The following is a 56,099-nucleotide window of genomic DNA, read 5'->3' as shown; positions in this document are numbered from 1 at the left end:
CTCGTTCGTGTCGAGCGACACCCTGCCGCGGGCGAGGAAGGCCAGGAGGCCGAGGACCACGACGGCCGCCAGCGCCACGACCACCCGGTCCTTGCTCAGGCGCGGCATCACGGCGTGTCCGGGCTGGTCACCTTGTACACGTCGCCGGCCTGACCGTAGTAAGACCCCGCCACCACGTAGACCATGGTCCGCGAGCCTGACTGCCAGTACGTGCGCATCTCGTCCGGGTCGGCCGGGTAGGGCACCTCGGTCAGCGCCACGCCGCGGCGGGCGAGCACGGCGTCGACCTCGTCGAATCGCACCGGATCGGGGAAAGCTCCGTAACGGTCGCGGATCACGCCGTTGACCGTCGAAGGGTCGCGGTACCGGAGCCGGTGCGCCTGCACCGAGAAGTGGGTCCCCGCCCACGGCTCGCGGCCGCTGCCTCGCTGCCAGAAGAACTCGACCAGGCCGTGGTCGCGTCCCAGGGAGTGCTTCGACGGGTTGTCGCCGTAGTCGTCGCCGAACAACTCCGCCGGGCTCAGAACGGGAGGCCGAGGGTGGGCAGGCCGATGGCCGAGTCGACCGCCAGCGCCACGAACACGATCATCAGGTACGTGTTGGACCGGTGGAACAGCGCCATCGGCTTCGTCTCTTCGCCGCGCCGCACCGCGGCCTGCAGGCTGTGCGCGTAGAAGAGGAACCAGCCGCCCGCCAGGATGGCGAACGTGCCGTACAGCCAGGACGTCACCGGGAGCAGCAGCAGCGTCCACGCCACCATCACCCACGAGTAGATGACGATCTGCTTGGCGACGTGCTGGGCGGTGGCGACGACCGGCAGCATCGGGACGCCCGCGCGCTCGTAGTCGTCGCGGTACTTCATGCCCAGCGCCCACGTGTGCGGCGGAGTCCAGAAGAAGATGACGCCGAACATCACGAACGCCGGCCACTGCACGGTGCCGGTGACGGCGGCCCAGCCGATGACGACCGGCATGCAGCCCGCCGCGCCGCCCCAGACCACGTTCTGTGACGTCCGCCGCTTGAGCCCGAGCGTGTAGACGAAGATGTAGAAGAGGATCGTCGCGACCGCCAGGATCGCCGACAGCATGTTGACCGTGAAATAGAGCACCACGGCCGACGCGACGCCCATGACCAAGCCGAAGATCAGCGCGCCGCGCCGGGGCACGGAGTCCTTCACCAGCGGACGGCGCTTCGTGCGGTTCATCACCTTGTCGATGTCCGCGTCGATCACGCAGTTGAGCGCGTTCGCGCTGCCCGCGGCCATCGTCCCGCCGACCAGCGTGGCCAGGACCAGCCACGGCGACGGGATCTGACGGCCGGCGAGGAACATCGCCGGGATGGTGGTGACCAGCAGGAGCTCGATCACCCGCGGTTTCGCCAATGCGGCGTAGGCGCCGACGACCCGGCGGATGCTTCGCCGGTCACCGTGCGGTCGATCACCGGTCGGGTGCACGGCGCTGGTGTCGTCACTGCGTCCGTGCGCAGCGTTCACCAACGACATTTCACTCCCTGCGTCAGGTTCGGGCGGGCGAGTCCGGGTAGGCAGTGGGGGTGCCGCGCAAACCTGCCGAACTGAACCCTCGAACGATGTTAGACGTGGTGAATCCCGTGGGTGATCGCGGGTCGGAAACGGGTCCAAGCACTAGGCTGGCCGCGACGGGCCGCGATTGCCCCTGCGCAGGGTCGCGAGCAGGAATATCGTCCCTTCGGGATCGATTGAGATAGATGACCCCGCGCACGGGTAACCGGAACGTGGAAGACCAGCCGCAACCATCATGACCGGGAGTTGGAGTTCAGTGTCCGAAACCGCCCCTACCAGCGAGAACAACCCACTCCTGCGGCGCAACGTGCCCGCCGACTGGACCGACACCGACACCCGCGCCGTGGACACCGTCCGGGTGCTCGCCGCGGACGCGGTCGAGAACTGTGGCAGTGGCCACCCCGGTACCGCGATGAGCCTGGCGCCGCTGGCCTACACGCTGTTCCAGCGCACGCTGCGCCACGACCCGAACGACCAGAACTGGCCGGGCCGCGACCGCTTCGTGCTGTCGGCCGGGCACAGCAGCCTGACCCTCTACATCCAGCTGTTCCTCGCCGGCTACGGCCTCGAGCTCGAGGACCTCAAGCAGCTGCGCAAGTGGGGCTCGAAGACCCCGGGTCACCCGGAGTACCGGCACACCGACGGTGTCGAGACCACCACCGGCCCGCTGGGCCAGGGCCTGGCGAACGCCGTGGGCATGGCGATGGCCGCCCGCCGCGAGCGCGGCCTGCTCGACCCGGACGCGGCGCCCGGCGAAAGCATCTTCGACCACTTCATCTACGCGATCGCCTCCGACGGCGACATCGAAGAGGGCGTCACCTCCGAGGCCTCGTCCATCGCGGGCCGCCAGGAGCTGGGCAACCTGATCGTCTTCTGGGACGACAACAAGATCTCCATCGAGGACGACACGAACATCGCCCTCTCGGAGGACACGGTCGCGCGCTACGAGGCCTACGGGTGGCACACCCAGGTCGTCGAGGGCGGCGAAGACGTCGTCGCGATCGAAGAGGCCATCAAGAACGCGAAGGCCGAGACCGGCCGGCCGTCGTTCATCGCGGTGAAGACCGTGATCGGCTACCCCGCGCCGAAGAAGATGGGCACCGGCAAGGCGCACGGCGCCGCGCTGGGCGGCGAAGAGGTCGCCGCGGTCAAGAAGATCCTGGGCTTCGACCCGGAGCAGTCGTTCCAGGTCGAGGACGACGTCCTCAAGCACACCCGCCAGGCGCTCGAGCGCGGCAAGACCGCCCACGCCGAATGGCAGGAGAAGTACGAGGCGTGGGGCAAGGCCAACCCGGAGCGCAAGAAGATCGGCGACCGGATGGCCACCCGCACGCTGCCCGAGGGCTTCGCCGACAACCTGCCGCACTGGGAGCCGGACCCCAAGGGCGTCGCGACCCGCAAGGCCTCCGGCGAGGTGCTCAACGCCCTCGCCGACCCGCTGCCGGAGCTGTGGGGCGGCTCGGCCGACCTGGCCGAGAGCAACAACACCACGATGAAGGGCGCCGACTCGTTCGGTCCCGAGAAGGCCGCCACCGACATGTGGCAGGCCAACCCGTACGGCCGGACGCTGCACTTCGGCATCCGCGAGCACGCCATGGGCTCGATCCTCAACGGGATCGCGCTGCACGGCGGCACCCGCCCGTACGGCGCGACGTTCCTCATCTTCTCCGACTACATGCGCCCGCCGGTCCGGCTGGCCGCGCTGATGAAGGCGCCGGTCACCTACGTCTGGACGCACGACTCGATCGGCCTCGGCGAGGACGGGCCGACGCACCAGCCGATCGAGCAGCTCTCCGCGCTGCGCGCGATCCCGGGCCTCAACGTCGTCCGCCCGGCGGACGCCAACGAGACCGCGTACGCGTGGAAGGCCGTGCTGGAGGACATCCACCACCCGTCCGGCCTGGCGCTCACCCGCCAGAACGTGCCGGTGCTCGAGGGCACCAGCGCCGAGGGCGTCGCCAAGGGCGGGTACGTCCTGGCTGACGTGGATGACGCTGCCGGGACGCCGGACGTGATCCTGATCGCCACCGGGTCCGAGGTCCAGCTCGCCGTCGAGGCGAAGAAGACCCTCGAGGCCGACGGCGTCAAGGCGCGCGTCGTCTCGATGCCGTGCGTCGAGTGGTTCGACGCGCAGGACGCGGCCTACCGCGAATCCGTCATCCCGGCCGGGGTGAAGGCCCGCGTGTCCGTCGAGGCGGGCATCGCCCAGTCGTGGCACCGCTTCACCGGTGACGCCGGGGTGAACGTTTCGATCGAGCACTTCGGCGCCTCCGCCGATGCCGCCACACTGTTCCGTGAGTTCGGGTTCACCACGGAAGCAGTCGTCGAGGCGGCCCGCCGCTCGATCCAGAACACCAAGAATTCCTGAAGGGGATGACAGTAATGAGCAACGACAAGCTCGCCGCGCTGTCCGAAGCCGGTGTTTCGATCTGGCTCGACGACCTCTCGCGCGAACGCCTCAACACGGGCAACCTCGCGGACCTGATCCGCGACAAGCACGTCGTCGGCGTGACGACCAACCCGACGATCTTCGCCAACGCGATGTCCAAGGGTGACGCCTACGACGAGCGCACCCGGGAGCTCGCGGCCCAGGGCGCCGACGTCGAGGCGACCATCCGGGACCTGACGACGACCGATGTGCGCAACGCCGCGGACCTGTTCCGCGACGTCTACAACGCCACCAACGGCGTCGACGGCCGCGTCTCCATCGAGGTCGACCCGCGCCTGGCCAAGGACACCGACAAGACGGTGGCCGAGGCCAAGGACCTGTGGAAGACCGTGGACCGGCCGAACGTGCTGATCAAGATCCCGGCCACCGAAGAGGGCCTGCCGGCGATCACCGCCACCCTGGCCGAAGGCATCAGCGTGAACGTCACGCTGATCTTCTCCGTCGAGCGCTACAAGAAGGTCATCGAAGCCTTCTTCGCCGGCCTCGAGCAGGCGAAGGCCAACGGCCACGACCTGCGCGGCATCCACTCGGTCGCGTCCTTCTTCGTGTCCCGAGTGGACACCGAGATCGACAAGCGCCTGGAAGCCATCGGCACCGACGAGGCCAAGGCGCTGCGCGGCAAGGCCGCCGTCGCCAACGCGCGGCTCGCCTACGCGGCCTTCGAGGAGCTGTTCGCTTCGGACCGCTGGAAGGCCCTCGCGGCCGACGGCGCCCACGCGCAGCGCCCGCTGTGGGCCTCGACCGGCGTGAAGAACCCGGATTACTCCCCGACGCTGTACGTCGACGACCTGGTCGTCAAGAACACCGTCAACACGATGCCGGAGAAGACCCTCGACGCGGTGGCGGAGCACGCCGACCTCCAGGGCGACCGGGTCAGCGGCCACGGCAAGGACGCGCAGCAGGTCTTCGACCAGCTCGAGGCCGTCGGCATCGACATCCGCGACGTCTTCCTCACGCTGGAGAACGAAGGCGTCGAGAAGTTCGAGAAGTCCTGGACCGAGCTGCTCGAGACCGTCAACGGCCAGCTCGAAAAGGCGAAGGGCTGACGCACGAGATGACGACAGGCGAAAAGACCGGCGTCGAGATCGTCGACGCCGAACTGGCGGGCCGCGCCGCGCCGCTGGCCGAGCGGCTGGTCGCCGACCAGGCCGCTTCGAAGCTGGCGGCGCAGGACGCGACGCTCTGGGGAGCCGACGCCGAGTCCGAAGCGTCGATCCGGCTGTCCTGGACGACGCTGCACAAGTCGTCCCGGCCGCTGATCGGCGAGATCGAAGCGCTGCGGACCGAACTGCGCTCCGAGGGCGTCGACCGGGTCGTGCTGGCCGGCATGGGCGGCTCATCGCTGGCGCCGGAGGTGATCACCGCCACCGATGGCGTCGCGCTGACCGTGCTCGACACCACCGACCCCGGCCAGGTCGCCGACGCATTGGCCGGTGACCTCGAGCGCACGGTGATCGTGGTGTCGTCGAAGTCGGGCGGCACCGTCGAGACCGACAGCCACCGGCGGATCTTCGCGAAGGCCTTCACCGACGCGGGGATCGACGCGGCACGGCGGATCGTGGTCGTCACCGACCCCGGCTCGCCGTTCCAGGAACTGTCCGAAAAGGAGGGTTACCGCAAGACCTTCCTCGCCGACCCGCACGTCGGCGGCCGCTACTCGGCGCTGACCGCGTTCGGGCTCGTCCCGGCCGGCCTCGCCGGCGCGGACGTCGCCCGGCTGCTCGACCAGGCCGCCTCGGCGGCCGACGAGCTCGGCGCCGACGACACGGCCAACCCGGCGGTCAAGCTGGCCGCCGCGTGGGCCGCCGCCCACGAAGGCGGCGCCGAGAAGGTCGTGCTGGCCGACTCCGGTTCCGGCATCAAGGGCTTCCCGGACTGGGCGGAGCAGCTGATCGCGGAGTCGACCGGCAAGCAGGGCACCGGACTGCTGCCGGTCGCGGTCGAGAGCACGGAAGCGCCCGGCTTCGCCGACGCGAAGTCCGACGCCACCCCGGTCGCGGTCGGCAGCCCGCGGGGCGCCGCGAAGATCGCCGTCACCGGCTCGCTCGGCGCGCAGCTCCTGCTCTGGGAGTTCGCGACGGCGCTGGCCGGCCGGCTGCTCGGGATCAACCCGTTCGACCAGCCCGACGTCGAGACGGCGAAGAAGGCGGCGCGTGCGCTGCTGGACGACCCGGAGAAGCTCAAGGGCGGCGAAACGGCGTCCAATGTGGACGGCGCGGTCGAGATCTTCGGCAGCGACGGCGTGTCCACGGACGGCAGTCTGACCGACGTGCTCCGCGCGTTCTTCGCTTCGGCGCCGGACGCAGGCTACATCGCGGTGCAGGCCTACCTCGACCGCCTCGACGACGCGTCGACCGCGCTGCTGCGCGGCGAGATCGCCAAGCGCACCGGGAAGCAGACGACGTTCGGCTGGGGACCGCGGTTCCTGCACTCCACCGGCCAGTACCACAAGGGCGGGCACCAGAACGGCGTGTTCCTGCAGCTCACCGGCGCCGTCGAGGAGGACCTCGACGTGCCCGAGCGGCCGTACACGCTGGGTCAGCTGCAGCACGCCCAGGCCCTCGGTGACGGCCAGGTGCTCGCCGAGCACGGCCGCCCGGTGCTGCGCCTGCACCTGACCGACCGGGCCGCCGGGCTCGCGGCGGTCGTCCGTGCGGTACAGGAGGTGAGCGCATGACCTGGACCAACCCGCTGCGTGATCCGCGGGACAAGCGGCTCCCGCGCATCGCCGGGCCGTCCAGCCTGGTGATCTTCGGGGTCACCGGCGACCTGGCCCGCAAGAAGCTGATGCCCGCCATCTACGACCTGGCCAACCGCGGGCTGCTGCCCGCCGGCTTCTCACTCGTCGGCTTCGCCCGGCGCGACTGGGAGCACCAGGACTTCGGCGAGCTCGTGCACGATTCGGTCAAGGAGCACGCCCGGACGCCGTTCAAGGAGTCGGTGTGGAACCGGCTCGCCGAAGGCATCCGGTTCGTGCAGGGCACCTTCGACGACGACAACGCCTTCGACCGGCTCGCCGAGACCGTCCGCGAGCTCGACAAGGAACGCGGCACGGGCGGCAACACCGCGTTCTACCTGTCGATCCCGCCCGGCGCGTTCCCGGTCGTGACCAAGCAGCTGGCCCGCTCGGGACTGGCGAACGCCGACGAGAAGACGTGGCGGCGCGTCGTCATCGAGAAGCCCTTCGGGCACGACCTCAAGAGCGCCGAAGAGCTGAACGCGATCGTCAACGACGTCTTCCCCGAGGAGTCGGTGTTCCGCATCGACCACTACCTCGGCAAGGAGACGGTCCAGAACATCCTGGCGCTGCGCTTCGCGAACCAGCTGTTCGAGCCGATCTGGAACGCCAACTACGTCGACCACGTGCAGATCACCATGGCCGAGGACATCGGCCTCGGCGGCCGCGCGGGGTACTACGACGGCATCGGCGCGGCCCGCGACGTCATCCAGAACCACCTGCTGCAGCTGCTCGCCTTCACCGCGATGGAAGAGCCGCTGTCGTTCGACCCGCGGGCCCTGCGCGCGGAGAAGATCAAGGTGCTCTCGGGCACCAAGCCGCTCGGGCCGCTGGACAAGACCACCGCGCGCGGCCAGTACGCGGGCGGCTGGCAGGGCGGCACGAAGGTGCCCGGCCTGCTGCAGGAAGAGGGTTTCGCGAAGGACTCGAAGACCGAGACCTACGCCGCGGTGACCCTGGAGGTGCAGAGCCGCCGGTGGGCCGGGGTGCCGTTCTACCTGCGCACCGGCAAGCGGCTCGGCCGCCGCGTCACCGAGATCGCCATCGTGTTCAAGCGGGCGCCGCACCTGCCGTTCGACTCGACCTCGACCGAGGAGCTGGGACAGAACGCCCTGGTCATCCGGGTCCAGCCGGACGAGGGCATCACGCTGCGGTTCGGCTCGAAGGTGCCGGGGACCACGATGGAGGTCCGCGACGTCACGATGGACTTCGGCTACGGGCACGCGTTCACCGAGTCCTCCCCCGAGGCCTACGAACGCCTGATCCTCGACGTCCTGCTCGGCGAGCCGTCGCTGTTCCCGGTCAACGAAGAGGTCGAGCTCTCCTGGAAGATCCTCGACCCGATCCTGGCGCACTGGGCCAAGGAAGGCTCGCCGGAGCAGTACCCGCCGGGCACCTGGGGCCCGCCGTCCGCCGACGAAATGCTGGAGCGCACCGGCCGGAAATGGAGGCGCCCGTGATCATCGACCTGCCGTCCACCACGACTTCGGCTCTGAACAAGAAGCTGGTGGAGATCCGCGAACAGGGCGGGCAAGTAGCCCTCGGCCGGGTCCTGACGCTGGTGATCGTGGCCGACGACGACGCCAACCTCGAAGAGGCCATCGAAGCGGCCAACGGCGCGAGCCGCGAGCACCCGTCGCGGGTGATCGTGGTCGCCAAGGGCGCGCGCACCGCGGCGCCGCGGATCGACGGCCAGATCCGGGTCGGCGGCGACGCCGGCGCGAGCGAGGTCATCGTGCTGCGGCTCTACGGCCCGCTGGCCGCCCAGGGCCAGAGCGCGGTGGTGCCGCTGCTGCTGCCGGACGCGCCGATCGTCACCTGGTGGCCCGGAGCGGGCCCGAAGGACCCGGACAAGGACCCGCTCGGCGAGCTGGCCCAGCGCCGGATCACCGACTCGGCCGCGGAGAAGAGCCCGGTCAAGGCGTTGACCACGCGGGCGAAGGCCTACGCGGCGGGCGACACCGACCTGGCCTGGACCCGGCTGACGCACTGGCGGGCCCAGCTCGTCTCGGCGCTGGACCTGCCGCCGTACGAGAAGGTCACCGGGGCGACCGTGACCGGCGAGGCCGATTCGCCGTCGACCGAGCTGCTGGCCGCCTGGCTGGCCGAGTACCTGAAGGTGCCGGTCAAGCGGGTCAAGAGCTCGGGGGCGGCCGGGATCATCTCGGTCACCCTGGAGCGCCGCTCGGGCGCGGTTGAGCTGCACCGGCCGGACGGGCGCGTCGGCACGCTGACCCAGCCGGGTCAGCCGACCCGGCGGATCGCCCTGCAGCGGCGCAGCACCCAGGACTGCCTGGTCGAGGAGCTGCGCCGGCTCGACCCGGACGAGGTCTACGAGGCTTCGCTGCACGGCCTGCACAAGATCACGTCCGGCACGAACGGCAAGACGGGCGCGCCGGCCAAGGCCGACGTCACCTCGCCCGCCGCCGCGGCGGTTTCTGCGAAGGCTCGTAAATGAGCAAGACGGAAGTGGTCGTCTACGCGAACCAGGACCTGCTGGCGGCCGCGGCGGCCGCCAGGCTGGTCACGCGGCTGGTGGACGTCCAGGCGGCCAAGGGATCGGCATCACTGGTGCTGACCGGCGGCGGCACGGGCATCGCGGTGCTCTCGGAGCTGCGGGCATCGTCGGCCCGGGACGCGATCGACTGGTCGCGCCTGGACATCTACTGGGGCGACGAGCGGTTCGTCCCGGCGGATTCGGACGAGCGGAACGAGAAGCAGGCCCGCGAGGCCTTGCTGGACCACGTCCCGCTCGACCCGAAGCGCATCCACGCGATGGCGCCATCGGACGGCGAGTTCGGCTCCGACGTGGACGCGGCGGCCGCGGCGTACGCCTCGGTGCTGGCGTCTCAGGCGGGCCCGGAGGACCACGGCGACGTGCCGTCGTTCGACATCATGCTGCTCGGCCTGGGCGGCGAGGGCCACACGGCATCGGTGTTCCCGGAGTCCCCGGCGGTGTACGAGACCGAGCGGTCGGTGGTGGCGGTGCGCAACTGCCCCAAGCCACCGCCGACGCGGGTTTCGCTGACGCTGCCGGCGATCCGGCGGGCTCGGGACGTGTGGTTGATGACTGCCGGGTCCGCGAAGGCGGATGCGGTGGCGTTGGCTTTGTCCGGGGCTGGTGAAGTCCAGTTGCCGGTGGCCGGGGCGCGCGGACATCGGCGGACGCTGTGGCTGCTGGACCGCGCTGCGGCCGGGAAGCTGACGAAGGTTTACCAGCCGCCTACGGCTTAGGTTCGGTTGTCCGTGAAGGCCTCCTTGCCGGCTCTTATAGCCGGTAAGGAGGCCTTCACGGCTTTTCGGGCTTCGGGGCTGGCGCCCTACTTCGTGCGCCAGCCACGGCCCAGGTTTCCGAAAATCTCCTCCGCCGCCCGGCGGGGGTTCGCCGCACCCACGATCAGCTCCCGCGACGCCAGCGCGAACCGCGCCAGCGCCGCGCACGACACGTCGCCCTCCGGGGCTCCCGTCTCCTCCGCGATCGCCCGGGCGAGCGCCGTCTCGTGGCGCATCCACATCCGGCGGGCGTAGTCGCGCAGGACCGGGGTGCTCTCGATCAGCCGCAGGAACTCGTCGCTCGGGCCGCCGTCGGCGCTGTCGCGCAGCATGTGCTCGCGCAGCGCGTCCACGATCGTGTGACCCGGTGGCCTGCCGCGCACCGCGAGGACCAGCGCCGCCTCGATGTCGTCCTCCTGGTCGAACAGCAGCGCCTCTTTGCTGGGGAAGTACTTGAACAACGTCGTCACCGAGACGTCGGCGGCGTCCGCGACGTCCTTCACCCCGACCTCGTCGTAGCCGCGTTCGAGGAACAGCTCCAGCGCGGCGTCGGCCAGCGCCTGCCGGGTCTGCGCCTTCTTGCGCTCGCGGCGCCCGATCACTTCGGTCATGCCCCTCAGCCTACGTGATGGTGCACTCACTTCAAAAGTTAAGTCATTGCACTTTCTGAGTCACTGTGCTTTTCTGGCTCCAGGCCGCCGGACCAGCCGGCGGCACCGAACTTCCAGGGGGAAGTCATGAACTCCATCGCCATCGTCGGCGCCGGCCTGGGCGGCCTCGCCTGCGCCCGCGTCCTGCAGCTCCACGGCCTCGACGTCACCGTCTTCGAGCAGGAAGCCTCGGCCGACGCCCGGACCCAGGGCGGGTCCCTCGACCTGCACGGCGACACCGGCCAGGTCGCCCTCCGCACCGCCGGCCTCCACGACGAGTTCCGCGAGCTCGCCCGCCCCGAAGGCCAGCAGATGCGCGCGCTCGACCCGCACAGCGCCGAAGTCGTCATGGACGAGGTCCCCGCGGAAGGCGACGACTTCCGCCCCGAGATCGACCGCGGCCAGCTCCGCGGCCTCCTCCTCGGCTCACTGGAGCCCGGCACCGTCCGGTGGGGCCGGCCGATCGCCGACGTCACCACGTCCGGGCAGCTGACCTTCACCGACGGCACGACCAGCGGCTTCGACCTGGTCGTCGGCGCGGACGGTGCGTGGTCCCGCGTCCGCCAGGCCCTCACCGGCGTCCGGCCCGAGTACAGCGGGGTCACGTTCGTCGAGCTCGGCCTCGACGACGCCGACCGCCGCCACCCGGACCTGGCCGCGCTGACCGGCCAGGGAATGATGATGAGCAAGATCGACGGGCGGGCGCTCGTCGCGCAGCGCAACAGCAACGGCCACATCCGCTGCTACGCCATCTTCTACGCACCCGAAGACTGGGCGACCGACCTCGACTTCGCCGACACCGCGGCGGTGCGCGCGCACCTGCTGGAGCGCTTCGCCGGCTGGCACCCGAGCCTGCTCGGGTTCCTGCGCGACCTCGACGGCGGGTTCACGCACCGGCCGTTGCACGTCCTCCCGGTGCCGCACGCCTGGACCCACACGCCCCGGCTCACGCTGCTCGGCGACGCGGCCCACCTGATGCCGCCGCTGGGCGTCGGCGCGAACCTGGCCCTGCTGGACGGCACCGAGCTCGCGACCGCACTGGCCACCGCGCCGAGCGTCGGCGAAGCCGTCCGGACCTACGAGGCCGGGATGCTGCCGCGGTCGATCGAGACGGCCAAAGCCTGCGTCGGCGGCCTGCACGACCTGCTCAGCGACGACCTCAGGTCGATGGCGGCCTGACGACCTACCGCCGGACGCCCACACGTGGGTAACATGATTCCCACGATGTGGTCGTCCCGGTGCACAGCGGGGAGCAGCGCTCCCACTCTCGGTAGCACCCCTCCGTGGCTATCGCCCGGACGGAGCAGTCGACTACGGAAATCGGACGCCGGAACTCCGACAACGGGTGAAACTTACCGTCTTTCTACGCGACCTCGTTAGCATCCGCACATTTGTCCGTTGCTACGCGTCCCGATCGGGCCCTGAGCACCTCTCACCACCAAGTCCACAAGACGAATGGGGTCGCCAGCGATGAGTACAGAGGGACTCTCGATTCCGGGCATCTCGATCGCCGGCTCGGGGCCATCGGCCGCCGAGCGGGTGCGCAAGCGCGGGCTGAGCCTGTTCGGCTCGGTGCCCCGGCCCGCCGTGGTCACGTTCGCCATCGAGGCGGCCGCGGTCATCCTGGCCGTCCTCGACGTCTGGCTGGTGATCCCCGAGAAGGCCCAGCCGTATTCGATCTGGCTCTCCGGCGCCGCGTGCCTCGCGGTGGTGTTCCGCCGGAAGTTCCCGTTCCTCGCCGTGCTCGTCGCGGTCCCCGGCTTCCTGGCCGGCTGGGCGCAGCTCGCGTCGATGATCACGCTCGGCATGCTCGCCACCCGCCGCCAGCTGCACTGGCAGGTCTGGGTCGGCGCGGCGCTGGTGTGGTGCTGCCGGTTCGTGCAGTGGCCGTTGGAGGACTTCGCCGAGCTCAGCTGGCGCGAACACATCCTCGACGGCATCTACGGCGTGCTCGTCGCGGGCATGCCGATCGCGATCGGCCTGCTCATCGGAGCGCGGTCCGAGGTTTCGAACAAGCTCGCCGAGCTGGCCACGAGCCGCGACCGCGAGCGCCGCTTCCACGCCGACGCCGTCCGCGCCGAGGAGCGCGCCCGGCTGGCGCGCGAGATGCACGACGTCGTCTCGCACCAGATCACGCTGATCGCGATGCAGGCCGGCGCGCTGCAGGTCCAGACCACCGACCACCACGCGCAGGAGACCGCGCAGGTCATCCGCACGCTTTCGAAGCGGACCCTCGAGGAGCTGCGTTCCCTGCTGAGCGTGCTGCGCGCGGGCGCGGACGACGACGGCCCGCGCCCCGGGATCAACGACCTCGACCGGCTGATCCGGACGTCGGAGGTCCCGGTGCACCTGTCGGTGGAGCACCTGCCGGAGGCGCTGCCGAACCAGGTGTCGGCGGCGGCGTACCGGACGGTGCAGGAGTGCCTGACGAACGTCCACAAGCACGCCCCGGGCGCGACGGCGACGATCCGCATCCAGGGTGAGCACGGCGCGCTCAAGATCGAGGTCCGCAACGAGCGCGCGAGCCGGCCCGGCGAAGGCCTGCCATCCGGAGGCCACGGCCTCACGGGCCTCGCCGAGCGGGCGCGCCTGCTGGGCGGCAGCTTCGAGACGTCGGGGATGGAGGACGGCGGCTTCCGGGTCCGGGCCCGGTACCCGCTGGACCGCTGAGGGCGGCCGTCCGGCCCCCGGTATCCATTTTACCGGCGGCGACCGACGATTTCGGATTCTCAGGAGCCGCGAACGGCGGATTCCGGGCTGTGACGGCCGGAATCCGCCGTTCGCGGCTTTCTTTGTCCGGAACTGTCGGTGTTCTCCCGTAGCGTGGAAAACGGGGGGCTGCTCAGCCGTGGGAAGGCGCGAACGCCTCCGCGAAAAGGCTATGCGCACACTCCGGCAGGCGGCTCGCGTACCTCGAGGGCAACTCACGTACCTGGAGGGTCGGCTCACGTACCCAGGAGGTCGACTCGCGTGTCTGGAGGGTCGGCTCGCGTGATGGGGAGGTCGGCTCGCGTGATTGGAGCGTCGACTCGGCGGCGGCCTGGAACCTGGGTCGGGCTGGCGGAAAGCGCGAAAAGCCACCCCGGGGTTCCCGGGGTGGCTTTTCGGCCGGCGAACGCTTAGATGATCTCCCGGCGCTGGCGCAGGCGCTCGAGGGCTTCGGCCAGGATGGCCTCGCCGTCGGCGTCGCTGCGTCGCTCCTTCACGTACGCCAGGTGCGTCTTGTACGGCTCGGTCCGTGGTGCGGCCGGCGGGTTCTTCTCGTCCTGCCCACCCGGAAGCCCGCAGCGGGGGCAGTCCCACTCGTCGGGGATCTCCGCGTCGAGCGCGAACGACGGCCGGGCTTCGTGGCCGTTGGCGCACCAGTAGCCGACCCGGCGCCGTGGCGCCGATTCACCTCGCTCGGATTCGCCCGTAGGACCGGCACCCACCCTGGTGCCTCGAATCGCGTTACCGCCAACCATGAATCCTCACACCTAGGAATCGGCGGCGCGCCCCCCAATAGGCACGCCGAATCGCTGCGCCCTGCCGTCGTGACCCGGTCGCGATCGACGGTGGGGCGCCGGACGCCTCACACCTTGAGCAGCAGACCCAGGCCCACGATGCTGATCAGCCAGACCGCGCCCAGCAGCAGGGTGATGCGGTCGAGGTTCTTCTCGGCCACGCTCGACCCCGCCAGGCTCGACTGCATCCCGCCGCCGAACAGCGACGACAGGCCACCACCCCGGCCCCGGTGCAGCAGCACCGCGACCACCAGGAAGACACTGGTGACGATCAACAGGATTTGCAGGAACAGCTTCATGTCATCCCTTGGGCTCTAGGTGAATGCAGGGGTACGGCATGGTCGTTTCCGACCACCACCGTACCCCTGGACTCGTCCACTGCTGTGTGACGGACCGGATACACAGGTTACCCGGTCGTGGCCTCGATCAGGGCAGCGGCCCGCCCGCGGCGAGTGCACAGAGTTTCGTGAACTCCTCGCCGTCGAGGCTCGCTCCGCCGACCAGGGCACCGTCGATGTTCTCGCAGCCCACCAGCTCGCTGATGTTGCCCGATTTGACCGATCCCCCGTAGAGCACCCGGACGGACGAAGCGATGTCGTCGCCGTACTTCTCCTGGAGGGTGGCCCGGATGGCCTTGCAGACCTCTTCGGCGTCGGCCGAGGAGGCGACCTTGCCGGTGCCGATCGCCCAGACCGGCTCGTACGCGACGACCACGTCCTTGACCTGTTCGGCCTTGAGGCCCTTCAGGCCCTCGATCAGCTGCGTCGTGGTGTGGTGGATGTGCTCGCCGGCCTCGCGGACCTCGAGCTTCTCCCCGATGCAGAGGATCGGCGTGATGCCGTGCTTGAGCGCGGCCTTGACCTTCTTGTTGACCAGCTCGTCGGTCTCGGCGTGGTACTCGCGCCGCTCCGAGTGCCCGACGGTGACGAACTTGCAGCCCAGCTTCGCCAGCATCAGGCCCGAGATGTCACCGGTGTAGGCGCCGGAGTCCTGCGGCGCGATGTCCTGGGCGCCGTAGGTGAGCGACAGCTTGTCGCCGTCGACCAGGGTCTGCACGCTGCGGATATCGGTGAACGGCGGCAGCACCGCCACGTCGACCTTCGCGTAGTACTTCTCCGGCAGCGCGAAGGCGATCTTCTGGACGAGCGCGATCGCCTCGAGGTGGTTCTGGTTCATCTTCCAGTTGCCGGCGATGAACGGCTTGCGTGCCACTAGTTCTTCTCCTCCAGGGCGCTCACGCCCGGCAGTTCCTTGCCTTCGAGGTACTCGAGCGAGGCCCCGCCTCCGGTGGAGATGTGCGAAAAGCCGTCCTCGGGCAGGCCGAGCTGACGGACGGCCGCCGCGGAGTCGCCGCCGCCGACCACGGTGAACGCGTCGCTCTTCACGAGCGCCTCCGCGACGGCCCGGGTGCCGCCGGAGAAGGCCTCGAACTCGAACACGCCCATCGGGCCGTTCCAGAACACCGTCCGCGCGTCGGCGAGCTTGCTCGCGAACAGCTCGCGGGTGCGCGGGCCGATGTCGAGGCCCTCGCGGTCGGCCGGGATGGCGGTGGCGTCGACGACCTCGTGCTCGGCGTCGGCCGCGAAGCCCGTCGCGGCCAGGACGTCCACCGGCAGCACCAGTTCGACGCCGCGCTTCTCGGCCTCGGCCAGGAAGCCCTTCACCTGGTCGAGCTGGTCGGCCTGCAGCAGCGAGTTGCCGACCTCGTGGCCCTGGGCCTTGAGGAACGTGTACGCCATGCCGCCGCCGATGAGCAGCCGGTCGACCTTGGTCAGCAGGTTCGCGATGACGCCGAGCTTGTCGGACACCTTCGCGCCGCCGAGCACGACCACGTACGGCCGCTGGACGTCGTCGGTCAGCTTCTTCAGCACGTCCAGCTCGGCCAGCACCAGGCCGCCCGCGTACGCCGGGAGCACCGAAGCCACCTCGTAGACCGAGGCCTGCTTGCGGTGGACGACGCCGAAGCCGTCGGAAACGAACGCGCCGCCGGGGACGAGCGCGCCCAGCTCGGCGGCCAGCTCGGAGCGGTCCGCGGCGTCCTTGCTGGTCTCGCGCGCGTCGAAGCGCACGTTCTCGAGCAGCACGACACCGCCGTCGGCCAGGCCGCCGGTCAGCGCCTTCGCGGACTCGCCCACCAGGTCACCGGCCAGCGCGACCTCGGCGCCGAGCAGCTCGGAGAGCCGCTTCGCGACGGGCGCGAGGGTGTACTTCGGGTCCGGCTCGCCCTTCGGGCGGCCGAGGTGCGCGGTGACGACGATCTTCGCGCCCGCGTCGGCGAGCTTCTTGATCGTCGGCAGGGCCGCGCGGACCCGGCCGTCGTCGGTGATGCGATCCCCGTCGAGCGGGACGTTCAGGTCGGAACGCACGAGTACGTAGCGGCCCTGAACGCCCTCGCCCAGCAGGTCGTCGAGGTTCTTGACGCTCATCTGGTTCAGGACAGCTTCGAACCGACGAGGGTGACCAGGTCGGCGAGGCGGTTGGAGTAGCCCCACTCGTTGTCGTACCAGCCGACGACCTTGACCTGGTTGCCGATGACCTTGGTCAGCGGCGCGTCGTAGATGCAGGACGCCGGGTCGGTGACGATGTCGGCCGACACGATCGGGTCGTCCGAGTAGCGCAGGATGCCCGCGAGCGGGCCCTCGGCGGCGGCCTTGTAGGCGGCGTTGATCTCCTCGACCGTGGCGGCCTTGGAGAGCGTCACGGTGAGGTCGGTGGCCGAGCCGGTCGGGATCGGGACGCGCAGCGCGTAGCCGTCCAGCTTGCCCTGCAGCTCCGGCAGGACGAGGCCGATGGCCTTGGCGGCGCCGGTCGAGGTCGGGACGACGTTCAGGGCGGCGGCGCGGGCGCGGCGCAGGTCCTTGTGCGGGGCATCCTGCAGGTTCTGGTCCTGCGTGTAGGCGTGGACCGTGGTCATCAGGCCCTGCTCGATGCCGAAGGCGTCGTGGAGGACCTTGGCCAGCGGGCCGAGGCAGTTGGTGGTGCAGGACGCGTTCGAGATGATGACCTGCGAGCCGTCGTACTTGTCGTCGTTGACGCCGAGGACGACGGTCAGGTCCTCGCCCTTGGCGGGCGCGGAGATGATGACCTTCTTGGCACCGCCGGCGATGTGCGCCTTGGCGGCGTCGGCGTTGGTGAAGAAGCCGGTGGACTCGAGGACGACGTCCACGCCCAGCTCGCCCCAGGGCAGGTTGGCCGGGTCGCGCTCGGCGAGGGCCTTGATGGTCTTGCCGTCGACGACGATGCCCTCGTCGCTGACGCTGACCTCACCCGGGAACCGGCCCAGGATGGAGTCGTACTTCAGCAAGTGGGCCATGGTGGCGACGTCGCCGAGGTCGTTGAAGGCCACGACCTCGATGTCCTGGCCGCTGGCCTGCACGGCGCGGAAGAAGTTGCGGCCGATGCGGCCGAAGCCGTTGACACCTACGCGAACGGTCACTGCTGCCACTCCTCTGAGGATCGGCCGGGAGGCCCGGCCGTGACTTGCGGGCTCGCGGTCACCCTAGCGTGCGGGCATGCGCGTCCCTGACTGCCCTGACGAGACTTCCACCACTTGGCGAACGGGTCAAGAATCGATTAAGAAGCCGGGGCCGGAAACGGGACCGGGTTCACGTGATCGACACCTGGACCACGACGGACCGGCGAGGCCCGCGATCCTCCTGTTTCCGCTGGGAGGACCGGGTACGCCCGAGGGTTCGAGTGGCGACGTCGGCGAGCCACTGGAACGGTTCAGTGGATCTCCCGGAACCGGGGCTTCCACGGGGGTCTCCGCGCAAGCCTGCGGGCGGTACGTGAGGTCGATGACTCGACCGATCCAGTGACGGCTCATCCCGTCAGTTCCCGCTCCAGCGGCGTGCGGAACCGCGGCACCGCCCGGACCTCGCCGTACCACCCGGCGCAGCGCTCCACCTCCGCCTCGATCAGGGCCGATGACTCGCTCCCGACGTCCTCCAGCAGCCGGAACGCGATCTCCCCCGACGCGCGCTGGGCCCAGCCGCCGACGACGCGGCCGCTCAGCCAGACCGTCGGGCCGATGTTGCCGCTGCGGTCGAACAGCGCCGCGCGGTGCGGGCCGAGGAACCAGTCGCGGTCCTGCCAGCCCATCGGAGTCGGGTCCAGCGCGGGCAGGAAGGCCACCCACGGCGGCGGCGACGGCACCGGCTCGAGGTCGTCCGGCAGCACCACTCCCGGCACGCCGTCGAGGTCGACCTCCGCCGGCTTCACCACAGCCAGGGCCTTCTTCGTCTGGCTCGCCGTCCAGCCCGTCCACCACCGCAGGTCCGAGACCGGCGCCGGGCCGTACGCGCGCAGCCACCTCCGCGCCAGCTCGGCCCGCGCGTCCTCCGCGTCCCACGCCGGCAATCCGGGTACCCACTCGTCCAGGGGATGCCAGACGTACTGGGTGCTGATCCAGCTCCCGCGCGGACGCCCGCGGACGATCCGGCCGCCCGCCGCGAGCAGGAACAGCACCCGGCTGGTGACGTTCCCGATCGCCTCGTACGGCTTTCCCGCCGCCATCAGCAGCTGCTGCCGCAACCGGGGCTCGTCCTCGCTGAGCTGCTGCGCCGTCGCCGAACCCCGGGCCCGCAGCGCCGCTTCGACCGACGCTTCGACGTCCCGCAGCCAGTTCGCGGGCTCCGGCACGTTCTCCGGGTGCCCCTGCTGACCCAGGTGCTGCTCCAGGAGCTTCCGCTGCTTGACTTCGATGTCCGCGGAACAGGCGGCCTGCACGAGCGCCGCCGTGTCCAGCCCGGTGACGAAGACCGTGCGGCGCATGCCCAGCAGCCGCAGCAGGGTGCGTTCTTCGTACAAGGCCCGTTCCACCGCGGCGATCGCCGGGGAAGCGAGCCTCGCGCACGCCGAAAGGTGGACGGTCGCCGGGTCGGTGGCGTGCAGGGCGACGACCCCGGCGACGGCGTCTTCCACTGTGGCCGCGGGCGCGGCCAGGTGGTGCCGGACGGCGAGGCGGGCCCGGCGGTGCTGGGTGCTGATCTTCGGAGGCACCCGCTGTTGATACCACCCGGCACCGACAAAAACGCCTGGTCGCCCGGCCAGGGGCCGTTTACGCTCGCGGAATGGTCTCCGGTGCGCACTTCGCGGCCTTCGCCGCGCTGACGTTCCTCATGGTCGTGGTCCCCGGTCCGAGCGTGCTCTTCACCATCAGCCGCGCGCTCACGGTCGGGCGGCGCGACGCGCTGCTCACCGTCGTGGGCAACTCCGCGGGCGTCTACACCCAGGTCGTCGCGGTCGCGTTCGGCCTCGGCGTGCTCGTGACGACGTCGGCCGCGGTCTTCACCGCGATCAAGATCGCCGGCGCGCTCTACCTCGTGTACCTGGGCGTCCAGGCGTGGCGGCACCGCAGGAAGCTCACCGACGCGATGGCCGCGAAGGTACCCGCCAAGCCCGGCCGCGTGCTGGCGGTGCTGCGCGACGGGTTCGTCGTCGGCTTCGCGAACCCGAAGTCGATCGTGTTCCTCGCGGCGCTGCTGCCGCAGTTCGTCGACCCGGGCGCCGGGTCCGTCGCGGTCCAGATGCTGCTGCTCGGCTTGTGCCTGCCGGCGATCGCGCTGGCGACCGACTCCGCTTGGGCGCTGGTGGCGGGCACCGCCCGGGCGTGGTTCGCCCGCTCGCCGAAGCGCCTGGAGGCGGTCGGCGGCACCGGCGGCCTCGTCATGATCGGCCTCGGCGCCACCCTCGCCTTCACCGGCCGGGGTGACTGAGCACCAGCGATGCCGCGTTCGAGGGAAAGCAGGCCCTTGCCGCGAGAAGCGCCTACTCCTCGACGGCCCAGGACTTGAAGTGGTCCCGGATCTCCGTCAAGAGCAATGTCTGACGGCGGCTCTCGAGGAGCATCTGCTTGCGCCACACGATTTCACTCGTGTAGCTGCCGGCCTCGCCCCGCGTCAGCAACTCGTCGTCGGGCACCAACCCCATCGGGTGCTCTTTGCTGTTCCTGGCCATGAGTCTCCCTTTCGCCGGGCGTGCGGCCGTGGCTCTCGTGAAGGTCATCCTCGACCCTCGTCATGATCGGCCTCGGCGCCACCCTCGCCTTCACCGGCCGGGGTGACTGAGCACCAGGTCCAGCAACCCCGGGAACGCCGCGTCGAACTCCGGGCGCCGCAAGCGGTTCAACCGCCGTGGGCCCGCGTCGCGCTGCTCGATCAGGCCCGCCGCGCGCAGTACCGAAAAGTGGTGGCTGAGCGTCGCCTTCGCCACCGGCAGGTCGAACGTGCCGCACGCCTTCGTCCACTCCGGGACCTCGGCGAGCGAGCGCAGGATGCTGCGGCGCACGGGATCGGCGACCGCGGCGAGGGCGTCCTGCAGGGACACCTCCGCCGGGACGCCGTGCGTGAGCCCGCGGGCCCGGGCCGAGGTCACCGCAGGGCCTCCGCCAGCGCCGGCCACCACTCGCGGGGCAGGTCACCGGCCGGGACGACGACCTGGTCGGCCCCCGCCGCCCGGTACTCGCGCAGGCGGGCCACGACCGTGTCGAGGTCGCCGCGCACGGTGAGGCCGTCGACGAGGGAGTCCGAGAGATCCGTGATGTCGGCGTCGGTGAAGCCCATGCGGCGGAAGTTGTTCGCGTAGCCCGGCATCCCGGCCAGGAACCGCAGCGAACCTTCGCGAGCACGCTCGCGGGCGGCACCGGCGTCGGCCTCCGCGACGACGCTCACCAGGACCACCAGCTGCTTGCCCGCGCCGAGGATCTCCCGCGCCGAGGCGACGTAGTCGGTCGTCACCAGGAACGGGTAGGCACCGGACGCGCGATCCCGGGACAGCTCCAGCATCTTCGGGCCCAGCGCGGAAAGGATGCGCTCGGACGCAGGCACTGTGTCGTCGAGCTCGTCCAGGTAGTCGTTCAGCGTGGCCAGCGGACGCGGGCCGTGCGCGCCGCCGAGGCCGACCACGAACCGCCCGGCCGGCAGGTCCGCGTACGCCCGCGCCACGTCGGCGGCGGGCACCCGGTCGACCGGCAGGATGCCGCTCGCCACCGGGATCTCGGCGGTCCCGTGGATCACTTCGGTGATCAGCGGCAGGTTGCTGCCCTGCCCGCCCGGCAGCCAGAGCGTCGCGTACCCCAGCTCCTCCAGCTCGGCCGCGACCGTGACGGTCTCCGGTCCGGTCGTGCCCAACGTGGCGCCCAGCGCCCCCAGGTTCGTCATGCGCCGGGCAACCACGGAACCGCGGGAGATGTTCCCGTCAGGCCGTCTGTTCGTCCTCAGCGGAATCCTGCTCGGCCGGCCGGCTGAACATCCGCGTCGCCGACAGCCGCGCGACGCCGTCCGGGTCGCCCAGGTCGTCCAGGGAGGTGCGGATCGTCGAGTCCACCGACAGGTACTTGCGGCCGGCCCGCAGGTCGGCGTCGTTGCGCAGCCGCACGATCAGCGGGAACTCCGCCAGCGCACCCGCGTCGAACAGGCCCGTCGTGTAGATGAGCTGCACACCCAGCGCCCCGGCCACCGCCCGCTGCAGCTCCAGCAGGTACCCGGCCGACGCGCGGCCGATCGGGTTGTCCAGGAACAGCACGCCCGAGTGCCGGTTGCGGGCCTTGCCGCGGTTGTTGGCCCGCAGCGCGGCGAGGGTGCAGTACAGGATGATCGCGGCCGTGAGCTGCTGGCCACCGGAGAACACGTCGCGGATCTCCGAGACGCGCTGGCGTTCGGTCCGCAGCACCGAGTCCGGCTTGAGCATGTCGACGCGGAAGCCCTTGGGCGCCGCGGCCCGGACTCCGCGCAGCACCAGGGAAAGCCCGTCGCGCTTGACGTCGCGGCCGTCGGCGGTCTTGCCCACGGCGGCCTCGTCGACGACCTCGCCGAGCTTCTCGGCGAGCGCGTTGTCCTCCAGCTCGGTGAAGCGGATGCGGAGGAACTCCTGCCCCGACCAGTCGCCGAGGCCGTCGGGCAGCCGAGAGACTCGCTGGGCGGAGCGCAACGTCCGGAGCGCGCCGTCCACCATGCCCTGCAGGCGCGTGATGATGCCGCCGCGGTGCCGGTCGATCTGCGCGAGGTCGTCGGTGAGCGACCGCAGCCGCGGCCGCAGCGCCTCGGCCCACTCGGCGGCGTGCGCGGGCAGCTGGTCGCGCTTGACCGAGATGACCTGCTGGCGCACCGGCGTGCTCAGCTTCTCGAACCGCTTCTCCGTCGCGTACTGCGCGAGCTGGTCGGCCGCCGCGCGCACCCGGCGGTCGCCCGCGTCGGCGGCTTCCTGCGCCTGGCCGAGCGTCGCGTTGAGGCGGCTGTGCTGGGCGCGGGCGGTCTCGACGTCGCCGTCGTAGGCCGCCGCATCGCTATCGGTGACCAGGTGGGCCATCGACTCGGCGAGCAGCGCGAACCCGGACGCCGAAGTGCGAGCCGACTCGAGCGTCGCTTCCGCCGCGGCCCGGCGTTCCTGCAGCTCTTCCCACTTACGCGCGGCCGCCGACGCCTCCAGGCCTGCCGCGTCGATCAGCTCCAGGCCGTGCTCGATGTCCCGCGGCTTCTCGCCGGTGGCACCGTTCTGCAGGGGCAGCGCGTCCAGCTCGGCGCGCCGCGTCGAGACGAGCCCGATGGCCTCGGTGCGCTCGTCCTCCAGGCCGTCGACGACGCGGCGGGCGCGCGCCAACGCGGCCGCGCGGGCGGAAGCGTCGGAACCGTCCGGCGTCTCCAGCAGTTCGGCCGCCCGGACGCGGACCGCCTCGTCCAGGGACTCCACGGCCGAGCCCGCGGCCGCTTCGGCGGACTCCGCCTGTTCCAGCTCGGCCCGCAGGTCGCTGCCGACCTCGACCTTCGCGTACGACTCGGACGCCGAAAGGTAGGTCCGCCGCAAGGCGTCGACCGGCTCCGGCGGCACCGGGCCCGCCGAAGCCTCGGCCGCGCCCGGAACCTCGGCGAGTTCGGCCCGCGCGGTCGTCGCGGTGCGACGGTGACCGTCGGCGGTGCGCTGCTCCTCCCCCGCCTGCTCGCGCAGCCGCGCGGCCTTGGCCGCCGCGTCGGCGGCCTGCAGGTCGGCGCGCTCGGCGACCTCGGTGGCGCGCTCGACCTCTTCGGTCCATTCGGCGATCCGCGCGCTGCGGGCTCCCAGCTCACCGAGCCGCCGGGCGCGTTCCTCCGCCTCGGCCGCGGCCGCGCGCAGTTCGGGGACGCGCTCGCGCAGCGACGCCGCTTTTTCGCTCAGCCGCGCGAACTCCGCGTCGGCCTGCTCCAGTGCGGTGCGCGCGGTCTCGCGCGCGGTGCGGGCGGCCTGGGCCTGCTCGGCCAGGGTCGCGACGGCGCCGGGCGGGTAGTCCTCGCGCCAGGTGGTGAGCTTCCACGTCAACGCGCCGTCCGCGGACAGCTTGGCGGACAACGCTTCGAGGCGCCGCTGCCGCTCGGTGTGCCGTCGCGCGACGGCTTCCCGCTCGGCGTCGGCGGCTTCTTCGTCGTACATCGCGGGGTTCGGCGGCACGAGGAACTCGACGCCGGGAGCGGCCGGGACCTCGGCCTGCAGGGCCTCGGTGGTGCCGACGGCGATGATCGCGCTCGGCAGCAGCCGTCGCTTCGTCAGGACTTCGCGGGCGCGATCGGCGTGCGCGGCGTCGTTCAGCAGCACGCCGGACACCAGCTGCGGCAGGCTTTCCAGCACCTCGGCCCGCCGCGAAGCGTCCAGTTTGGACAGATACCGCCAGCCGGACCACGCCGTGATCCCGGCTTCTTCCAGCGCGTCGAGGGCGGCCTGGACGTCCTCCGGCGGCGGCAGCAGCCCGCCGGACCCGAGCGCGGCCAGCGCGCGTTCGTCGGCGGACTCCTCCATCCGCAGCGCGGTCTGCTCCTTCTCGACGGCCGCGCTCGCCTCGCGCAGCCGTTCCAGCAGGACCGGGAGGTCGCTCTCCAACGCGACGTCGTCCGCGCCGAGCAGCTCGATCAGCCGGCCCTCGGCGGCCAGCGCGTCGGTGCGGCGGTGGGCCCGGTCGAGGTCCTCGGTGGCGCGTTCGAAGCGGTCCTGGGTGGTGCCCGCGAGCTGGTGCGCCTCGTTCACGGCCCGTTGCGCCGCTTGGAGATCCGCGGCGACGCGGTCGAGTTCCTGTTCGCGTCGCGCGAGTTCGGCGGTGGCCGCTTCGGCGGCGCTACGGGCGGCGCGGGACGCTTCGGCGACGTCCGCACCCGAAGGCAGCAATCCCGCGCGTACGGCGTTCTGGACTTCTTCGCGCAGCTCGGTGATCCGGGCCGTGAGGCCCCGCGCTTCGGCGCGCCGGGCGGCCGCGAGGTTCGCGGCTTCGTCGCGATCCGTCTGCGCCTTCTCGGCTTCGGCGCGCAACGCGCCCGCGTGCGCCTCGGCCTTGTCGGCCTGGCGCTGGGCGTCCTGCGCCAGCGCGTGCAACCCGCGAGCGAGCGCCGAAGCGGCGTCGTTGCGCGCCTTCAGCGCCGGGCGCGCCTTCTCCTCCCGGCTGCCGACCAGCTCGCGCAGGTCCTTCGCCTTGCGGGCCGCGTTGAGGGAGTTGAGCACGGTCGCGGTCTCGCGCCAGGCCTCGGCCGCGGTCTTGGCCTCGGCGAGCTCGGCGTCGACGCGCTTGCGGGCCTCCTGGGCTTCGTCCAGGCGCAGCACGGCGACCAGGCGGCGCAGCTCCGTGACGGCCGCGGCGAGCCGCCGGTGGTCGCCCTCGGCGAGCTTCTCCGCGGACTTGACCTCGGAGACGTGGTCCTCGAGCCCGGACAGCCGCGCGTTCTCCAGCTCGTTGCGCGCGACCACGCGGGCGGCGAGCGCGGCCATGTCGGCCTTCGCGGACTCGGCGATCTTCCGCGACTCCGCGGCGACGCCTTCTTCGGCGGCCAGTGGCCCCAGCAGGTCCAGGGCACCGGCCACGAAGTCGCGTTCGGAGAGGAGATCCCCGCGCTGCGCCAGGTTGTTCGCGTACGTGGCGACGACCTCGGCGAGGTCCTTCGGCTCCTCCTCGGAGATCACCGCGCGCAGCAGGAACTCGACGAACGCGTCGTCGGTGCCGAAGGCGAACGCGTCCGCCGCCTCGCCTTCGCCGGCGTTCATCGCCCGCTGGTACCGGAACAGCTCGGTGTCGAGGCCCAGCCCGTCGAGCCGGCCGGTCCACTCGTGGTGGCGGCGGGTCCAGGACAGTTCCAGCTCGGGTTCGGCCAGCTGGGCGGCGGCGAGCTTGTCGTGGAAGCCGGACATGGTGAGCAGCCGGCCGTCCTGGGTCATCGGCAGGGAGTCGAGCCCCAGCGCGGCGGTCGGGCGGAAGCAGTACCAGGAGTCGGCGAGGTTCTCGGAGTCGGCGGACACGACGTGCCCGCGCCATTCGGAGACCTTGCCGGTGATGATCCGGTGGCCGCTTTCGACGTGCAGCCACTCCAGCACGACGTGCGAGACGTCCTTGGCGGCCACGAACTTCTCGAGGACCTTGGTGCTCGTGGTGCCGACGACCTGGCGGCGGCCGGGCAGCATGACCGAGAAGATCAGCTTGATGAGGACGGACTTGCCACCGCCGTTCTCGAGGAACAGCACGCTCGCCGGGGACGGGCGGCGCAGCTCGGCCGGCCCGGTCGCGTGGATGCCGGCGCTGAACAGCGCGTCCTGCTGGGGCGCGGTGATCTTGGCGCCGACACCGCTGAAGTCGAGCACGACGTCCTGGTACCGGGCGCCCGCCGGGCCCACGGAATGCAGGCGGACCCGCGAAAGCTCGTACATCGATTCCCCTCTACAGCGTGTCCGACGCGGCCGCGCGCAACGAGCCGCCGTCGTTCGCGACGGCCACGACGTCCAATGCGAGCAGGTCGTCGAAGGCGGCGTCGGCCGCGAGCTCGCGGACCTGGATCTGGTAGCGCGGCGTGGTCCGGTAGGTGCCGCCCTGCTCGTCGCTCACCGGGACCAGGAACCCCTGGTCGGCGAGGAAGCGCAGGGCGCGGCTGACCATGCCGCGGGTGGTGTCGGCGGCGAGCCGGCCGTCCTTGGTGGCGGCGGCCGCGGGACGGCGGGCGTAGGCGCGCCAGGCCTGTTCGAGCTCGGGCGCGTCGGCCAGGGGGTCGTTGTTGGCCTCGGCCGCCGCGGCGCGCTCGTCGAGCATGCGGGCGGCTTCGCGGACCATCGCGTCGACCTGCTCGACGCTGACGCGGCCGATGTAGGTGTCGTTGGCGAGGTCGTCCGGGCGCGGGTAGCCGAGCGCGGCGGTGGCGAGGTGGATGAGGCCGTGCAGGACCTTCTCCGTCTCGCGGCGCTCGCGGATCTTGGCCTGCCGGGCGTAGGAGTCCATCTTGATCTCGAAGACGGATTCGTCGGTGGCCGCGAGGACCGCGCCGGCCTGCTGGTTGACCTCGAGGACCATGAGCCCGAGCCCGGCGGCGACGGCGTGCGTGAGCGCCTTGAACGCGTTGTCCTCGCCGTAGCGGCGCACGAGGTCGCCGTAGACGACGTCACGCGCCGGCAGCTGCTTCGGCCGCATGCCGAACGCGACCAGCCGGGCCGCGGCTTCGGCGTCCACGCTGCTGTGGGACAGCGCCATTACGCGACTTCCTCTTCTTCGTCGGCACGCTCTACGGCGGCGGTGGACAGGAGCAGGTCGGCGCCGCCGAAGTCCGGGTCGTCGAGCAGCGTGCCGTCGTCGACGGCCAGGAGGACCGAGCGGTCGCCCTGGCGCCGGGCGGCGCCGATGCCGGGACTGTAGGCGTGCACCGCGCGCAGCGCGACCAGGGCCGGGAGCCCGGGCTGACGGCTGCGGCGGGCTTCTTCGAGCAGGCCGGACAGCCGGCGCGGGACCTCGGGCAGGTCGAGGAGTTCGTCGGCGGCGCGCCAGACGTCGTCGCCGAACTTGTCGGTGATGTCGGCGGGCATCAGCTCCGGCTCGGGGATCTCGCCGACGAGCTGGTCGCGTTCGGGGGCCGGGCGCAGCAGCAGTGAGACGAGGGAAGACAGGGACGGCACGACCGGCGCGGTGATGCCCGCGACGGCGTGGAAGAAGTGTTCGGCGGGCGCGACGGCGTCGGCCAGCGGCAGGCCCAGGGTGGGCACGAGGAGCTGGCCGAAGAGATCCAGGGTCGCGCGCTGGGGCGGGCCGGAGAACTGCTGGCGGTCCTGCTCGGCGCGGAACACCGCGCCCGCGTCGGCGAGCCGGGACTGCAGGCGGGTGTGCCGGCGGATGCAGTCGCCGACGATGTCGACGAGCTCGGCGGCGCGGCGCTTGCGGTCGAGGTCCTCGGTCTCGTCGCGGGCGGTGGTGATGTTCTTGAGGATGGCGTTCTCGGCGCGGAACCGGGCTTCGATGTGGCTCAGCGCGCTGTCCAGGAGCTCCGGGACCTCGCGTTCCCAGTCGACCGACCGGACGTCGCGGCGGGTCGCGTCGAGCTTCGCGCGCAGCGTCTCGCCGTACTGGACGGTCCGGTAGCGCGCCTGCTCGGCGGCCAGTTTCGCGTCGGCGAGGCGACCGCGGTTGATGAGGTTCTCGAGCTTGACCTCGGCGGCGATCTGGGCCGACTCGACGTCGGTGTCCAGCGCGCCGACGAGGACGTTGATCGCCTCGTCGGTGGCGCGCAGGTAGACCTCGCCGTCGCGGGCGGCCAGCTCGACGAGCAGCTTGAAGTCGAACTGGCGCCGCTGGTAGCCACCCGGGCCCATCGAGCCGTAGACGCGCCGGAAGCCGCGTTCGGTGGTGCCGACGTTGATCAGGTTGTCGAGGACCCACTTCGCCACGCGGACGTGCTCCTCGGGCATCCGCGACGGCGCCTGCTGCGCGATGAACGGCAGCAGCCGGTCGATGACCTCGTCGTGGCCGGCGCCGGTGTCGAAGTCCATCGCGATGGTGACCTGGTCGATCGTGTGCAGCGCGATCTCGGCCATCTGGTAGATCGTGGCGTCGGCCCAGTCGAGCTTCGCCTTCCGCGCGTCGAGGTCGTGCAGCGGCGCGGTGCAGGCCAGCGCCTTGAGGCGGCGGGTCAGCCCCTCGTCGGCCAGTCCCGTCGCGGCCCTGTCGTCGTCTCGCACAGCTGGCCAGGCTAGTCGGCCACCCTCTGCGCACGCTCGGGTGACGGGATAACGTCCCCCTCATGCGTGAGATGAGCCGCGAAGAGTGGTGGAAGTTCGCCTCCGAAGGGACCCGGACGGGCAAGCTCGGCCTGGTCCGGGCCGGCGGTGCCGCGATCGTCACCCCGATCTGGTTCCTGCTGGACGAGGGCCCCGACGGCGACGAGCTGGTCTTCACCACGGGCACCGACACCCTCAAGGGCAAGGCGATCGCCCGCGACCCGCGGATCTCCCTCGTCGTCGACGACCAGGAACCGCCGTACTCCTACGTGCAGTTCACCGCCGAGGCGCGGCTCACCCACGACTTCGAGGAGATGCTCGACTGGGCGACCCGGCTCGGTGGCCGGTACATGGGTGCCGCGCGGGCCGAGGAGTACGGCAAGCGCAACGCCGTACCCGAGGAATCGCTCGTCCGGGCGAAGATCACCAAGGTCATCGCGCGGGCCGAGATCGCCGGCTGACCTGGTTTTCGCGGTACCCTGCCGGTGGGGGTGGGGGCCATGCTTTCGGGTGAGGACAGCAGACGGGACGCCGTCAAGGCGATCATGAACTCCGGCCAGCGCGAGCTGGTCGCGGAGCTGGAACGCCTCGACGGCGGGGCCCGGTTCGGCCGGGGCCGGACGCGCCTGCTGGAGGGCGGGGACGCCTTCGAACGCGCCGGGGTCTGCGTGACGGCCGCGGCCGACGGCGGGTTCTTCACCAGCGGGCTGTCGGTCGTGATCCACCCGCGCAACCCGCACGTGCCGGCGTTCCAGGCGCACTTCCGGTACTGCGAATCCGGCGACACCTGGTGGTTCGGCGGCGCCGTCGAGCTCGTCCCGTGCTACGGCTTCGCCGAGGACGCGGCGCACTTCCACCGGGTGCTCAGGCACCACTGCGACACGCTCGACCCGGCGTTCCACGCGCAGGCGAAGCGCACCGCCGACGACCGGTTCCGGCTGCCGCACCGCGACGAGCCGCACGGGCTCGGCGGCATCGCCTTCGACCACCTGAGCCCGGCCGGCCCGCACGGCTGGCGGCGCGGAGCCGCGTTCACGGCGGCGGGGATCGCCACGATCGCGCCCGCGTACCTGCCGATCGTGCGACGGCGGCGCGACCTTCCGCACGGTGAGCGCGAGCGGCAGTGGCAGCTCCACCGCCGCGGCCGGTACGTCGAGTCGGCACTCTTCCGCGCCGCGTCCGCCGCGCGGGCCGACGCCGAGGCGATCCTGCTGGCGTTGCCGCCGTCGGCCCGGTGGGAGTCCGGCTTCACGCCGGAGCCGGGGAGCCCGGAAGCGGAACTGGCGTCCTTCCTGGTTCCGCGCGACTGGGCGGGCGAAACCGCGGCGACGGTCGGCTGAGACCACGCTCGGCCGGCTCGCCACTCGGGCCCAGCGCCCCAATGTGGCGTTCGGTGCGTCAGACGCACCCAATGTGGCGTTCGGTGCGTCCCACGCACCCAATGCCACATTGGGGCGCTGGTGGCCCACGAGGCGGGGACGCGCACCGGTGAGCGGGAAACCCTTCTTCACCAGGGGTGAGCGTCCGTGTCGAGTATTGACACGGCCCGCTCGAAGGGTGTGAGATCCCTCCTATAGATAGGAAACTTTCCTAACTATCAGATCCAGTTCCGGTGGTCCGCCGACCAGTTCCGCCCCGGTCACCCCCTGTCCCCCGACCCACGCAGGAGGCTCCCAGTGGCACCCCGTCCCCCGTGGCGCGTGGTACTGGCCGGTACCGCCGTCGCGGCGCTCGGCTTGACCGCGCTCAGCCCGGTAAGCGCTTTCGCAGCCGCCGCAACGGATTACGAGTCCGAGAACGCCGTGGTCTCCCAGGGCGCCGTCGAATCGAACCACGCCGGCTACTCCGGCACCGGGTTCGTCAACTTCGACAACGTCGCCGGCAGCTACGTCGAATACTCCGTGAACGCCGCGCAGGCGGGCACACACACCCTGACCTTCCGCTACGCCAACGGAACCACCGACAACCGGCCCGTGAAGCTGATCGTCGACGGCGGCGACAAGGGCACCGTCGACTTCCCCGCCACCGGCGCGTGGACGACGTGGAAGACCGTCACCGCGACCGTCCAGCTCACCGCCGGGATAAACAAGATCCGCACCACGGCGACCACCGCGAACGGCGGCCCGAACGCGGACAAGCTCACCGACACCTTCACCGCGCCGAGCGACGGCGAACCGCCGTCGCCGCCGTCGAACCTCAAGGCGAGCACCATCCTGCCCACCGCGGCGACGTTCTCCTGGACCGCCGCGACCGACAACGTCGGCGTCGTGCGCTACGAGATCAACCGCGGCGGCAACATCCTCGAGACCGTCGACGGGACCACGACGAGCGCGACCGTCGACAACCTGACTCCGAACACCGCCTACGACATCTCGGTCGGCGCGTTCGACGCCGCGGGCAACCCGTCGCAGCAGAGCAACGTGGTCACCTTCACCACGCCGCCGAGCGACGACACCACCCCGCCCAGCGTGCCGGGCAACCTGCGCTCCACCGGCGTCACCGCGAACAGCGTTTCCCTGGCGTGGAACGCTTCCACCGACAACGGCGGCACGGTCGCCGGTTACGACGTCTTCCAGGGCGCCACGAAGGTCGCGACCACGACGTCGCTCGGGACGACCGTGACGAACCTGACCCCGGACACCTCGTACACCTTCACGGTCAAGGCACGCGACCCCGACGGCAACAGCTCCGCGGCGAGCAACGCGGTGACCGCCAAGACGAGCGCTCCGGGCGGCGCGGGCGGCATCCCGGAGTACGACAAGGACATCGCGAAGGTCGACCTCGGCTGGTCGGTGGGCTTCCTGCCGAACGGCAACGCGCTGGTGACCGAGCGGGACCGGTTCGAGATCCTGCTGGTGACGCCGTCCGGCCAGAAGACCACGCTGGGCAAGGTGCCGGGCGCGGTCGGCACCACCGGCGAAGGCGGCCTGCTCGGCCTGGCGATCTCGCCGAACTGGACCACCGACCACGCGATCTACCTGTACCACACCACATCCGGCGACAACCGGATCGTGAAGATGACCTACGACGGCACCACGCTGTCCTCGACGTCGACGCCGGTGCTGACCGGGATCGCGAAGAACCGCTACCACAACGGCGGGCGGATCAAGTTCGGCCCGGACGGCAAGCTGTACGCCACCGTCGGCGACGCGAAGAACAGCGACAACGCGCAGAACAAGAGCTCGCTCAACGGGAAGATCCTCCGGCTGAACCCGGACGGATCGGCACCGTCCGACAACCCGTTCTTCGGAACCGGCGGCAACGCCCGGTACGTCTGGAGCTACGGCCACCGCAACCCGCAGGGCCTGGCCTGGGACTCCCGCGGCCAGCTGTGGGCGGCCGAGTTCGGCGAGAGCAGCCAGGACGAGCTCAACCTGATCCAGAAGGGCGGCAACTTCGGCTGGCCCAGCTGCGAAGGCACGCAGGGCAGCTGCAGTGGCTTCATCGCCCCGAAGAAGACGTGGTCGACGTCGCAGGCCGGGCCGAGCGGGCTCGAGATCGTCAAAGACTGGATCTACATCGCCGGCGTCACCGGGCAGCAGATGTTCGCCACGCAGATCAACGCCGCCGGCACCGGCGTCGGCACCGTGTCGACGCTGTTCTCCGGCCGCTGGGGCCGGCTGCGCTCGGTGACGAAGTCCCCGGACGGCGGGCTGTGGCTGACGTCGACGAACAACGACAAGAACGGCGGTACGCCGTCGGTGCCGGACAACGTGATCGTGCGGCTGAAGTTTCCCGGTCTGAGCTCGTCGTCGACGATGGCCCAGGTCGAGACGGCGGTCAGGGGCGCCTCGGCGGGCAGCGTCGTGCTGCGCGGGAAGTCCGGCGCGGCGGCCTGGAAGCCGCGGCGGGGGTGACCGGAGCGGCGCCGGTCACCCCTGCCGCCCTGCTCCCCCTCAGCCGGGTCCGGCGATGCTGCGGAGATGGGCGTCGACGTCGAAGCCGTGTTCCTCCAGGCGCCGCCGGGCGAGCAGGAGCTCGTCGGGGGTGAACAGCTCGGCGTACTCGTCGCGCAGCATGGTCGCCTCGGAGCTGCGGCCGAGCTGGTTCTTCTCCCAGAGGACGGTGAACCCGCCGGCGGTCCCGGCGCCGCGCAGCAGCAGCCGGGCCGCTTCGACGCCGCCGTGCTCGCGCACCATCCGCTCGAACTGGGCCGGCCGGTAGCCGTAGTCCTTCGCCAGGACGCGGCAGCCGTCGAGCAGGTCCTCGGTGAACCGCGCGGCGAGGCGGGGATCGACCGGGACGGGGGCGACGGGCTCGGGCATGGGACAACCTCTCGACACGATGGCTTCCCTGATTAATCGCGAACGGGACCGGTTTCGCTACGCCGTTCGGGAAAAGCTTTGCCGAGGACCACTCTCGGTGGTCTTGAACGCCGGACAAGCGGCGCGGCCGGGAGCGGCCTTCGGAGGCTTTGGTCCGGCAACGGCCGGGTCACCAGCCGAACAGGCCCGCCATGATCCGCGCGCAGCGGGCCGTCATCGCCGCCGCGTCCTCGTCCGGGCGGTCGATCCACCAGCTGATCAACGAGTCGACCACGCCGGTCCACACCTGGGCGATCGCCTCGATGTCCACGGGGTCGGCCAGCCCGCGTGCCGTCATCAGCTGGGTCGCGCCGAGCAGGGCGAACGCGTCCAGGCGGCGCCGGTAGCCGGCCGCAGCGGCCGCGATATCGCCCGTCGCGGGGACCGTCTCGTCGCGCAGGAGGCGCCACGCGTACCGGTCGTGGTCGAACGTCGTGAAGATCGCCGAGAGCACCTTCAGCGGCATCCGCTCGGGCTCGCCGCCGGCCGCCATGGTCGTCGCGACGCCCTCGGTCAGCCGGTCGCCCGCGCGGTGCAGGCAGGCCAGGTAGAGCCCGTCCTTTGAGCCGAAGTACTGGTAGAGCAACGGCTTCGTGACACCGACGCGGCGCGCGATCTCGACCATCGACGCGCCCGCGTAGCCCGCCCGGCCGAACTCCTCGGTGCCGGCCACGACGAGCTGGGCTTCCCGCTCTTCGCGGGGCATCCCCTTGGTCCCGACCGCCCTTGACTGCGTCACGCCGGAGAGCCTACCGTGCGTAAAGTGACCCGAGGGTAAGTTACCGTCCGGTCAGATCCGAGGAGGCGACATGGCCGAGTTCCTGGCGCATCTACGCGACCCCGTGCTGTTCGCGATCCCGGTGTTCGTGCTGTTCGTGGCGATCGAGGTCGTCGCGGTGCACGTGCTCGGGCACGACGACAACGTCATCGGCTACAGCCCGGCCGACACCCGCACGAGCATGCTGATGGGCACCGTCGCGGTCGGCGTCAACGCGCTGTTCCGGCTGGTGATGCTCGTCGTCTTCGCCGCGCTGTTCGAGCTCGCGCCGGTCAAGTTCGACCCGCGCGACTGGTGGACGTGGGTGCTCATGCTGCTCGGCCAGGAACTGGTCTTCTACGCCTACCACCGCGCCAGCCACCGCGTGCGGCTGCTGTGGGCCGGGCACCAGGTGCACCACTCCAGCGAGCACTACAACTTCTCGACGGCGCTGCGCCAGAAGTGGACCCCGTACTTCCAGCTGCCGTTCTGGTCGGTGCTGGCGCTGTGCGGGATCCCGCCGTGGATGATCCTGACCGGCCTCTCGATCGACCTCGTCTACCAGTTCTTCGTGCACACCGAGAAGATCGGGAAGCTGCCTCGCTGGTTCGAGTACGTCTTCAACACCCCGTCGCACCACCGCGTCCACCACGGCAGCGACGCCGAGTACCTGGACGCCAACTACGGCGGCATCTTCATCATCTGGGACCGGCTGTTCGGCAGTTTCGTGCCCGAAGGCAAGCGGCCGACCTACGGGCTGACGAAGAACATCGGGACGTACAACCTGCTCAAGGTCGGCTTCCACGAGTACGGCTCGATCCTGCGCGACCTCCGCGGGGCGCGGACGTGGCGCGAGCGCGCGGGCTACGTGGTCGGGCCGCCCGGCTGGCAGCCCGTCGAAGCCCGCGCGCTCGCCGAGTGACCTACGCGGTGTCCTGCAGGGTCCGTTCGTTCTCCGGGCGCAGCGTCACCGGCAGGCTCGCCAGCGGCGGGCGCTGCCGCGACGTCAGGTCGGTCAGCACCAGTTCGCGCTCGACGCCGTCCGCGGACGCGCCGCGCTGGAACTGCGCCAGGATCGTGGCCGGCGGGATGGCCGTGACCAGCCGGTCGTAGCGCTCCAGGCGGTCGAACAGCGTCTGCATGATCTGCCCGGACATCCGGCCCAGCGCCTGCGTGCTCTGGTGGCGGTGGACGCGGTGGCCGAGGTCGACCTGGGCCAGCGCGTCGAGGCCGCGCAGCTCGACCAGGTCGATGAGGTGCCCGATCTCGACGCCGTAGTTCACGACGAACGGGATGCTCTCCAGCACCTCGCGCCGCCCCGCGTACTCGCCCGCGAGGGGTTGCACGAACCCGGCCAGCTCCGGCCAGAACATGTTGAGCAGGGGCCGCGCGACGAGCTCGGTGACGCGGCCGCCGCCTTCGGGCTCGCTGCCGGCCGCGCCGTTGAGCGGACGGTGGTAGAAGCCCTTGACGTAGGCCACGGACGGGTCGGTGAGCAGCGGGCCGAGCAGCCCGGTGACGTAGCTCGTGGTGAAGTCGTAGAGGTCGCCGTCGACGAAGACGACGAGGTCGCCGGTGGTGGCCGCGACGCCCTTCCAGAGGGCTTCCCCCTTGCCCTGCAGTCCTTCGAGGGCGGGGAAGACGGCGTCCTGCGCGACGACCCGCGCCCCGGCCGCGGCGGCCACCTCGGCGGTGGCGTCGGTCGAGTGGCTGTCGACGACGAGGATCTCGTCGACCAGCCGGTGGTGCTCGTGGAGTTCTTCGCGGATCGCGGTGACGATCGCGCCGACGGTGGCTTCTTCGTCGCGCGCCGGGATCACGACCGAGACCGTCGTGCCGCGCTTGGCCGCGACCAGGTCTTCCGCCGTCCAGTCCCCCGCTTTGCTGCTGCGCCGGGCGAGCCAGGTGCCGACCTCCGGCGAAACCTGCAGCCGCGCGCCGTTCGTGCTCGTGCGCATGCGTACCCCTTCCCTCGTTCGGCGTATCCATCCCGAGGTTCGACGCGCCGCGTTTCGGCGGCCGCTCCCCGGTGCTACCGCGGTGTTACGAGATCGCCCCGGCGGCACCGATCCCGTTAACCGCACCGGCGGAAAACCGGCTGACCGGCGGCGGCGTGCGTTCTAGGCTCGGCGCCGATGAGCCAGTGCTTCAGCATCGACGGCCAGGACGTCTGGACCCCCTCGAACGGGCCCGGGCGGCTGTTCGCACGCCTGGCCGACGCTCTGGTCACGCCGGCCGGGCGGCCGTCCGGGATCGGCGTGACACCCGGCGACCCCGACGACCACCCGATCGACGGCGCGGTCTTCGCGGAGTTCGTCGGCGCACTCGTCGCCGAGTACCGCGCGACCTCACACCCGATCACCCGCGCACTGCTCGAAGGGTTCGTGACGACGGCGGCCGTCCTCGCCCGCCGCGGTGGCTGTGCGCTGCCCGCTCTCGACGGTCCGGCCGGGACCTCGTCGCGCGACGTCCCCGGCGGTGGCGCGGCCGGGCCGGACCGCTTGGCGGAGCTGATGGCCGAGTACGAACGCGCGATGCCCGCGTGATCGAACCGAACCGGCCCTTCCGCTGGGACCTCGTGCGGCCCGACCACCTCGGCTCCCTGCTCGACGGCCTTCCCGAGCCGGATCTGTGGTTCCTCGACGAGCTGATCGACTGTGCCGCCAAGGTGCTCGCGCGGTCCGAGGACGGTGAGCTGTACTTCGTCGGCCGGTCCGTCGACTCCGTGTTCGACCTGCTCGGCGGGGCCCTGCCGGACCCGGGGCGGCTGCACCTGCTGCCGTTGTCCACCGCGTCCGTCGACGGCTGGCCGCACGGCCGGCTCCACCCGGCCGAAGTCGCGCAGCTGCGCGCCAACCTGACCGCGCACGGACTGAGCCCGGCCGCGCTCGGCCGCGGGTCCCGGCCCGTCGTGTTCGTCGACGTCGTGTCGACGGGCCGGACGCTGCGGCAGCTGCTGGACATCCTGCGCGACTGGGCCGCCGACGAACGCGCCGACTGGGCCGCCGTCCGCCGCCGGGTCCGGATCGCCGGCCTGACCCGGCGCACGCACACCAGCCCGAACACCCACCGGTGGCAGCAGCACGCCGGCTGGGCGCGGGACCTGACGATCCGGAACGTCGCCGTCCACGCGGGCCTGTTCAGCTATCTGGCCGACTACCAGCCCAAGCTGACCCGCTCGTTCTCCCGCGACCGGTGGGCTGATGAAGGGGTCCGCTCCCCGGGCCGCGACGAGCGCACCCGGGCGGCGCTGGCCGAGGCGGTCGCGATCGTCGAAGCGGGCCGCACGCCCGCCGTGCGGGAGCGGTTCGTCCGGGTGCTGACCCGGGAGCCCGCGATCGCCGAACCGTGGCTGCGGGACCTCGTCAGGCGTCTTCTTCTTCGAGCATCTCCGGCGTGACCGCGGACTCGGTGTCCGGGATGTTCAGGTCCTTGGCCCGCTTGTCCGCCATCGCCAGCAGCCGGCGGATGCGCCCGGCCACCGCGTCCTTCGTCATCTGCGGGTCCGACAGCTGACCCAGCTCCTCCAGGGACGCCTGCCGGTTCGACAGGCGCAGCTTGCCCGCCGCCAGCAGGTGGTCCGGGGCCGTGTCGCCGAGGATTTCCAGGGCACGCTCCACGCGGGCCGCCGCCGCCACCGCCGCGCGGGCCGAGCGGCGCAGGTTCGCGTCGTCGAAGTTGGCCAGGCGGTTCGCCGTCGCGCGGACCTCGCGGCGCATGCGGCGTTCCTCCCACTGCAGGACGCTCGTGTGCGCGCCCAGGCGGGTCAGCAGCGCGCCGATCGCGTCGCCGTCGCGGACCACCACGCGGTCGGCGCCGCGGACTTCGCGCGACTTCGCCTGGATGCCCATCCGGCGCGCCGCGCCGACGAGCGCCAGTGCCGCCTCCGGGCCGGGGCACGTCACTTCCAGGGACGACGAGCGGCCCGGTTCCGTCAGGGACCCGTGGGCGAGGAACGCGCCCCGCCACGCCGCCTCCGCGTCGGCCACTCCCCCGGACACCACGGCCGCGGGCAGCCCGCGCACCGGGCGGCCGCGCTGGTCGATCAGCCCGGTCTGGCGGGCCAGGCCCTCACCGTCCTTGACCACGCGCACGACGTACCGGGTGCCCTTGCGCAGGCCGCCGCTGGCGGTGATGACGTGGACGTCCGAATGGTGGCCGTAGAGCTCGTGGATCTCCTTGCGCAGCCGCCGGGCGACCGAGCCCGTGTCCAGCTCCGCCTCCACGACCACCCGGCCGGCCACGATGTGCAGCCCGCCGGCGAAGCGAAGCAGCGACGCGACCTCCGCCCGGCGCGGCCCGATCTTCGTGATCTCCAGCCGGCTCAGTTCGTCCTTCACCGCGGCGGTCATCGCCATTACTGCCCCTCCCTGCCTTTCGCTCCTCCCCCGTGCTCCCCGCCCCTGCCGAGACCGAGAGCCTCCCGCATGCATCGCGCGAGCGCATCAGGATCATGCCGTCCCGCCACTTCCGGGTCGCCCACCGCCCCCAGGTGTGCGCGCCCGCCGAGCCGTTCCGCCGCGCGCCGGAGATTCGCCGGGTCGGGCACGGAATCGCGGTCCGCGATCACCGCGTCCACCCGCAGATCGGGCGCGTGCTCGAAGAGTACGTCCAGGTGCCGCTCCGGGGAGAATCCCGCGGTTTCCCCCGGCTGGGGGACAAGGTTGAGCACGAGCACCTTCGTCGCGGTGGTCTTCACGAGCGCGTCGTGCAGGCCGGGCACGAGCAGGTGAGGTAAAACGCTCGTGAACCACGAGCCCGGGCCGAGGAAGACGACGTCGGCGCCGAGCACCGCTTCCACCGCTTCCTCGCACGCCAGTGGCGGCCGCCCCGAGCCGCCCGGCGAACGCAGGCTGACGCGCTGCACCTGCCCGGGTGTGGTCGCCACCGCGACCTGCCCGCGGATCGTGCGCAGAGCGTCCGGGTTTTCGCTGTCGAGGCCGCTGACCTGGCCTACGATCTCCAGGGGTTCCGGCGACATCGGCAGCACGCGACCCGAGACGCCCATCAGCCGGCACGCCTCGTCGAGCGCCGCCACCGGGTCGCCGAGCACCTCGAACAGCCCGGCCAGCAGCAGGTTCCCCACCGCGTGCCCGGCCAGCGCGCCGTCACCGCCGAAGCGGTGCTGGAAGACCTCGGCCCACAGCGTGCCGCCGTCTTCCGCGGCGAACGCGGCGAAGGCCTGCCGGAGGTCGCCCGGCGGCAGCAGCCCGAGTTCGCGGCGCAGCCGGCCGGACGACCCGCCGTCGTCGGCCACGGTGACGATCGCGGTCACGTCGGGGGTCACCCGCCGCACCGCGGACAACGTGGCGTGCAGACCGTGGCCGCCCCCGAGGGCGACCGCGCGCACGTTATTCACGACCAAGGTCGCGGTGCACCACCTTCACGGCCATACCGTCCTCTTTGGACAGACGCTGGGCGAGCTCCACGGACAGCGCCACGCTGCGGTGCTTGCCGCCGGTGCAGCCGACGGCGAGCGTCAGGTACCGCTTGCCCTCGCGCTTGTAGCCGGCGCCGATCAGCCGCAGCAGCTGGTGGTAGCGGTCGAGGAACTCCTCCGCGCCTTCCTGCGAGAGGACGTAGTTGCGGACCTCGCCGTCGAGGCCCGTGTGTTCGCGCAGCTCCGGGATCCAGAACGGGTTCGGCAGGAACCGGACGTCCATCACCAGGTCGGCGTCCATCGGCAGGCCGTACTTGTAGCCGAACGACAGCACGGTGACGCGGGTCTGGGTGCTCGCCTCGGAACCGAACGCGTCCTCGATCTTGGCGCGCAGGTCGTGCACCGACAGCGACGACGTGTCGAGCACCAGGTCGGCCTCTTCGCGCAGCGGCTCCAGCAGGGTCCGCTCCGCCGTGATGCCGTCGGCGAGCCGGCCGTCACCCTGCATCGGGTGGCCGCGGCGGACGGCTTCGAAGCGCCGCACCAGCACCGCGTCGGTCGCCTCCAGGAACAGCACGCGCGGCTTGTAGCCGCGGGCGTCCAGGTCCTTGATGACCGAGGCCAGGTCGTCGGTGAACGCGCGCGAGCGCACGTCCATCACCACCGCCACCTTCGTGATCGCGCCGCGCGCCTGCGCGCCCAGCTCGACCATCGTGGCGATCAGCTCCGGGGGCAGGTTGTCGACGACGAACCAGCCCAGGTCCTCCAGGCACTTGGCCGCCGTGCTGCGGCCCGCCCCGGACAGCCCGGACACGACCGCGACCTCCATGCCGGACCCGCGGATTTCTTCTTGCGCACTCACTGTGTTTCCCTACTCCCCTGCTCTGTGCCGTTGCTCGCGCCGGACTCCCCGGCCAGCGCGGCGACCACGGCCTCCGCGGTGCGCCTGCCGAAGCCGGGCACCGCCTCGATCTCTTCGATCCTGGCCTGCTTGAGCTTCTTCACCGAGCCGAAGTGCTTGATCAGGGCGGTGCGGCGAGCCTGCCCCAGCCCGGGCACACTGTCCAATTCGGACGTCACCAGGCGCTTGGAGCGCTTCTCGCGGTGGTAGGCGATGGCGAACCGGTGGGCCTCGTCACGCAGCCGCTGGAGCAGGTACAGCCCCTCCGAGGTCCGCGGCAGGATCACCGGGTCGGGGTCGGCGGGCAGCCACACCTCTTCGAGCCGTTTCGCCAGCCCGATCACCGAGATGTCGGTGATGCCGAGCTCGGCCAGCACGTCCGCGGCCGCGGTGGCCTGCGGGCCCGCGCCGTCGACGACCAGCAGGTTCGGCGGGTAGGCGAACTTCTTCGGCCGGCCGGTCTCCGGGTCGAGGCCGGGCGTGCTCGACTCCTCGGCGGTTTCCTTGAGGTAGCGGTAGAACCGGCGCCGGACGACCTCGGCGATCGAGGCGACATCCCCCTCCGTGGCCGCTTCCCGCAGGGCGAAGCGCCGGTACTCGGACTTGCGCGCCAGACCGTCCTCGAACACGACCAGCGACGCCACGACGTCGCTGCCCTGGATGTGGCTGATGTCGATGCACTCGATGCGCAGCGGCGCGGTGTCGAGGGCCAGGAACTCCTGCAGCTCGGTGAGGGCCGCCGAGCGTGCCGTGAGGTCGCCGGCGCGGCGCAGCTTGTGCTGGGTGAACGCCTCCCCCGCGTTGCGCTGCACGGTCTCGGCCAGCGCCTTCTTGTCGCCGCGCTGCGGGACCCGCAGCTGGACCCGCGAGCCGCGCAGCCCGGTGAGCCACTCCGCGACCGCGTCGGCGTCCGCGGGCAGCTCCGGCACCAGCACCTCGCGCGGGACGACCGGGCCGGCATCGACGTCGTCGCGGGCGTCGAACTCGGCTTCGTCGCCGTAGAACTGGGTGAGGAAGTGGTCGACCAGGGCGGGGACGTCCATCTCCTCGGCCTTGTCGATCACCCAGCCGCGCTGGCCGCGGACCCGGCCGCCGCGCACGTGGAAGACCTGGACGGCGGCCTCGAGGTCGTCGTGGGCGAACGCCACGACGTCGGCGTCCGTGCCGTCGCCGAGCACCACGGCCTGCTTCTCCATGGCGCGGCGCAGCGCGCCGAGGTCGTCGCGCAGCCGGGCGGCGCGCTCGAACTCGAGGTCTTCGGACGCGGCGGCCATCTCGGCTTCGAGGCGTTTGATCATGACGTCGGTCTTGCCGGCGAGAAAATCACAGAAGTCCTCGACGATGTCACGGTGCTCGCCGGCCGAGACGCGGCCGACGCACGGCGCCGAGCACTTGTCGATGTAGCCGAGCAGGCATGGCCTGCCGATCTGGCCGTGCCGCCGGAACACCCCGGCCGAGCAGGTGCGCGCCGGGAAGACGCGCAGCAGCAGGTCGAGCGTCTCGCGGATGGCCCACGCGTGCGCGTACGGGCCGAAGTACCGGACGCCCTTCTTGCGCGCGCCGCGGTAGACGTGCAGGCGGGGGAACTCCTCGTTCAGCGTCACCGCGAGCATGGGGTAGCTCTTGTCGTCGCGGTAGCGGACGTTGAACCGGGGGTCGAACTCCTTGATCCAGTTGTACTCGAGCTGGAGCGCCTCGACCTCGGTGGTGACGACGGTCCACTCGACGCTCGCGGCCGTGGTGACCATCTGGCGCGTGCGCGGGTGCAGGCCGGAGAGGTCGGCGAAGTACGAGTTCAGCCTGCCGCGCAGGCTTTTCGCCTTGCCGACGTAGATGACCCGCTTGGTCGCGTCGCGGAACTTGTACACGCCAGGGGCCTCCGGGATGCTTCCCGGAGCGGGTCGGTAGGTGGTCGGGTCAGCCACTCCCCCAGCTTATGGGCCACCACCGACAGTCCCCGCCGCCCCCCGGTCTGCCGCGGCCGCGCCCGCGCTGCCCGCCCCGCCGGAGGTAGGGTGTTCGCCCGGTTCCGACTTCGGTAGGTGTCGCCCCGGGTGACGCGGTGGTTACTTTCCGACCGGCCGATCCGGCCCCCGTCCGAAAGGATCCCCACCGTGAGCTCTCTCCGTGTTTTGGGTGCCGCTTCGGCGGCCGCCGTCGCGCTGACCCTCGCGGGTGGCGCCGTCGCCTCCGCCGGCGTCCAGCCGAACATCGTCGGCGGCACCACCGCACCCACCGTGTCGTGGGGCGCCCAGGTGTACGTGAACACCCCCGGCCGTGACTTCGAAGGCTTCAACTGCTCGGGCACGGTGATCGCCGCGCGCTGGGTCATGACGGCGGTGCACTGCCTCGACCAGGACGGCTCGGGCATGCACGTCAAGGTCGGCAGCAACACGCTGTTCTCCGGCACGCAGATCGCGGTCGACGGCGAGTACGAGTCCCCCGACGGCGACATCGCGCTCCTGCACCTGGCGTCGGCGACCGGCGCGGCGCCGATCAGGCTGGGCAGCGCCGACCCGTCGGCGGGCAGCACCAACCAGCTCTACGGCTGGGGCCGCACCACCCCGACCGGCCCGCCGGCGTCGGCGCTGAAGACGGCGAACGTCCAGGTGACCGGCCGGTCGACGGACGCGTACGGCGGCCGCGCGATCCAGAGCGTCGGGATCAACGGGTCGGCGTGGAAGGGAGACTCGGGCGGGCCGCAGGTGTCGGGCGGCGTGCAGGTCGGCGTCGCGTCGACGGTCCAGAACCAGAGCGGCACGAACACGCGCGGCACCAACAACTACGCGAGCGTGGCTTCGAGCCGGTCCTGGATCCGGACGACCGCGGGCGTCTGAGGTTCGTTCCAGCGGGGCGGCGCTCCGGCGCCGCCCCGTTCTTGTCGGTGGGGTGTGGGATGCTCGCGGGCATGCGGATCGTCACCTGGAACGTGAACTCCATCGTCCCCCGCCTGCCGCGTGTGCTGGACTTCTTGGAAAAGACGGCACCGGACGTGCTGTGCCTGCAGGAGCTGAAGAGCACGACGGAGAAGTTCCCGGCCGCCGAGATCGAGGCGCTGGGGTACGAGGTGGCGGCGTACGGGCTCGGGCAGTGGAACGGCGTCGGGATCGTGTCCCGGGTCGGCCTGTCCGACGTGGTGCGAGGCCTGCCGGGCGAGCCGCAGTTCGACGGAGCTGCCGAGGCGCGTGCGATCGGCGCGACGTGTGGGGGCGTGCGGGTGTGGTCGGTGTACGTGCCGAACGGGCGCGAGCCGGCCAACCCGCACTACGCGTACAAACTGGAGTGGCTGGAGGCTTTGCGGTCGCTCGTGGCGTCGGAGCTTTCGTCGGACGGGCCGTTCGCGGTGCTCGGGGACTTCAACGTGGCCCCGACGGACGCGGACGTCTGGGACATCGCGCTGTTCGCCGAGTCGACGCACGTGACGAAGCCGGAGCGGGAAGCCTTGGCCCGGCTACGGGACCTGGGATTGTCGGACGTGTTCCCCCGGCCGTTGAAGTACGACCACCCGTTCACGTACTGGGACTACCGGGCGGGGAACTTCCCGAACAACAAGGGGATGCGGATCGATCTGGTGTACGGGAACGCCGCGTTCTCCGGCGCGGTGACGGATTCCTATGTGGACCGGAACGCGCGGAAGGGGAAGGGTCCGTCGGACCACGCCCCGATCGTGGTCGACCTGGACCTCTGACCGCCGGCCTTCGAGCGCCCCAATGTGGCCTTGGTTGCGTCCAACGCACCGAAGGCCGCCCTGGGTGCGTCAGACGCACCGAAGGCCACCTTGGGGCGGAGATCAGCCGCCGGTGGCTGCGCGGTGCAGTTTTCGCAGCGCTCGCACCGCTTCCACCGCCCGGTCCCGATCCACCGCCTGCACCGCCATCACCGCGTGGTACTCGTCCTCCGGCAGCTCCAGCCGCGCCCACGACGCGCCGTCCGGGAAGCTCACCGAAAGCACCTCGTCCCACGCGAACCGCCGGGTCATCAGCACGTTCCGGACCTCGATGCCCTCGGAGTCCGCGCGTACCCGGGCGATCGCGAACAGCATCACGCCGCATGCCAGCAAAATGCCGATGCCGATCATCGCCGCCTGGTCGGAGCGCTGGAAGTGGACTCCCGTGTTGCCGTTGCGCAGCAACACCGCCACCACCACGAACACCGCCAGCAGCGCCACCGCCAGCACGCTGCACATGATCAGCGCACGCCGCGGGCGGATCACCAGGAGAGTCTTCACGGTCACACGAAACCCCGCTCGGTCCACGGCTGGCGCAGGCTCCGCAGCACATGCGCGGAGTCCAAGGCCGCGACAGTCGCTTCGTAGCCCTTGTCCTCCTTCGAGCCCGGACGGCCCGAGCGGTCGACAGCCTGCTCGTGCGTGTCGCACGTCAGGACGCCGTTGCCGACCGGAGTGCTCTCGTCCAGGGCCACCCGGGTCAGGCCCGCCGTCACCGCGTCGCACACGTACTCGAAGTGCGGGGTGCCGCCGCGGATGACCACACCCAGCGCGACCACCGCGTCGTGGTTGCGGGCCAGCGCCTGCGCCACCACCGGGAGCTCGACCGCGCCCGCGACGTGGACCACGGTCGGCTCCTCCTCCAGCTCCGCCTCACGCGCCGCGAACAGGGCGCGCTCCAGCAGGACGTCGGTGATGTCCGCGTTCCACCGCGTCGCCACGATGCCGAGCTTGAGCGACTTGCAGCCGGTCAGGTCCAGCGAAACGTCAGGACGGCCTTCGCCGCTCACAGCTTTCCTCCGTCGGGGTGCTCGGTCCCCGCGCCGACCTGGTCGTAGTGCTCCAGCTGGGCGAGGTCGTGCCCCATCCGGTCGCGCTTGGTCCGCAGGTAGCGCAGGTTCTCCGGGTTCGGCGAGATCGGCAGCGGCACGCGCCCGGTGACGCGCAGGCCGTAGCCCTCCAGGCCGATCCGCTTGGCCGGGTTGTTCGACAGCAGCCGCATGGTGCGGACGCCGAGGTCGCACAGGATCTGCGCGCCGGTGCCGTAGTCGCGGGCGTCGGCCGGGACCCCGAGGGCGAGGTTCGCGTCCACCGTGTCCGCGCCGTCGTCCTGCAGCTGGTAGGCCTGCAGCTTGTGCAGCAGGCCGATGCCGCGGCCTTCGTGACCGCGGATGTAGAGCACGACGCCGCGGCCCTCGGCGGCGACCGCTTCCAGGGCCGCCTCCAGCTGGGGGCCGCAGTCGCAGCGCAGGGAGCCGAAGACGTCGCCGGTCAAGCACTCGGAGTGGACGCGGACCAGGATGTCCTGGCCGTCGCCGATCTCGCCGTAGACGAACGCGACGTGCTCGATGCCGTCCAGGAGGGAGTCGTAGCCGACCGCGCGGAACGTGCCCGCGGAGAGCGGGATCCGGGCCTCGGCGACGCGCTCGACCTGCTTCTCGGTGCGACGGCGGTAGGCGATGAGGTCGGCGATGGTGATGATCGCCAGGTCGTGGTCGGCGGCGAACACCTCGAGCTCGTCGCGGCGGGCCATGTCGCCCTCTTCCTTCTGCGACACGATCTCGCAGAGCACACCCGCCGGCGCGAGCCCGGCCATCCGGGCCAGGTCGACCGACGCCTCGGTGTGCCCGGGCCGGCGCAGCACGCCGCCCTCCTTCGCGCGCAGCGGCACGACGTGACCGGGGCGGCGGAAGTCCTTCGCGGTCGACGCCGGGTCGGCCAGCAGCCGGGTCGTGTGCGCGCGGTCGGCGGCGGAGATGCCGGTGCTGATGCCCTCGGCGGCGTCGACCGTGACGCTGTACGCGGTGCCCCGCGCGTCCTGGTTCGTGTGGTACATCGGCGGCAGGTCCAGCCGGTCGGCCTCGGCCTCGGTCAGCGCCACGCAGACGTAGCCCGAGGTGTAGCGGACCATGAACGCCAGCAGCTCCGGCGTCGCCTTCTCCGCCGCGAAGATGAGGTCGCCCTCGTTCTCGCGGTCTTCGTCGTCGACCACGACGACCGCGCGCCCCGCCGCGATGTCCGCGATCGCCCGCTCGATGGCGTCGGCGTCGAACACCGCCCCGGTGCCGCAGGGCGTCCAGCCCGCTTCGGGCTCTGCCGCACTCGCTTCACTCATGACCGCTCCTCCGTGCCGCCGTCCCGATTGTGCACCTGGTCGCGGATGTGTGCCTCGGCCAGCTTTTCCACGTACTTCGCGACCACGTCGACCTCGAGGTTCACCAGGTCGCCCGCCTCCCGGCCGCCGAGGGTGGTCGCCTCGAGGGTGGTCGGGATGAGCGCCACCTTGAACCGGTCGTCGGTGACGGCGGCGACGGTGAGGGAGATCCCGTCGACCGCGATCGACCCCTTCTCGACCACGTACCGGGCCAGGTGCGCGGGCAGCGCGAACGTCGTCACGCCGTCCTCGTCGCGGGACAGGAACACGCCGGTCCCGTCGACGTGGCCCTGCATGATGTGCCCGCCGAGCCGGCCGCCCGCCGGGGTCGCGCGTTCCAGGTTGACCCGGTCGCCGACCGCGACCTTGGCCAGGCTGGAGCGCTGCAGCGTCTCGTGCACGACGTCGACGGTGAACTCGCCGCCCGCCACTTCGACGACGGTGAGGCACACCCCGCTGACCGCGATGGAGTCGCCGTGCCCGGCGTCGCTGGTGACCAGCGGGCCGCGGACCCGCAGCCGTGCCGCGTTGGTCAGCTGCTCGACCGAGGTGACCTCGCCGATCTCCTCGACAATGCCGGTGAACACGTCCTGCCTCCTTGTGAGCCGGTCCTCCCCATCCAACACCCGCCGCGGCCCGGTGGCTTCTCCGGTGCCGCCGCGGATCAGCCGGCCCGGCCGCGGGCCGCCTGCTCGCGCAGCGCGGCGACCGCTTTGCCCGGATCGCCGGCGCCGTAGACGGCGGACCCGGCGACGAAGCAGTCGACGCCCGCCTCGGCGGCCTGCTCGATGGTCTCGGCGTTGATCCCGCCGTCGATCTCGACGACCAGCTTCAGGTGCCCGGTGTCGACCAGCCGCCGCGCCGTGCGGACCTTCTCCAGGACGTCGGCGATGAACGACTGCCCGCCGAAGCCCGGCTCGACCGACATGACCAGCAGCGTGTCGTAGTGCTTGAGCGCGTCGAGCCACGGCTCGAGCGCGGTGCCCGGCTTCAGCGAGAGGCCGGCCTTGGCGCCGGCGGCGCGCAGGTTCTTGGCCAGCGCGACCGGGTCCTTCGCGGCCTCGGCGTGCACGGTGACGTTGTAGGCGCCGGCCTCGGCGTAGCCGACCGCCCAGCGGTCCGGGTCGTCGATCATCAGGTGGCAGTCGATCGGCACGTCGGTGCTCTTGAGCAGCGCCTTGACCACGGGCAGGCCCAGGGTGAGGTTGGGCACGAAGTGCGCGTCCATGACGTCTACGTGCACCCAGTCGGCGCGGTTGTCACCGGTGCCGGCCACGGCGGCGATCTCCTCGCCGAGCCGGGCGAAGTCCGCGGACAGGATGCTGGGGGCGATCAGGGGTCGGTCTGCCACGTCCCGAGTGTAGGAGGAGCGCGCTAACGACTGCTAACCGGTTGTGACGGATCTGGCGTACGACCAGGATCTGGCTCCGGAGGGGGAAGCACCCGGGGCCCGGTCCCCCATAACCTCGGCGTCATGTCCGGTTTCCCCCGTTCCCTGCTGCGTCCCGGCGGCTACCTCAGCGTGCCCTACGCCCTGCTGGGGACCGCCCTGACGCTGCCCGCGTTCCCCTTCGCCCTCGTCGTGGCGCTCCTCCCGGGCCCGCCTCAGCTGCACTTCGTGCTCGCGCTGGCCGTGGTCGCCCTCGTGCTGGGGCTCGCGGGGCTGGCCGGGCCCACGCGGCGCTTCGGCGTGGCCGTGGCCAACGCCATGCTCGGGACCGACCTGCCCGCACCGGGACGTGCCCGGCCCGCCTGGCCGGACCGGCTGCGCTCGGCCGCCTGGCTGGTGCTGCACGGCGCGCTGGGCGGGCTGCTGCTCATGGTCGAAGGCGTGCTGCTGCTCGGCGTCCTCGTGCCGGCGATGTGGCTGAACGGCGACCAGGGGCAGTTCTCGTTCTTCGGCGCGACCACCGAGGCCGGGCCCTGGACGGTGCCGGTCGCGCTGGTCATGCTCGTGGCCGCGCTGCTGCTCGCGGCCGCCGCCACCCGCGGGTTCCGGGCCGGCGCGCAAGCGCTGCTGGGTCCGTCGGCGGCCGAACGCGTGGCGCTGGCCGAACGCCGGGCCGCCGTGCTCGCCCGGCGCAACCGGCTGGCCCGCGAGCTGCACGACTCGATCGGCCACACGCTGACGACGTCGACCATCCAGGCGGCGGCCGCCGCCGACCTGGTCGAGGCCGACCCGGCCCAGGTGCGCCGCGCACTCGGCACGATCGAAGAAGCGTCTCGAACCGCCCTCGAGGACCTCGACCACGTCCTCGGCCTGCTCCGCGAAGAACCCGCGGCCAAGGAGCCGGCGCGCACGCTCGCCGAAGTCGATGTCCTCGCCCTGCGCGCCCGCGACGCCGGGCTCGACGTCCGGCTGACCGTCACCGGGCCGGTCGGCGCGCTGCCCGCCACGGTGTCGCGCGAGGGCTACCGGATCGTCCAGGAAGGCCTGACGAACGCGCTGCGTCACGCCGGCCCGGGCGCGGTCGACGTCCGCGTCGAGGCCGGGGCCGAGCGCCTGGCGATCGCCGTCCTCAACGCCCTGCCCGGCGTGGCGCCGCGGCCCGGGCGGCGCGGGCTGGCCGGGCTCGCCGAGCGCGTCGAGGCGCTGCGCGGCGAGCTCGACGCGGGTCCGGACGGCGAGCGGTGGCAGCTGCGCGCGACCATCCCGCTGCGGGCGGGCACGTGACGCCCACCGTGCTCCTGGCCGACGACGAGCCGCTGGTCCGCACCGGCCTGCGGGCGCTGCTGGAGCAGCAGGGCCTGCCGGTCGTCGGCGAGGTGGCCGACGGCGCCGAGGTGCTGCCCGCGGTGCGCCGCACGCATCCGGACGTCGTGCTGATGGACGTCCGGATGCCGGGCACGGACGGCATCGAGGCGACCCGCCGGCTCCTCGCGGAGCTGACCGAGCCGCCGAAGGTCCTCGTGGTCACGACGTTCGACAACGACGACTACGTGCACGAGGCGCTGCTGGCCGGGGCGAGCGGGTTCATCCTGAAGCGGGCACGCAAGGAGGAGATCGCGCACGCCGTGCGGACCGTCGCCGCCGGCGAGTCGCTGCTGTTCCCGGAGTCGATCCGGCGGCTGGTGAGCGGACGGCCGCCCGGCGGGAAGTACGCGCGGGCCGCGAAGACGCTCACCCGGCGCGAGGCCGAGGTGCTGCGGCTGATCGCCACCGGACTGTCCAACGCCGACATCGCGGCCGCGCTCGTGATCAGCCTCGAGACCGTGAAGACCCACGTGGGCAACATCCTCGGCAAGCTCGGCGCGGCCAACCGCAGCCAGGCGGTGGTCATGGCGTACGAATCGGGCCTCGTCGCGCCCGGCCACCTCACCGGCCGATGACCGGCGTGTTCCCGGTCACCTCCGGGAAGCCATGAGTTCGGCCGGTGGTCACCCGGCGCTCACCCGCCGTCCCTCCTCGGCACACATGCAAAGGGACTAATAACCCGTGTCCGGAATCCGGACTCCTACCTCCCGAAGTCCCCGAAGAGGAGAAACATGGCTTCGCTGCTCACCGGCCGCCGCCGGTGGCTGGTCGCGGGCGCGCTCGGCGCCGCGCTGGTCGCCGCCGCCCCGGTCGCCCTGGCCACCAGCGGTTCCGGCAGTGCCGACAGCGACAACGCGCGCTCGTCGGCCGGAACCGGTGACCGCACCACCGACGTCCGCTCCGCGATCCAGGGCGGCAGTGCCCGCAACGTCATCCTGTTCCTCGGTGACGGCATGGGCCAGTCGGAGATCACGTCGGCGCGCAACTACGAGCGCGGCGCCGCCGGCCGGCTCGCGATGGACGAGCTGCCGCTGACCGGCGACTACACCACCTACGCCGTGGAGCAGAACAACCCCGGCAAGCCGAACTACGTGACCGACTCGGCCGCGTCCGGCACCGGCTGGGCCACCGGCGTCAAGACCTACAACGGCGCCATCTCCGTGGACGCGTACGGCAACCCCGTGCCGACGATCCTCGAGCTGGCCAAGCGCGGCGGCCTGCGCACCGGCGACGTCACTACCGCCGAGGTCCAGGACGCCACCCCGGCCGTGCTCGGCGCGCACGTCGTCGGCCGCGACTGCAAGGGCCCGGTCGAGACGACCGCCAAGTGCGCGGTCAACGCCAAGGAGAACGGCGGCGCCGGCTCGATCGCCGAGCAGCTCGTCCAGACCCGCCCCGACGTCCTGCTCGGCGGCGGCGCGAAGTACTTCAACCAGAAGGTCACGGCCGGGAAGTTCGCCGGCAAAACGGTGCTGGACCAGGCCAAGGCGGCCGGCTACAACGTCGTCAACACCGCCGCGGGCCTGGCGGCGGCGAAGAAGGGCAAGCCGGTCCTCGGCCTGTTCGCCGACGGGAACATGCCGGTGAACTGGACCGGCCCGGCGGCGGTCCACGGCGGCACGGCGCCGGCGCGCTGCACCCCCAACCCGGCGCTGCCGAAGACCCAGCCGAAGCTGGCCGACCAGACCCGCAAGGCCCTGGAACTGCTCGACGACCGCCACTCGGACAAGGGCTTCTTCCTGCAGGTCGAGGGCGCCAGCATCGACAAGCAGGACCACGCGGCCGACCCGTGCGGCCAGATCGGCGAGACGGTCGACTTCGACGCGGCGATCGCGGCGGGCACGGCGTTCGCCCGCAGCCACCCCGACACGCTGGTGCTGGTGACCGCCGACCACGGCCACAGCAGCCAGATCGTCGAGCCGGCCGCCACCCCCGGCCTGACCGCCACGCTGATCACCAACGAGGGCGCGAACATGACCCTCGCGTACGGCACCGCGGAGCCCGGCGGCTCGCAGTCGCACACGGGTACCCAGGTCCGCATCGCGGCCATGGGCCCGCAGGCGGCCAACATCGTCGGCCTGACCAACCAGACCGACCTGTTCGGCACGCTGAAGCGGGCCCTGCGCCTGCGCTGACCCCGCGTAAAGCAGTGAATGTCGCATTGAGGGACTCAGAGTCCCTCAATGCGACATTCACGGCCCTTGCCGGGTGGTAGGGCTGGCCCCCGGAGGTTTCCGGCGGCTTGCCCCATGCCCCCTGGTGGCTCGGCTCCCTAGGTTGGGAGCACCGAGACACCAGGGGGTTCTTTCATGCGGAAATCCTTGCACGGCAAGCGAATCGTCGCTTGCGGCACACTCGTCGCGCTCCTCGCGGCGACCACGGCGGCACCCGCGCTCGCCACCACCACCAACCCGCTGCAGCGGGCGCTCGACCGGGTCACCGTCCAGGGCGGCGCGCCCGGCGCCGAGGCCGTCGTCACCGACCACGGGCGCGTCACCGAGACGCGCAGCGGCACCGGCGACGTCACCACCGGGACGCCGTACCCGCGGAACGCGAAGTTCCGCGCGGGGAGCATCACGAAGACGTTCGTCGCGACCGTGGTGCTCCAGCTGGTCGCCGAGGGGAAGGTCGACCTCGACGCGCCGATCGAGCGCTACCTGCCCGGGCTGATCGCCGGGAACGGCAACGACGGCCGCACGATCACCGTGCGGCAGCTGCTGCAGCACACCAGCGGGCTCTACAGCTACACCGACGACCTGCTGGCGACGGGCGACCTCGAGTCGCTGCGCCACCGCGGGGCCGAACCCGGCGAACTCGTCGCCCTGGCGATGCACCACCCGCCGCTGTTCGCACCCGGCAGCTCGTGGTCCTACTCGAACACCAACTACATCGTCGCCGGGATGCTCGTCGAAAAGGTCACGCGGCACAGTGTCGCCGCCGAGATCACCCACCGGATCACCCGGCCGCTGGGCCTGCGCGGCACCTCCCTGCCGGGGCGCGGCGAGGAACTGCTGCCCGTGCCGCACGCGCGCGGGTACGTGCCGGGCGAGGAGAAGCTGCTCGACTTCACCGAGTTCGACCCGTCGATCGCCGGCGCCGCGGGTGCGCTCGTGTCGACCGGCCGGGACCTCGACACGTTCTACACCGCGCTGCTCGGCGGCCGTCTGCTGCGCCCCGCGCAGCTCGCCGAGATGCAGCGCACGGTCCCGGTGCCGGGCGGAGCCGGCACGGACTACGGCCTCGGGCTGTTCCACCGGACGCTGCCGGACGGCACGCGCTACTGGGGCCACGGCGGCGACATCTTCGGTTTCGCCACGCTCGCCGGCGCTCTCGACGGCGGCCGCGGCGCCACCGTGTCGGCCAACGAGGATCCCCTCCCCGACACCGTGCGGGCGGACACCGAAACGGCGTTCGAGGTGGCGCTGGCCCGGAGGTAGGCCGGGAACGCCGACGTTCGTGGGGCGCGTTCGTGGGACGCAGTCGCGGACCGCGGTCGTGCGCCGCGGTCATGCGCCGCGGTCATGCGCCGCGATCGCCCGTGCCGCCCACGACCGGAGTTCGCCGTTCGCGAGCGGTGCGCCGGGCCGCGTGTGCCGCGCGCGGCCCGGAACTGTCGGTGCCCACGGGTAACGTGGAAAACGGGGGGCGCCCCCGCGGGCCGCTCGAAGAAGCTTGCTGCGCAAGGAAGCTTGCCGCGCAAAGAAACGAGCCGCTCAGGGCAGCAGGTCGAGGGCCTCGGTCCACGGGCGGCCGATGTCGAGCCGGTGCAGCGTCACCCCGGCGCCCGCGAGGGTGTCGAGGTGGCGCTGCCACGCCGGGTGGTGCACCCGGGTGTCCTGGATCTGGTAGGCGACGACGATCGTGACGCCGGGTGCGCCGAGGACGTCGCCGAGCACGGTCAGCGCCTGGTTGTCCGCGATGCCGAGCGCCAGCTTGGCCACCGAGTTGGCCGACGCCGGCGCGAAGAGGAACACCGCCGGGTCCGGGTGCGGCCGCGGCTCCCCCGGCAGCCGCGAGACGCTGCGGACCGGCAGGTCGGTGGCCGCGGCGACGTCGGCGAGGGCGCCCGTCGACTCCAGCCAGCGCATCGCGGTCGGCGTCAGGGTGATCGCCGGGCGCCAGCCGCGCTCGGCGGCGGGCCGGACCAGCTCGGCGGCGAACCGGGTGTCCAGCCCGCCGCACGAGCCGGCGACCAGCCCGAGCTCCCTCACGGTTTGCGCAGCACGGCGCAGAACATCGCGTCGGTGCCGTGGCGGTGCGGCCAGAGCTGCACGTACGGCCCGTCACCGAGTTCCGGCACGCCGGGGAAGAACTCCCGCGAGTCCACTACTTCGGCCTTGAGGCGCCGGGCCGTCTCCGTCAGCACGCCTTCGGTCTCGGCCAGGTGCGGCGAGCAGACGACGTACGTGAGCGCGCCGCCCGGCCGCAGCAGCGCGTACGCCGCGGTGATCAGCTCGCCCTGCAGCTTCGTCAGGTCCGCGACGTCGGACGGCTGCCGCCGCCAGCGCGCCTCGGGCCGCCGCCGCAACGCGCCCAGCCCGCTGCACGGCGCGTCGACCAGGATCCGGTCGTAGCCCGGCTCCAGGCCGCTTTCGCGCCCGTCGGCGACGTGCACCTTCACCGGCAGCCCGGTCGTGGCCTTCTCGACGAGCTTCGCGCGGTGCGGCGCCTTCTCGACGGCGTCCACGGTCGCCCCGCTCAACGCGGCCAGCGCGCCGAGCAGCGCCGCCTTGCCGCCGGGGCCGGCGCAGAGGTCGAGCCAGCGCTCGTCGGTGCCCTCGACGGGCACCTTCGTCGCGGCGATCGCGCACAGCTGGCTGCCCTCGTCCTGCACCGCGGCCAGCCGCTCGCGGATCGGCTCGGCGTCGCCCGGGTCACCCGCGCCCGCGGGCAGCCGGACGCCGTAGGGCGAGTACGGCGCCGGGTCGCCGCCGGTGATCGCCGCCAGCTCGTCGGCGCTGATCTCGCCGGGCCGGGCGACGAGGTGCACCTCGGGCCGCGCGTCGTCGGCTTCGAGCGCGGCCTTGAGGCCCTCGCCCTTGTCCCCCAGCGCTTCGGCGAACGAGCGGGCGATCCAGCGCGGGTGCGCGGTGCGCAGCGCGAAGGCCCCGATCGGGTCGGTGGCCTCGTCCGGTGCGACCTCGTCCAGCCAGGCCGCTTCGTCCTTTTCGGACACCTTGCGCATGATGGCGTTCGCGAAACCGGTGGCCCACGAACCGGCTTCGGCCCGCACGAGGTCCACTGTGGACGTCACGGCGGCGTGCTCCGGGATGCGGGTGCGCAGCAGCTGGTAGACGCCGAGGCGCAGCGCGTCCAGCACCACCGGGTCGGTCTTGGCCAGCGGCCGCTCGGCGCACGACTCGATGACGGCGTCGAGCAGGCCCTGGGCCCGCGACGTGCCGTACGCGAGCTCGGTCGCCAGCGCCGCGTCCCGGCCGCCGATCCGCCGCTCGCGCAGCAGGTCCGGCAGGACGAGGTTGGCGTAGGCGTCCTTCTCCCGGACCGCGCGCAGGACGTCGAACGCGGCTTGGCGGGCCGGGTCCACCTCCGGCGGGCGGCGCGGGCCTTCCTTGCGCGGTGCCGGGCGGCCCCGCATCGGCCGTGACGGCCGGCGTTCCCTGTTGTCGTTCACCGGAGGCGTTCTCCCTGGTCGATCCTGGTTCCGCGGGCCCAGTCGGTGGCCGCCATCCGTTTCTTGCCGGGTGCCTGGACGTCGCCGAGCCGCAGTGGCTTCGTCGCCGTGCCGACCAGCACCCGCTTGCGTTCGACCACGATCTCCCCCGGCGGCGGGCCGGGCTCGTCGACCACCGTCACCGGGCCGAGCTTGAACCGCTCGCCGCGGAACTCCGCCCACGCGCCCGGGTCCGGGGTGACCGACCGGATCTGGCGGTCGACCGCCGAGGCCGGGTCGGCGAAGGACACGCGCGCGTCCTCGACGGTCACCTTCGGCGCGTAGCTGAGGCCCTCGGCGGGCTGCTCGCGCGCGACGAGGCTGCCGTCGGCCAGACCGTCCATGGTGGACAGCAGCAGCTTGGCGCCGGACTCCGACAGCCGCCCGAGCAGGCTGCCCGCCGTGTCGGTCCCGCCGATGGTCTCGGTGACGACGCCGAAGACCGGACCCGCATCCAGCTCCTTGACGATCCGGAAGGTCGACGCGCCGGTGATCTCGTCGCCGGCGCGGATCGCGGCCTGCACCGGCGCCGCGCCCCGCCACGCGGGCAGCAGCGAGAAGTGCAGGTTCACCCAGCCGAGGCGGGGGATGTCGAGGGCGGCCTGCGGCAGCAACGCACCGTAGGCGACGACCGGGCAGGCGTCCGGCGCCAGCTCGGCCAGCCGGGCGAGGAAGGCCGGGTCGCCGGCGCGCGCGGGCGTCAGGACCTCGATGCCGTGCTCGTCGGCGAGGGCGCCGACCGGGGAACGGACGACCCGGCGGCCGCGGCCGGCCTGGGCGTCGGGCCGGGTGACGACGGCGACGACCTCGTGGCGGCCGGAGTCGAGCAGTGCGCGCAGCGCGGGGACGGCCGGCTCGGGGGTGCCGGCGAAGACGAGCTTCATCGGCCGGCCCCCGGCGGGAGCGGGGAGGATTCACGTGGCTGGAACATCGGGGACGAGTCTAGAAGGCCCTCATGATCACGGCGCGCTCGCGCCCGCCGGGAAACCGGGCGACAGCCCGCGCGGGCCCGGCTAGCGTCGCCGGTATGCCCGGACGATCATCTTCCCTGACCTGGCGGCCGCTCACCCGCGACGACGCCCAGGCGTCGGCCGACCTCCTCAACGCCGTCGAAACCGTCGACCGGATCGGCGAGCACTACACCGCCGAGGACACCCTCACCGAGCTGGCCGACCCCTACGCGGACCTGGAGCGCGGGAGCCTCGCGGCCTTCGACGGCGACGCGATGATCGGCTACATGAAGCTCCGCTACAAGCCGTCCGCCGACGAGGTCCACCGGGTCTTCCTGGACGGCGGGGTCCACCCGGCCCACCGCCGCCGGGGTGTCGGCACCACGCTCGTCGAGGCCGGGGTCGCGGCGGCGAAGGTGCTGCACGCCCGGCACCACCCGGGGCGGCGGCTCGCGGTGGACGTCCACCGGCCCGAGCACATCGCCGGGCTCGCCGAGCTGATGCGGTCCCAGGGCTTCACGCCGGCCCGGTACTTCCAGCGCATGGAGCACCCGCTCGGGGACGTGGCGCCGGTGGACGAGCCGCGGATCGAGCCGTGGTCGGCCGAGACGGACGAGGACTTCCGGCGGGTCCGGAACGAGGCGTTCGAGGACGTCTGGGGTGCGGTGCCGATGCCCGCCGACCTGTGGCGGAACAAGATCACCAACCAGACGTTCCGGCCGGAGGTCAGCTTCCTGCTCCGCGACGCGACCGGGGCGCCGGCGGCCCTGCTGGTGACGATGTCGTGGGACGCCGACACCGAGGCGACCGGAATCCGCGACGCGCACTTCATGGTCGTCGGGACGCTGCGGGAGCACCGGAAGCACGGGGTCGCCTCGGCGCTGCTGGCGCACGCGTTGCGCGCGGCGGCGGAGCAGGGCTACGACCAGGCGAGTCTGGTCGTCGACTCGGCAAGCCCGTCCGGAGCGTCCGGAGTCTTCGAGAAGGCCGGCTTCGTGCCGAAGACGCGCTACGTCCGCTGGGCCCTCGAAGCCTGAGCCCGAGCGCCCCAATGTGGCGTTGGTTGCGTCCCACGCACCCAATGTGGCGTTCGGTGCGTCTGACGCACCCAACACCACATCGGGGGGGTGGGGGGGAGGGATCCCCGCAGG

At 71.8% G+C, this 56,099-nt stretch carries 53 protein-coding genes (1 of these 53 only partly in view); 22 read left to right on the top strand and 31 right to left on the bottom strand.

Going from position 1 to position 56,099, the window contains the following annotated elements; genetic code table 11:
* The 3 genes in view from ACZ4TR_RS26525 to ACZ4TR_RS26515 are tightly spaced (at most 11 nt apart) and all read right to left on the bottom strand, a layout consistent with a single transcriptional unit that may run on beyond the window.
* A protein-coding gene (locus ACZ4TR_RS26525; RefSeq protein ID WP_465289474.1) for a hypothetical protein crosses the window boundary here: on the bottom strand, positions 1–111 show its start. Its footprint begins 522 nt before the window's first position; only the first 111 of its 633 coding nucleotides appear in the window; the start codon lies at positions 109–111; its stop codon lies beyond the left edge, outside the window.
* Entirely contained in the window at positions 108–509 is a 402-nt protein-coding gene (locus ACZ4TR_RS26520; RefSeq protein ID WP_465289473.1) for a hypothetical protein, read from the bottom strand. The genes ACZ4TR_RS26525 and ACZ4TR_RS26520 overlap by 4 nt, the downstream gene beginning before the upstream one ends.
* An 11-nt stretch (positions 510–520) precedes the next feature.
* Positions 521–1,501 (bottom strand): heme o synthase, encoded by a 981-nt coding sequence (locus tag ACZ4TR_RS26515; protein ID WP_465289472.1) that lies wholly within the window; start codon positions 1,499–1,501, stop codon positions 521–523.
* A 295-nt stretch (positions 1,502–1,796) separates the two neighbouring features.
* On the opposite strand from ACZ4TR_RS26515, the gene tkt reads away from it, so the two are divergent.
* From tkt to pgl, 6 genes are read left to right on the top strand one after another with little or no spacing between them, the layout of a single operon-like run.
* Positions 1,797–3,908 carry a transketolase gene (gene tkt, locus ACZ4TR_RS26510; protein ID WP_465289471.1) on the top strand — a complete coding sequence of 704 codons (2,112 nt, stop codon included), beginning with the start codon at positions 1,797–1,799 and terminating at the stop codon, positions 3,906–3,908.
* Between the two features lie 14 nt (positions 3,909–3,922).
* Positions 3,923–5,035 carry a transaldolase gene (gene tal / locus ACZ4TR_RS26505; protein WP_465289470.1) on the top strand — a complete coding sequence of 371 codons (1,113 nt, stop codon included), beginning with the start codon at positions 3,923–3,925 and terminating at the stop codon, positions 5,033–5,035.
* Positions 5,036–5,043: 8 nt separating this feature from the next.
* A complete protein-coding gene (locus ACZ4TR_RS26500; RefSeq protein ID WP_465289469.1) occupies positions 5,044–6,666 on the top strand; it encodes a glucose-6-phosphate isomerase in 1,623 nt (540 codons plus the stop codon).
* Positions 6,663–8,186 (top strand): glucose-6-phosphate dehydrogenase, encoded by a 1,524-nt coding sequence (gene zwf, locus ACZ4TR_RS26495; protein ID WP_364517467.1) that lies wholly within the window; start codon positions 6,663–6,665, stop codon positions 8,184–8,186. The genes ACZ4TR_RS26500 and zwf overlap by 4 nt, the downstream gene beginning before the upstream one ends.
* Entirely contained in the window at positions 8,183–9,184 is a 1,002-nt protein-coding gene (opcA, locus tag ACZ4TR_RS26490; RefSeq protein ID WP_465289468.1) for a glucose-6-phosphate dehydrogenase assembly protein OpcA, read from the top strand. Before zwf ends, opcA begins: the two co-directional genes overlap by 4 nt.
* Positions 9,181–9,960: a 6-phosphogluconolactonase gene (gene pgl / locus ACZ4TR_RS26485; RefSeq protein ID WP_465289467.1), complete on the top strand. Its 780-nt coding sequence runs from the start codon at positions 9,181–9,183 to the stop codon at positions 9,958–9,960. Before opcA ends, pgl begins: the two co-directional genes overlap by 4 nt.
* 86 nt (positions 9,961–10,046) lie before the next feature.
* Here pgl and ACZ4TR_RS26480 read toward each other — a convergent pair whose 3' ends face one another.
* Positions 10,047–10,610 carry a TetR/AcrR family transcriptional regulator gene (locus tag ACZ4TR_RS26480; RefSeq protein WP_465289466.1) on the bottom strand — a complete coding sequence of 188 codons (564 nt, stop codon included), beginning with the start codon at positions 10,608–10,610 and terminating at the stop codon, positions 10,047–10,049.
* 126 nt (positions 10,611–10,736) lie between these two features.
* Between ACZ4TR_RS26480 and ACZ4TR_RS26475 the strand changes: the two genes are divergently transcribed.
* Both ACZ4TR_RS26475 and ACZ4TR_RS26470 read left to right on the top strand, forming a co-directional pair.
* Complete coding sequence (locus ACZ4TR_RS26475) at positions 10,737–11,828, top strand: FAD-dependent oxidoreductase (RefSeq protein WP_465289465.1); 1,092 nt, start codon at positions 10,737–10,739, stop codon at positions 11,826–11,828.
* Positions 11,829–12,119: 291 nt separating this feature from the next.
* Complete coding sequence (locus ACZ4TR_RS26470; protein WP_465289464.1) at positions 12,120–13,319, top strand: sensor histidine kinase; 1,200 nt, start codon at positions 12,120–12,122, stop codon at positions 13,317–13,319.
* Between the two features lie 449 nt (positions 13,320–13,768).
* Here the strand turns inward: ACZ4TR_RS26470 and ACZ4TR_RS26465 are convergent, their stop codons facing one another.
* The 6 genes from ACZ4TR_RS26465 to ACZ4TR_RS26440 form a co-directional block, all read right to left on the bottom strand.
* Positions 13,769–14,113 (bottom strand): RNA polymerase-binding protein RbpA, encoded by a 345-nt coding sequence (locus ACZ4TR_RS26465; RefSeq protein ID WP_086671261.1) that lies wholly within the window; start codon positions 14,111–14,113, stop codon positions 13,769–13,771.
* A gap of 107 nt (positions 14,114–14,220) precedes the next feature.
* Positions 14,221–14,451: a preprotein translocase subunit SecG gene (secG, locus tag ACZ4TR_RS26460; protein WP_086845181.1), complete on the bottom strand. Its 231-nt coding sequence runs from the start codon at positions 14,449–14,451 to the stop codon at positions 14,221–14,223.
* Positions 14,452–14,578: 127 nt separating this feature from the next.
* Positions 14,579–15,364 carry a triose-phosphate isomerase gene (gene tpiA / locus ACZ4TR_RS26455; RefSeq protein ID WP_465289463.1) on the bottom strand — a complete coding sequence of 262 codons (786 nt, stop codon included), beginning with the start codon at positions 15,362–15,364 and terminating at the stop codon, positions 14,579–14,581.
* Complete coding sequence (locus tag ACZ4TR_RS26450) at positions 15,364–16,578, bottom strand: phosphoglycerate kinase (RefSeq protein WP_465289462.1); 1,215 nt, start codon at positions 16,576–16,578, stop codon at positions 15,364–15,366. Before ACZ4TR_RS26450 ends, tpiA begins: the two co-directional genes overlap by 1 nt.
* Positions 16,579–16,583: 5 nt before the next feature.
* Positions 16,584–17,588: a type I glyceraldehyde-3-phosphate dehydrogenase gene (gene gap, locus ACZ4TR_RS26445; protein ID WP_465289461.1), complete on the bottom strand. Its 1,005-nt coding sequence runs from the start codon at positions 17,586–17,588 to the stop codon at positions 16,584–16,586.
* 386 nt (positions 17,589–17,974) lie between these two features.
* Entirely contained in the window at positions 17,975–19,153 is a 1,179-nt protein-coding gene (locus ACZ4TR_RS26440) for a winged helix DNA-binding domain-containing protein (RefSeq protein WP_465289460.1), read from the bottom strand.
* 71 nt (positions 19,154–19,224) lie between these two features.
* Between ACZ4TR_RS26440 and ACZ4TR_RS26435 the strand changes: the two genes are divergently transcribed.
* Positions 19,225–19,869 (top strand): LysE family translocator, encoded by a 645-nt coding sequence (locus ACZ4TR_RS26435; protein WP_465289459.1) that lies wholly within the window; start codon positions 19,225–19,227, stop codon positions 19,867–19,869.
* A gap of 52 nt (positions 19,870–19,921) precedes the next feature.
* Here ACZ4TR_RS26435 and ACZ4TR_RS26430 read toward each other — a convergent pair whose 3' ends face one another.
* The 6 genes from ACZ4TR_RS26430 to ACZ4TR_RS26405 form a co-directional block, all read right to left on the bottom strand.
* Positions 19,922–20,110: a hypothetical protein gene (locus ACZ4TR_RS26430; RefSeq protein WP_465289458.1), complete on the bottom strand. Its 189-nt coding sequence runs from the start codon at positions 20,108–20,110 to the stop codon at positions 19,922–19,924.
* A gap of 90 nt (positions 20,111–20,200) precedes the next feature.
* Entirely contained in the window at positions 20,201–20,527 is a 327-nt protein-coding gene (locus ACZ4TR_RS26425; protein ID WP_465289457.1) for an ArsR/SmtB family transcription factor, read from the bottom strand.
* Entirely contained in the window at positions 20,524–21,312 is a 789-nt protein-coding gene (locus tag ACZ4TR_RS26420) for a TIGR03620 family F420-dependent LLM class oxidoreductase (protein WP_465289456.1), read from the bottom strand. The genes ACZ4TR_RS26425 and ACZ4TR_RS26420 overlap by 4 nt, the downstream gene beginning before the upstream one ends.
* 37 nt (positions 21,313–21,349) lie before the next feature.
* Positions 21,350–25,804, bottom strand: a complete 4,455-nt coding sequence (locus ACZ4TR_RS26415; protein WP_465289455.1) for a coiled-coil domain-containing protein — start codon at positions 25,802–25,804, stop codon at positions 21,350–21,352.
* 10 nt (positions 25,805–25,814) lie between these two features.
* Complete coding sequence (locus tag ACZ4TR_RS26410; RefSeq protein WP_284747237.1) at positions 25,815–26,615, bottom strand: hypothetical protein; 801 nt, start codon at positions 26,613–26,615, stop codon at positions 25,815–25,817.
* On the bottom strand, positions 26,615–28,090 hold the full coding sequence (locus ACZ4TR_RS26405; RefSeq protein WP_465289454.1) for a hypothetical protein: 1,476 nt from the start codon (positions 28,088–28,090) through the stop codon (positions 26,615–26,617). Before ACZ4TR_RS26405 ends, ACZ4TR_RS26410 begins: the two co-directional genes overlap by 1 nt.
* A gap of 62 nt (positions 28,091–28,152) precedes the next feature.
* Here ACZ4TR_RS26405 and ACZ4TR_RS26400 point away from each other — a divergent pair, with 62 nt between their 5' ends.
* From ACZ4TR_RS26400 to ACZ4TR_RS26390, 3 genes are all read left to right on the top strand, one after another.
* A complete protein-coding gene (locus ACZ4TR_RS26400; protein WP_465289453.1) occupies positions 28,153–28,590 on the top strand; it encodes a PPOX class F420-dependent oxidoreductase in 438 nt (145 codons plus the stop codon).
* A 39-nt stretch (positions 28,591–28,629) separates the two neighbouring features.
* Entirely contained in the window at positions 28,630–29,469 is an 840-nt protein-coding gene (locus ACZ4TR_RS26395; protein WP_465289452.1) for a coproporphyrinogen III oxidase, read from the top strand.
* Positions 29,470–29,805: 336 nt separating this feature from the next.
* Complete coding sequence (locus tag ACZ4TR_RS26390) at positions 29,806–31,986, top strand: PQQ-dependent sugar dehydrogenase (RefSeq protein ID WP_465289451.1); 2,181 nt, start codon at positions 29,806–29,808, stop codon at positions 31,984–31,986.
* A 39-nt stretch (positions 31,987–32,025) separates the two neighbouring features.
* Here the strand turns inward: ACZ4TR_RS26390 and ACZ4TR_RS26385 are convergent, their stop codons facing one another.
* Both ACZ4TR_RS26385 and ACZ4TR_RS26380 read right to left on the bottom strand, forming a co-directional pair.
* Positions 32,026–32,394 carry a hypothetical protein gene (locus ACZ4TR_RS26385; protein ID WP_364518921.1) on the bottom strand — a complete coding sequence of 123 codons (369 nt, stop codon included), beginning with the start codon at positions 32,392–32,394 and terminating at the stop codon, positions 32,026–32,028.
* Positions 32,395–32,563: 169 nt separating this feature from the next.
* The gene (locus ACZ4TR_RS26380) at positions 32,564–33,172 is read right to left on the bottom strand and encodes a TetR/AcrR family transcriptional regulator (RefSeq protein WP_465289450.1); all 609 of its coding nucleotides are present in this window, start codon (positions 33,170–33,172) and stop codon (positions 32,564–32,566) included.
* Between the two features lie 70 nt (positions 33,173–33,242).
* Between ACZ4TR_RS26380 and ACZ4TR_RS26375 the strand changes: the two genes are divergently transcribed.
* Positions 33,243–34,112, top strand: coding sequence for a sterol desaturase family protein (locus ACZ4TR_RS26375; RefSeq protein ID WP_465289449.1), 870 nt, complete (start codon positions 33,243–33,245; stop codon positions 34,110–34,112).
* A 1-nt stretch (position 34,113) separates the two neighbouring features.
* Here the strand turns inward: ACZ4TR_RS26375 and ACZ4TR_RS26370 are convergent, their stop codons facing one another.
* The gene (locus ACZ4TR_RS26370) at positions 34,114–35,148 is read right to left on the bottom strand and encodes a glucosyl-3-phosphoglycerate synthase (protein ID WP_465289448.1); all 1,035 of its coding nucleotides are present in this window, start codon (positions 35,146–35,148) and stop codon (positions 34,114–34,116) included.
* Between the two features lie 177 nt (positions 35,149–35,325).
* On the opposite strand from ACZ4TR_RS26370, the gene ACZ4TR_RS26365 reads away from it, so the two are divergent.
* Positions 35,326–35,736: a DUF6086 family protein gene (locus ACZ4TR_RS26365; RefSeq protein ID WP_465289447.1), complete on the top strand. Its 411-nt coding sequence runs from the start codon at positions 35,326–35,328 to the stop codon at positions 35,734–35,736.
* Complete coding sequence (locus tag ACZ4TR_RS26360) at positions 35,733–36,590, top strand: hypothetical protein (RefSeq protein ID WP_465289446.1); 858 nt, start codon at positions 35,733–35,735, stop codon at positions 36,588–36,590. The genes ACZ4TR_RS26365 and ACZ4TR_RS26360 overlap by 4 nt, the downstream gene beginning before the upstream one ends.
* Here ACZ4TR_RS26360 and whiA read toward each other — a convergent pair.
* From whiA to uvrC, 4 genes are read right to left on the bottom strand one after another with little or no spacing between them, the layout of a single operon-like run.
* The gene (gene whiA / locus ACZ4TR_RS26355; RefSeq protein ID WP_086671216.1) at positions 36,556–37,548 is read right to left on the bottom strand and encodes a DNA-binding protein WhiA; all 993 of its coding nucleotides are present in this window, start codon (positions 37,546–37,548) and stop codon (positions 36,556–36,558) included. The two genes, ACZ4TR_RS26360 and whiA, sit on opposite strands and share 35 nt — an antisense overlap.
* Positions 37,548–38,540, bottom strand: a complete 993-nt coding sequence (locus ACZ4TR_RS26350) for a gluconeogenesis factor YvcK family protein (protein ID WP_364518909.1) — start codon at positions 38,538–38,540, stop codon at positions 37,548–37,550. Before ACZ4TR_RS26350 ends, whiA begins: the two co-directional genes overlap by 1 nt.
* 1 nt (position 38,541) lies before the next feature.
* Positions 38,542–39,399 (bottom strand): RNase adapter RapZ, encoded by an 858-nt coding sequence (gene rapZ / locus ACZ4TR_RS26345; protein ID WP_003101350.1) that lies wholly within the window; start codon positions 39,397–39,399, stop codon positions 38,542–38,544.
* Positions 39,400–39,428: 29 nt separating this feature from the next.
* Positions 39,429–41,396, bottom strand: coding sequence for an excinuclease ABC subunit UvrC (uvrC, locus tag ACZ4TR_RS26340; RefSeq protein WP_465289445.1), 1,968 nt, complete (start codon positions 41,394–41,396; stop codon positions 39,429–39,431).
* 189 nt (positions 41,397–41,585) lie between these two features.
* Here uvrC and ACZ4TR_RS26335 point away from each other — a divergent pair, with 189 nt between their 5' ends.
* Both ACZ4TR_RS26335 and ACZ4TR_RS26330 read left to right on the top strand, forming a co-directional pair.
* Positions 41,586–42,308 carry a S1 family peptidase gene (locus tag ACZ4TR_RS26335; RefSeq protein WP_465289444.1) on the top strand — a complete coding sequence of 241 codons (723 nt, stop codon included), beginning with the start codon at positions 41,586–41,588 and terminating at the stop codon, positions 42,306–42,308.
* Positions 42,309–42,379: 71 nt separating this feature from the next.
* Positions 42,380–43,159, top strand: coding sequence for an exodeoxyribonuclease III (locus tag ACZ4TR_RS26330; protein ID WP_465289443.1), 780 nt, complete (start codon positions 42,380–42,382; stop codon positions 43,157–43,159).
* A 102-nt stretch (positions 43,160–43,261) separates the two neighbouring features.
* Here ACZ4TR_RS26330 and ACZ4TR_RS26325 read toward each other — a convergent pair whose 3' ends face one another.
* The 5 genes from ACZ4TR_RS26325 to rpe form a co-directional block, all read right to left on the bottom strand.
* The gene (locus ACZ4TR_RS26325) at positions 43,262–43,705 is read right to left on the bottom strand and encodes a PH domain-containing protein (protein ID WP_364518902.1); all 444 of its coding nucleotides are present in this window, start codon (positions 43,703–43,705) and stop codon (positions 43,262–43,264) included.
* The gene (gene ribH / locus ACZ4TR_RS26320) at positions 43,702–44,208 is read right to left on the bottom strand and encodes a 6,7-dimethyl-8-ribityllumazine synthase (protein ID WP_364518900.1); all 507 of its coding nucleotides are present in this window, start codon (positions 44,206–44,208) and stop codon (positions 43,702–43,704) included. Before ribH ends, ACZ4TR_RS26325 begins: the two co-directional genes overlap by 4 nt.
* Positions 44,205–45,533: a bifunctional 3,4-dihydroxy-2-butanone-4-phosphate synthase/GTP cyclohydrolase II gene (locus ACZ4TR_RS26315; RefSeq protein WP_465289442.1), complete on the bottom strand. Its 1,329-nt coding sequence runs from the start codon at positions 45,531–45,533 to the stop codon at positions 44,205–44,207. Before ACZ4TR_RS26315 ends, ribH begins: the two co-directional genes overlap by 4 nt.
* Complete coding sequence (locus tag ACZ4TR_RS26310; protein ID WP_364518897.1) at positions 45,530–46,159, bottom strand: riboflavin synthase; 630 nt, start codon at positions 46,157–46,159, stop codon at positions 45,530–45,532. The genes ACZ4TR_RS26315 and ACZ4TR_RS26310 overlap by 4 nt, the downstream gene beginning before the upstream one ends.
* Before the next feature lie 77 nt (positions 46,160–46,236).
* Complete coding sequence (rpe, locus tag ACZ4TR_RS26305) at positions 46,237–46,908, bottom strand: ribulose-phosphate 3-epimerase (RefSeq protein ID WP_364518958.1); 672 nt, start codon at positions 46,906–46,908, stop codon at positions 46,237–46,239.
* Between the two features lie 138 nt (positions 46,909–47,046).
* Here rpe and ACZ4TR_RS26300 point away from each other — a divergent pair, with 138 nt between their 5' ends.
* From ACZ4TR_RS26300 to ACZ4TR_RS26285, 4 genes are all read left to right on the top strand, one after another.
* Positions 47,047–48,246, top strand: coding sequence for a sensor histidine kinase (locus tag ACZ4TR_RS26300; protein ID WP_465289441.1), 1,200 nt, complete (start codon positions 47,047–47,049; stop codon positions 48,244–48,246).
* The gene (locus ACZ4TR_RS26295) at positions 48,243–48,902 is read left to right on the top strand and encodes a response regulator transcription factor (protein WP_465289440.1); all 660 of its coding nucleotides are present in this window, start codon (positions 48,243–48,245) and stop codon (positions 48,900–48,902) included. The genes ACZ4TR_RS26300 and ACZ4TR_RS26295 overlap by 4 nt, the downstream gene beginning before the upstream one ends.
* A 156-nt stretch (positions 48,903–49,058) precedes the next feature.
* Positions 49,059–50,462 carry an alkaline phosphatase gene (gene phoA, locus ACZ4TR_RS26290; protein WP_465289439.1) on the top strand — a complete coding sequence of 468 codons (1,404 nt, stop codon included), beginning with the start codon at positions 49,059–49,061 and terminating at the stop codon, positions 50,460–50,462.
* Between the two features lie 174 nt (positions 50,463–50,636).
* Positions 50,637–51,764 (top strand): serine hydrolase domain-containing protein, encoded by a 1,128-nt coding sequence (locus ACZ4TR_RS26285; RefSeq protein ID WP_465289438.1) that lies wholly within the window; start codon positions 50,637–50,639, stop codon positions 51,762–51,764.
* Between the two features lie 276 nt (positions 51,765–52,040).
* Here ACZ4TR_RS26285 and ACZ4TR_RS26280 read toward each other — a convergent pair whose 3' ends face one another.
* Genes ACZ4TR_RS26280 through fmt form a run of 3 tightly spaced genes read right to left on the bottom strand, consistent with a single transcriptional unit; the run spans position 52,041 to position 54,882 of the window.
* A complete protein-coding gene (locus tag ACZ4TR_RS26280; RefSeq protein ID WP_465289437.1) occupies positions 52,041–52,538 on the bottom strand; it encodes a flavoprotein in 498 nt (165 codons plus the stop codon).
* Positions 52,535–53,959 carry an RsmB/NOP family class I SAM-dependent RNA methyltransferase gene (locus tag ACZ4TR_RS26275; protein ID WP_364518883.1) on the bottom strand — a complete coding sequence of 475 codons (1,425 nt, stop codon included), beginning with the start codon at positions 53,957–53,959 and terminating at the stop codon, positions 52,535–52,537. Before ACZ4TR_RS26275 ends, ACZ4TR_RS26280 begins: the two co-directional genes overlap by 4 nt.
* A complete protein-coding gene (gene fmt, locus ACZ4TR_RS26270; protein WP_465289436.1) occupies positions 53,956–54,882 on the bottom strand; it encodes a methionyl-tRNA formyltransferase in 927 nt (308 codons plus the stop codon). Before fmt ends, ACZ4TR_RS26275 begins: the two co-directional genes overlap by 4 nt.
* A gap of 143 nt (positions 54,883–55,025) precedes the next feature.
* Here fmt and ACZ4TR_RS26265 point away from each other — a divergent pair, with 143 nt between their 5' ends.
* The gene (locus ACZ4TR_RS26265; RefSeq protein WP_465289435.1) at positions 55,026–55,985 is read left to right on the top strand and encodes a GNAT family N-acetyltransferase; all 960 of its coding nucleotides are present in this window, start codon (positions 55,026–55,028) and stop codon (positions 55,983–55,985) included.
* Positions 55,986–56,099 lie beyond the last annotated feature (114 nt).

This window comes from Amycolatopsis sp. NPDC028719, assembly GCF_055565395.1.
This window is presented reverse-complemented; position numbering and strand designations above follow the sequence as displayed.

What these genes read in the sequence shown, in the direction of transcription:
- ACZ4TR_RS26480 (WP_465289466.1), bottom strand. Translation starts at nt 10,610, where the DNA reads ATGACCGAAGTGATCGGGCGCCGCGAGCGCAAGAAGGCGCAGACCCGG.
- ACZ4TR_RS26365 (WP_465289447.1), top strand. Translation starts at nt 35,326, where the DNA reads ATGAGCCAGTGCTTCAGCATCGACGGCCAGGACGTCTGGACCCCCTCG.
- ACZ4TR_RS26395 (WP_465289452.1), top strand. Translation starts at nt 28,630, where the DNA reads ATGCTTTCGGGTGAGGACAGCAGACGGGACGCCGTCAAGGCGATCATG.
- ACZ4TR_RS26470 (WP_465289464.1), top strand. Translation starts at nt 12,120, where the DNA reads ATGAGTACAGAGGGACTCTCGATTCCGGGCATCTCGATCGCCGGCTCG.
- ACZ4TR_RS26315 (WP_465289442.1), bottom strand. Translation starts at nt 45,533, where the DNA reads ATGAGTGAAGCGAGTGCGGCAGAGCCCGAAGCGGGCTGGACGCCCTGC.
- ACZ4TR_RS26410 (WP_284747237.1), bottom strand. Translation starts at nt 26,615, where the DNA reads ATGGCGCTGTCCCACAGCAGCGTGGACGCCGAAGCCGCGGCCCGGCTG.
- rapZ (WP_003101350.1), bottom strand. Translation starts at nt 39,399, where the DNA reads ATGGAGGTCGCGGTCGTGTCCGGGCTGTCCGGGGCGGGCCGCAGCACG.
- zwf (WP_364517467.1), top strand. Translation starts at nt 6,663, where the DNA reads ATGACCTGGACCAACCCGCTGCGTGATCCGCGGGACAAGCGGCTCCCG.
- secG (WP_086845181.1), bottom strand. Translation starts at nt 14,451, where the DNA reads ATGAAGCTGTTCCTGCAAATCCTGTTGATCGTCACCAGTGTCTTCCTG.
- ACZ4TR_RS26265 (WP_465289435.1), top strand. Translation starts at nt 55,026, where the DNA reads ATGCCCGGACGATCATCTTCCCTGACCTGGCGGCCGCTCACCCGCGAC.
- whiA (WP_086671216.1), bottom strand. Translation starts at nt 37,548, where the DNA reads ATGGCGATGACCGCCGCGGTGAAGGACGAACTGAGCCGGCTGGAGATC.
- fmt (WP_465289436.1), bottom strand. Translation starts at nt 54,882, where the DNA reads ATGAAGCTCGTCTTCGCCGGCACCCCCGAGCCGGCCGTCCCCGCGCTG.
- pgl (WP_465289467.1), top strand. Translation starts at nt 9,181, where the DNA reads ATGAGCAAGACGGAAGTGGTCGTCTACGCGAACCAGGACCTGCTGGCG.
- ACZ4TR_RS26385 (WP_364518921.1), bottom strand. Translation starts at nt 32,394, where the DNA reads ATGCCCGAGCCCGTCGCCCCCGTCCCGGTCGATCCCCGCCTCGCCGCG.
- ACZ4TR_RS26370 (WP_465289448.1), bottom strand. Translation starts at nt 35,148, where the DNA reads ATGCGCACGAGCACGAACGGCGCGCGGCTGCAGGTTTCGCCGGAGGTC.
- ACZ4TR_RS26465 (WP_086671261.1), bottom strand. Translation starts at nt 14,113, where the DNA reads ATGGTTGGCGGTAACGCGATTCGAGGCACCAGGGTGGGTGCCGGTCCT.
- ACZ4TR_RS26375 (WP_465289449.1), top strand. Translation starts at nt 33,243, where the DNA reads ATGGCCGAGTTCCTGGCGCATCTACGCGACCCCGTGCTGTTCGCGATC.
- phoA (WP_465289439.1), top strand. Translation starts at nt 49,059, where the DNA reads ATGGCTTCGCTGCTCACCGGCCGCCGCCGGTGGCTGGTCGCGGGCGCG.
- ACZ4TR_RS26400 (WP_465289453.1), top strand. Translation starts at nt 28,153, where the DNA reads ATGCGTGAGATGAGCCGCGAAGAGTGGTGGAAGTTCGCCTCCGAAGGG.
- ACZ4TR_RS26475 (WP_465289465.1), top strand. Translation starts at nt 10,737, where the DNA reads ATGAACTCCATCGCCATCGTCGGCGCCGGCCTGGGCGGCCTCGCCTGC.
- ACZ4TR_RS26285 (WP_465289438.1), top strand. Translation starts at nt 50,637, where the DNA reads ATGCGGAAATCCTTGCACGGCAAGCGAATCGTCGCTTGCGGCACACTC.
- tal (WP_465289470.1), top strand. Translation starts at nt 3,923, where the DNA reads ATGAGCAACGACAAGCTCGCCGCGCTGTCCGAAGCCGGTGTTTCGATC.
- ACZ4TR_RS26450 (WP_465289462.1), bottom strand. Translation starts at nt 16,578, where the DNA reads ATGAGCGTCAAGAACCTCGACGACCTGCTGGGCGAGGGCGTTCAGGGC.
- ACZ4TR_RS26430 (WP_465289458.1), bottom strand. Translation starts at nt 20,110, where the DNA reads ATGGCCAGGAACAGCAAAGAGCACCCGATGGGGTTGGTGCCCGACGAC.
- ACZ4TR_RS26330 (WP_465289443.1), top strand. Translation starts at nt 42,380, where the DNA reads ATGCGGATCGTCACCTGGAACGTGAACTCCATCGTCCCCCGCCTGCCG.
- ACZ4TR_RS26420 (WP_465289456.1), bottom strand. Translation starts at nt 21,312, where the DNA reads ATGACGAACCTGGGGGCGCTGGGCGCCACGTTGGGCACGACCGGACCG.
- ACZ4TR_RS26300 (WP_465289441.1), top strand. Translation starts at nt 47,047, where the DNA reads ATGTCCGGTTTCCCCCGTTCCCTGCTGCGTCCCGGCGGCTACCTCAGC.
- ACZ4TR_RS26415 (WP_465289455.1), bottom strand. Translation starts at nt 25,804, where the DNA reads ATGTACGAGCTTTCGCGGGTCCGCCTGCATTCCGTGGGCCCGGCGGGC.
- ACZ4TR_RS26435 (WP_465289459.1), top strand. Translation starts at nt 19,225, where the DNA reads ATGGTCTCCGGTGCGCACTTCGCGGCCTTCGCCGCGCTGACGTTCCTC.
- ACZ4TR_RS26500 (WP_465289469.1), top strand. Translation starts at nt 5,044, where the DNA reads ATGACGACAGGCGAAAAGACCGGCGTCGAGATCGTCGACGCCGAACTG.
- ACZ4TR_RS26515 (WP_465289472.1), bottom strand. Translation starts at nt 1,501, where the DNA reads ATGTCGTTGGTGAACGCTGCGCACGGACGCAGTGACGACACCAGCGCC.